Origin of the sequence: Halomonas qinghailakensis (assembly GCF_025820815.1) — a bacterium.
GTDB lineage: Bacteria > Pseudomonadota > Gammaproteobacteria > Pseudomonadales > Halomonadaceae > Vreelandella > Vreelandella qaidamensis.
In genome coordinates this window covers 2818745-2876415 of record NZ_CP096973.1, presented here as the reverse complement: position 1 = coordinate 2876415, position 57671 = coordinate 2818745, and the positions used below count along the sequence as shown (strand labels likewise).

General features: G+C 52.8%; 48 protein-coding genes (2 of these 48 running past the window's edge). 10 read left to right on the top strand and 38 right to left on the bottom strand.

The genetic code is table 11. From position 1 onward, the window contains the following. From M0220_RS13265 to yrfG, 6 genes are all read right to left on the bottom strand, one after another. A protein-coding gene (locus M0220_RS13265) for a Tex family protein (RefSeq protein WP_030071842.1) crosses the window boundary here: on the bottom strand, positions 1 to 1109 show its 5' end (the start). It extends 1279 nt beyond the left edge of the window; the window shows 1109 of its 2388 coding nt (coding positions 1–1109); it begins with the start codon at positions 1107 to 1109; its stop codon lies beyond the left edge, outside the window. A 201-nt stretch (positions 1110 to 1310) separates the two neighbouring features. Then, the gene (gene msrB / locus M0220_RS13260) at positions 1311 to 1808 is read right to left on the bottom strand and encodes a peptide-methionine (R)-S-oxide reductase MsrB (protein WP_030071840.1); all 498 of its coding nucleotides are present in this window, start codon (positions 1806 to 1808) and stop codon (positions 1311 to 1313) included. A 122-nt stretch (positions 1809 to 1930) separates the two neighbouring features. After that, a complete protein-coding gene (locus M0220_RS13255; protein WP_030071838.1) occupies positions 1931 to 3487 on the bottom strand; it encodes a phosphoenolpyruvate carboxykinase in 1557 nt (518 codons plus the stop codon). Between the two features lie 311 nt (positions 3488 to 3798). Beyond that, on the bottom strand, positions 3799 to 4674 hold the full coding sequence (gene hslO / locus M0220_RS13250; RefSeq protein ID WP_264017877.1) for an Hsp33 family molecular chaperone HslO: 876 nt from the start codon (positions 4672 to 4674) through the stop codon (positions 3799 to 3801). Between the two features lie 136 nt (positions 4675 to 4810). Beyond that, the gene (gene hslR / locus M0220_RS13245) at positions 4811 to 5200 is read right to left on the bottom strand and encodes a ribosome-associated heat shock protein Hsp15 (RefSeq protein WP_030071834.1); all 390 of its coding nucleotides are present in this window, start codon (positions 5198 to 5200) and stop codon (positions 4811 to 4813) included. Next, positions 5200 to 5877 carry a GMP/IMP nucleotidase gene (gene yrfG / locus M0220_RS13240; protein WP_264017876.1) on the bottom strand — a complete coding sequence of 226 codons (678 nt, stop codon included), beginning with the start codon at positions 5875 to 5877 and terminating at the stop codon, positions 5200 to 5202. The genes hslR and yrfG overlap by 1 nt, the downstream gene beginning before the upstream one ends. Before the next feature lie 70 nt (positions 5878 to 5947). Between yrfG and nudE the strand changes: the two genes are divergently transcribed. Then, complete coding sequence (gene nudE / locus M0220_RS13235; RefSeq protein WP_030071830.1) at positions 5948 to 6562, top strand: ADP compounds hydrolase NudE; 615 nt, start codon at positions 5948 to 5950, stop codon at positions 6560 to 6562. A gap of 197 nt (positions 6563 to 6759) precedes the next feature. Here nudE and M0220_RS13230 read toward each other — a convergent pair whose 3' ends face one another. The 12 genes from M0220_RS13230 to nrdR all read right to left on the bottom strand — a co-directional run bounded on the left by M0220_RS13230 (position 6760) and on the right by nrdR (position 21664). Beyond that, positions 6760 to 7812, bottom strand: coding sequence for an oxidoreductase (locus M0220_RS13230; RefSeq protein ID WP_264017875.1), 1053 nt, complete (start codon positions 7810 to 7812; stop codon positions 6760 to 6762). A gap of 83 nt (positions 7813 to 7895) precedes the next feature. Next, positions 7896 to 9740 (bottom strand): dihydroxy-acid dehydratase, encoded by a 1845-nt coding sequence (gene ilvD, locus M0220_RS13225; RefSeq protein WP_264019231.1) that lies wholly within the window; start codon positions 9738 to 9740, stop codon positions 7896 to 7898. A gap of 147 nt (positions 9741 to 9887) precedes the next feature. After that, on the bottom strand, positions 9888 to 12053 hold the full coding sequence (locus M0220_RS13220; protein WP_264017874.1) for a methyl-accepting chemotaxis protein: 2166 nt from the start codon (positions 12051 to 12053) through the stop codon (positions 9888 to 9890). 154 nt (positions 12054 to 12207) lie between these two features. Further along, positions 12208 to 14715 (bottom strand): endopeptidase La, encoded by a 2508-nt coding sequence (lon, locus tag M0220_RS13215; protein ID WP_264017873.1) that lies wholly within the window; start codon positions 14713 to 14715, stop codon positions 12208 to 12210. Between the two features lie 151 nt (positions 14716 to 14866). After that, the gene (locus tag M0220_RS13210; protein WP_264017872.1) at positions 14867 to 16123 is read right to left on the bottom strand and encodes a YdgA family protein; all 1257 of its coding nucleotides are present in this window, start codon (positions 16121 to 16123) and stop codon (positions 14867 to 14869) included. Positions 16124 to 16267: 144 nt separating this feature from the next. Further along, the gene (locus M0220_RS13205) at positions 16268 to 16741 is read right to left on the bottom strand and encodes a phosphatidylglycerophosphatase A family protein (RefSeq protein WP_009721756.1); all 474 of its coding nucleotides are present in this window, start codon (positions 16739 to 16741) and stop codon (positions 16268 to 16270) included. Next, positions 16738 to 17715, bottom strand: coding sequence for a thiamine-phosphate kinase (gene thiL / locus M0220_RS13200; RefSeq protein ID WP_264017871.1), 978 nt, complete (start codon positions 17713 to 17715; stop codon positions 16738 to 16740). The genes M0220_RS13205 and thiL overlap by 4 nt, the downstream gene beginning before the upstream one ends. A 35-nt stretch (positions 17716 to 17750) precedes the next feature. Next, positions 17751 to 18254: a transcription antitermination factor NusB gene (gene nusB / locus M0220_RS13195; RefSeq protein WP_009721754.1), complete on the bottom strand. Its 504-nt coding sequence runs from the start codon at positions 18252 to 18254 to the stop codon at positions 17751 to 17753. Further along, a complete protein-coding gene (gene ribH, locus M0220_RS13190; RefSeq protein ID WP_030071810.1) occupies positions 18251 to 18739 on the bottom strand; it encodes a 6,7-dimethyl-8-ribityllumazine synthase in 489 nt (162 codons plus the stop codon). The genes nusB and ribH overlap by 4 nt, the downstream gene beginning before the upstream one ends. Before the next feature lie 4 nt (positions 18740 to 18743). Continuing rightward, entirely contained in the window at positions 18744 to 19910 is a 1167-nt protein-coding gene (ribBA, locus tag M0220_RS13185) for a bifunctional 3,4-dihydroxy-2-butanone-4-phosphate synthase/GTP cyclohydrolase II (protein ID WP_030071808.1), read from the bottom strand. Between the two features lie 72 nt (positions 19911 to 19982). Then, positions 19983 to 21161: a bifunctional diaminohydroxyphosphoribosylaminopyrimidine deaminase/5-amino-6-(5-phosphoribosylamino)uracil reductase RibD gene (gene ribD, locus M0220_RS13180; RefSeq protein ID WP_264017870.1), complete on the bottom strand. Its 1179-nt coding sequence runs from the start codon at positions 21159 to 21161 to the stop codon at positions 19983 to 19985. After that, complete coding sequence (gene nrdR, locus M0220_RS13175) at positions 21161 to 21664, bottom strand: transcriptional regulator NrdR (RefSeq protein WP_264017869.1); 504 nt, start codon at positions 21662 to 21664, stop codon at positions 21161 to 21163. Before nrdR ends, ribD begins: the two co-directional genes overlap by 1 nt. A 236-nt stretch (positions 21665 to 21900) precedes the next feature. Here nrdR and M0220_RS13170 point away from each other — a divergent pair, with 236 nt between their 5' ends. From M0220_RS13170 to dsbG, 3 genes are all read left to right on the top strand, one after another. Continuing rightward, positions 21901 to 23670, top strand: coding sequence for a sugar phosphorylase (locus tag M0220_RS13170; protein ID WP_264017868.1), 1770 nt, complete (start codon positions 21901 to 21903; stop codon positions 23668 to 23670). 102 nt (positions 23671 to 23772) lie between these two features. Further along, entirely contained in the window at positions 23773 to 24588 is an 816-nt protein-coding gene (locus M0220_RS13165) for a TlpA disulfide reductase family protein (RefSeq protein ID WP_264017867.1), read from the top strand. Positions 24589 to 24657: 69 nt separating this feature from the next. Continuing rightward, positions 24658 to 25437, top strand: coding sequence for a thiol:disulfide interchange protein DsbG (dsbG, locus tag M0220_RS13160; RefSeq protein ID WP_264017865.1), 780 nt, complete (start codon positions 24658 to 24660; stop codon positions 25435 to 25437). 157 nt (positions 25438 to 25594) lie between these two features. On the opposite strand, the gene M0220_RS13155 is transcribed toward dsbG, so the two are convergent. From M0220_RS13155 to M0220_RS13100, 12 genes are all read right to left on the bottom strand, one after another. Next, positions 25595 to 26650: a c-type cytochrome gene (locus M0220_RS13155; RefSeq protein ID WP_264017864.1), complete on the bottom strand. Its 1056-nt coding sequence runs from the start codon at positions 26648 to 26650 to the stop codon at positions 25595 to 25597. Beyond that, positions 26647 to 27342: a c-type cytochrome gene (locus M0220_RS13150; protein ID WP_030071798.1), complete on the bottom strand. Its 696-nt coding sequence runs from the start codon at positions 27340 to 27342 to the stop codon at positions 26647 to 26649. The genes M0220_RS13155 and M0220_RS13150 overlap by 4 nt, the downstream gene beginning before the upstream one ends. Before the next feature lie 117 nt (positions 27343 to 27459). Continuing rightward, complete coding sequence (locus M0220_RS13145; protein ID WP_264017863.1) at positions 27460 to 28821, bottom strand: ATP-binding protein; 1362 nt, start codon at positions 28819 to 28821, stop codon at positions 27460 to 27462. After that, positions 28818 to 29519 (bottom strand): response regulator, encoded by a 702-nt coding sequence (locus M0220_RS13140; protein WP_030071794.1) that lies wholly within the window; start codon positions 29517 to 29519, stop codon positions 28818 to 28820. Before M0220_RS13140 ends, M0220_RS13145 begins: the two co-directional genes overlap by 4 nt. 169 nt (positions 29520 to 29688) lie before the next feature. Continuing rightward, the gene (locus tag M0220_RS13135) at positions 29689 to 30141 is read right to left on the bottom strand and encodes a DUF6691 family protein (protein WP_051690147.1); all 453 of its coding nucleotides are present in this window, start codon (positions 30139 to 30141) and stop codon (positions 29689 to 29691) included. Further along, positions 30138 to 30599, bottom strand: a complete 462-nt coding sequence (locus tag M0220_RS13130; RefSeq protein WP_264017861.1) for a YeeE/YedE family protein — start codon at positions 30597 to 30599, stop codon at positions 30138 to 30140. Before M0220_RS13130 ends, M0220_RS13135 begins: the two co-directional genes overlap by 4 nt. A 22-nt stretch (positions 30600 to 30621) precedes the next feature. Then, positions 30622 to 30813, bottom strand: a complete 192-nt coding sequence (locus tag M0220_RS13125; RefSeq protein WP_030071788.1) for a YgaP family membrane protein — start codon at positions 30811 to 30813, stop codon at positions 30622 to 30624. 39 nt (positions 30814 to 30852) lie between these two features. Continuing rightward, positions 30853 to 31719, bottom strand: a complete 867-nt coding sequence (locus M0220_RS13120; RefSeq protein ID WP_030071786.1) for an MBL fold metallo-hydrolase — start codon at positions 31717 to 31719, stop codon at positions 30853 to 30855. A gap of 263 nt (positions 31720 to 31982) precedes the next feature. Next, positions 31983 to 33203 (bottom strand): glycosyltransferase family protein, encoded by a 1221-nt coding sequence (locus M0220_RS13115; protein ID WP_264017860.1) that lies wholly within the window; start codon positions 33201 to 33203, stop codon positions 31983 to 31985. Positions 33204 to 33224: 21 nt separating this feature from the next. Then, a complete protein-coding gene (locus M0220_RS13110) occupies positions 33225 to 34160 on the bottom strand; it encodes an HAD-IIB family hydrolase (protein ID WP_264017859.1) in 936 nt (311 codons plus the stop codon). Positions 34161 to 34585: 425 nt separating this feature from the next. Next, positions 34586 to 35629, bottom strand: coding sequence for an OmpA family protein (locus M0220_RS13105; RefSeq protein WP_264017858.1), 1044 nt, complete (start codon positions 35627 to 35629; stop codon positions 34586 to 34588). Positions 35630 to 35728: 99 nt separating this feature from the next. Then, a complete protein-coding gene (locus M0220_RS13100) occupies positions 35729 to 35866 on the bottom strand; it encodes a hypothetical protein (RefSeq protein ID WP_264017857.1) in 138 nt (45 codons plus the stop codon). Here M0220_RS13100 and M0220_RS13095 point away from each other — a divergent pair. Genes M0220_RS13095 through M0220_RS13085 form a run of 3 tightly spaced genes read left to right on the top strand, consistent with a single transcriptional unit; the run spans position 35865 to position 38012 of the window. Continuing rightward, on the top strand, positions 35865 to 36575 hold the full coding sequence (locus M0220_RS13095; protein ID WP_264017856.1) for a hypothetical protein: 711 nt from the start codon (positions 35865 to 35867) through the stop codon (positions 36573 to 36575). The two genes, M0220_RS13100 and M0220_RS13095, sit on opposite strands and share 2 nt — an antisense overlap. A gap of 4 nt (positions 36576 to 36579) precedes the next feature. After that, positions 36580 to 37170 carry a FlgO family outer membrane protein gene (locus M0220_RS13090; protein ID WP_264017855.1) on the top strand — a complete coding sequence of 197 codons (591 nt, stop codon included), beginning with the start codon at positions 36580 to 36582 and terminating at the stop codon, positions 37168 to 37170. A gap of 41 nt (positions 37171 to 37211) precedes the next feature. Next, complete coding sequence (locus M0220_RS13085; protein ID WP_264017854.1) at positions 37212 to 38012, top strand: glycosyltransferase family 32 protein; 801 nt, start codon at positions 37212 to 37214, stop codon at positions 38010 to 38012. A 135-nt stretch (positions 38013 to 38147) separates the two neighbouring features. Here M0220_RS13085 and glyA read toward each other — a convergent pair whose 3' ends face one another. The 4 genes from glyA to M0220_RS13065 all read right to left on the bottom strand — a co-directional run bounded on the left by glyA (position 38148) and on the right by M0220_RS13065 (position 44402). Beyond that, the gene (gene glyA, locus M0220_RS13080; RefSeq protein ID WP_030071771.1) at positions 38148 to 39413 is read right to left on the bottom strand and encodes a serine hydroxymethyltransferase; all 1266 of its coding nucleotides are present in this window, start codon (positions 39411 to 39413) and stop codon (positions 38148 to 38150) included. A gap of 155 nt (positions 39414 to 39568) precedes the next feature. Then, the gene (locus tag M0220_RS13075) at positions 39569 to 40960 is read right to left on the bottom strand and encodes a hypothetical protein (protein WP_264017853.1); all 1392 of its coding nucleotides are present in this window, start codon (positions 40958 to 40960) and stop codon (positions 39569 to 39571) included. 51 nt (positions 40961 to 41011) lie between these two features. Then, positions 41012 to 43576, bottom strand: coding sequence for an ABC transporter permease (locus M0220_RS13070; protein ID WP_264017852.1), 2565 nt, complete (start codon positions 43574 to 43576; stop codon positions 41012 to 41014). Next, positions 43569 to 44402, bottom strand: coding sequence for an ABC transporter ATP-binding protein (locus M0220_RS13065; RefSeq protein WP_264017851.1), 834 nt, complete (start codon positions 44400 to 44402; stop codon positions 43569 to 43571). Before M0220_RS13065 ends, M0220_RS13070 begins: the two co-directional genes overlap by 8 nt. Between M0220_RS13065 and M0220_RS13060 the strand changes: the two genes are divergently transcribed. The 3 genes from M0220_RS13060 to M0220_RS13050 all read left to right on the top strand — a co-directional run bounded on the left by M0220_RS13060 (position 44401) and on the right by M0220_RS13050 (position 47893). Then, positions 44401 to 45072 (top strand): arylesterase, encoded by a 672-nt coding sequence (locus M0220_RS13060; protein WP_264017850.1) that lies wholly within the window; start codon positions 44401 to 44403, stop codon positions 45070 to 45072. The genes M0220_RS13065 and M0220_RS13060 overlap by 2 nt on opposite strands. A 185-nt stretch (positions 45073 to 45257) precedes the next feature. Then, on the top strand, positions 45258 to 45971 hold the full coding sequence (locus M0220_RS13055; RefSeq protein ID WP_264017848.1) for a transglutaminase-like cysteine peptidase: 714 nt from the start codon (positions 45258 to 45260) through the stop codon (positions 45969 to 45971). 14 nt (positions 45972 to 45985) lie between these two features. Next, positions 45986 to 47893, top strand: a complete 1908-nt coding sequence (locus tag M0220_RS13050; RefSeq protein ID WP_030071759.1) for an EAL domain-containing protein — start codon at positions 45986 to 45988, stop codon at positions 47891 to 47893. Positions 47894 to 47957: 64 nt separating this feature from the next. On the opposite strand, the gene M0220_RS13045 is transcribed toward M0220_RS13050, so the two are convergent. From M0220_RS13045 to M0220_RS13030, 4 genes are all read right to left on the bottom strand, one after another. Further along, positions 47958 to 48281 (bottom strand): hypothetical protein, encoded by a 324-nt coding sequence (locus M0220_RS13045; RefSeq protein WP_030071757.1) that lies wholly within the window; start codon positions 48279 to 48281, stop codon positions 47958 to 47960. A 103-nt stretch (positions 48282 to 48384) separates the two neighbouring features. Beyond that, a complete protein-coding gene (locus tag M0220_RS13040; protein WP_264017847.1) occupies positions 48385 to 56535 on the bottom strand; it encodes an immunoglobulin-like domain-containing protein in 8151 nt (2716 codons plus the stop codon). Between the two features lie 22 nt (positions 56536 to 56557). After that, the gene (locus M0220_RS13035) at positions 56558 to 57106 is read right to left on the bottom strand and encodes an immunoglobulin-like domain-containing protein (protein ID WP_264017846.1); all 549 of its coding nucleotides are present in this window, start codon (positions 57104 to 57106) and stop codon (positions 56558 to 56560) included. After that, a protein-coding gene (locus M0220_RS13030) for a beta strand repeat-containing protein (protein ID WP_264017845.1) crosses the window boundary here: on the bottom strand, positions 57018 to 57671 show its final stretch. The gene runs 954 nt beyond the window's last position; 654 of the gene's 1608 nt are visible here — the last part of the coding sequence; its start codon lies beyond the right edge, outside the window; its stop codon occupies positions 57018 to 57020. The genes M0220_RS13035 and M0220_RS13030 overlap by 89 nt, the downstream gene beginning before the upstream one ends.

Genomic DNA, 57671 nt, shown 5'->3' with positions numbered 1-57671 from the left:
TCCCAGCGATTCTGTGGCGCATGGGGGTAAATCGTCGCTTGGTCGATAAACTGCCCAGTCGCATCCACCACCGCCACTTTGCAGCCGGTTCTTAAGCCTGGGTCAATAGCTAAGGTGACCTTCTGCCCAGCAGGCGCTGCCAACAAAAGATCTTTCAAATTAGCAGCAAATACGTCGATAGCGGTTAGCTCTGCCTGCTCGCGCAGACGTCCCAGCAGCTCGGTTTCAAGCGCAGTGTAGAGTTTTACACGCCACGTCCAGCGCACAACTTCACTCAACCATTTGTCAGCGGGACGTCCTTCATCGCTAATTCCTACTTGTTTGGCAATAGCCACTTGGGCTGGGTGAATCGGCGCGTCCTCTTCACCAGGCAAGCGAATTGACAGGCTTAAAATGCCTTCATTGCGGCCACGGAACATGGCAAGCGCACGGTGTGAAGGTACTTTAGCGAGCTTTTCGTCATGTTCAAAGTAATCAGAAAACTTCGCACCCTCCTGCTGTTTGCCATCAAGCACGCGGGCGCTTAATTCGCCCTCTTGCCATAACCGTTCACGAAGACGACCGATTAGCTCGGGGTCTTCAGCGAAGCGCTCCATGAGAATTTGCTTAGCACCATCCAGGGCAGCTTTGGCATCTTCAATGGCGGGAATATCACCTTCGGCAGGACGCAGGTACTGCGCTGCTTCGCTTTCAGGGTTAAGCGCAGGGTTATCCAGTAGGGCATCAGCCAGTGGCTCTAGCCCTGCTTCACGGGCGATTTGTGCTTTGGTGCGGCGCTTTTTCTTAAATGGCAGGTATAAATCTTCCAGGCGCTGCTTGGTTTCGGCTGCCTGAATGGACGCTTTTAGAGAGGCATCCAGCTTGCCTTGCTCATCAATAGCTGACAGTACAGCGTCACGGCGCTCTTCCAACTCGCGCAAATAGCGCAGACGCTCATCTAACTGACGCAGCTGACTATCATCAAGGGCGCCTGTTACCTCTTTACGGTAACGGGCAATAAATGGCACGGTAGCGCCACCATCCAGAAGCTCTACCGTGGCGGAGACCTGTTCAGGTCGTACGTTTAGCTCAGTGGCTAAGCGTAAAATAATACGTTGTTTGACATCCATAACGTGCAACTAGCTCATGCAGCATTCGAGGTGCCGACAAGGTACCACAATCGCACGTTACTGGCATGAATTGGCCACAGTGGGAAAGGCTGCCCGGAAATACACCCACCACCCTGGCAGCGCTACATGTTGCACCTGCGGCGGCGCTGCCGCCCCGTCGCACGCCAACCCACCTGGCACCGCAGCATTCGTGGGAGAACCTTACGCGGGCACAAACCGTAATGCGTCGCCGTTGTTGCACCAGCGTAAGCCAGTGGGCTCTGGTCCATCACCAAAGACGTGGCCTTGGTGGCCGCCGCAGCGGGCGCAGTGGTATTCAGTGCGGGGCCATATCATTTTGAAATCTAATTTGGTCAGTAGGTGGCCTTCGACATGCTCAAAAAAGCTCGGCCACCCAGTGCGCGAGTCATACTTCATTGCACTAGTGAACAGCAGCAGATCGCACCCTGCACAGCGGTATTCGCCTTCCCTTTCTTCTTCATCAAGAGGGCTGGAAAACGCATACTCGGTCCTTTCTTTACGCAGCACGTTGAACGCTTCATCGGATAAGCGTTCACGCCATTCGTCTTCGCTTAACTCAAGCTTTTCAAGACCTGGAGCTGCCTCAAGATTCAAGCGAGGGAAGCCAAACGATACGCCAGGAATAACACCCACTAGCCCGGTCAAACCAGCAAGACCTAAAAAGTGTCGACGCTTCATCCATAACTCCCATCAAAAAAGTAAGGGGACTAAATAATAAAAATGGGGCAGCGCTTTCGCGCTGCCCCACTCTGACTACTTAGTTGTCCAAACGTTCGACAACTTCCCCTCAGATGTGCAAATTAGGTTAACTGCGGGCCTGCTTTGATAATTGCGTCATTAACACCTTCAAACTTCTTGAAGTTATCAACGAATTTGGTAGCAAGGTCTTGCAGGTGACGATCGTAAGCATCTTTGTCTGCCCACGTTTCGCGAGGATTGAGCAGGCTAGAGTCTACACCTGGCACCGCTACCGGCACTTGCAGGTTTAAACCTTCAACAAGCTTGGTTTCAACATCGCGCAGCATGCCAGACTGAATAGCGCTGATAATAGCGCGCGTCGTCGGGATAGAGAAACGCGAGCCACCTTCGCCGTAGGCACCACCTGTCCAACCGGTGTTGACGAGATAAACCTGAGCATCTTTCTTCTCAACCCGCTTGATAAGCAAGTCAGCGTATTCACGCGCCGGACGCGGGAAGAAGGGTGCACCAAAGCAAGTAGAGAACGTAGCGGCCAAGCCTTCTGAAGAGCCCATTTCAGTCGAGCCCACTTTCGCGGTGTAGCCAGACAAGAAGTGATACGCAGCGGCTTCTTTAGAAAGAACCGACACGGGCGGCAGAACACCGGACATATCGCAGGTCAGGAAAACAATGGCATTCGGCTCGCCGGCCAGATTTTCCGGTACGCGCTTCTCAACGTGCTCTAGTGGGTAAGCAGCACGGGAGTTCTGCGTCAGGCTGTCATCGGCGTAATCAGGCTCACGACGATCATCAAGAACAACGTTTTCCAGCACGGTACCAAACTTAATGGCGTTCCAAATAACCGGCTCGTTCTTCTCAGAAAGGTCGATACACTTGGCGTAGCAGCCGCCTTCCATGTTGAACACAATGCCATCGCCCCAGGCGTGCTCATCATCACCAATCAGGTAACGAGCCTGATCTGCAGACAGTGTGGTTTTACCAGTACCCGAGAGACCGAAGAACAGGCAGGTTTCACCGTCTTCACCCACGTTCGCAGAGCAGTGCATCGGCAATACGTCGGCTTCTGGCAACAGGTAATTCTGCACCGAGAACATGGCTTTCTTCATTTCACCAGCGTAGCGCATACCAGCAATCAGCACTTTGCGCTCGGCAAAGTTGATGATGACACAGCCATCAGAGTTGGTGCCGTCGCGACTTGGGTCACACTCAAAACCCGCTGCGTTCAGAATCGTCCACTCTTCTTTAGCCGCAGTGTTGTAAACCTGCGGACGCACGAACATAGTGCGGCCAAACAGATTTTGCCAAGCGGTTTCAGTGGACACACGGACGGGCAAGTAGTGCGTGTTATCGCTGCCTACATGCAGCTCAGCCACGAAATGCTCACGGCTACCCAGATAATCTTCTACACGAGCCCAAAGCGCTGAGAATTTTTCAGCATCAAACGGGCGATTCACGCTGCCCCAGTCGATGCTATCGCGAGTGGATGGCTCGTCGACGATATAGCGATCTTTAGGTGAACGCCCTGTGCGCAGGCCGGTGTTTACCACCAGCGCACCGTTAGCCGACAGGCGGCCTTCACCACGGGCCACGGCGCGCTCGATAAGTTCGGCGCTGCTAAGATTAACGTGGGCTTGGAGAGCGGCTTGAGTCGTGGTCATGTCGATTCCTGGGTCTCGAATTTACCGGGCGTCGCCGACGCCTTGAGAAATCATCTCAGCCCGGTATTGTTTCCAATAACTACGGGCTGAGTGCGCTGAAGTCCGGCGCATTATGGCAAAAAGAACGCCCACAGGAAACGGGGCTTTGACCAAATATCTTGTAGTTAAACTACTACACTGGCACTACATTTTGTGTTGCAGCGCAGTATTTATTTCAAACATACGTTTAACACGTAACTCATATGCTTTGCTATGACTAGTGCCGCGCGCGACACAGCCCAATTTCTTTGCGAACATCTACGACTACAGAATCAGTGAATCACCGGCGGTGGTGCGTCTGGGTTTTCTAATAAAATTTCAATATCCGCGGCCGTGTAGTGATATTTCGTGTGGCAAAAGTGGCATTGGGTATCGATTGCTCCCTCTTCACGCAAAATATCGCGCAGTTCCTCTTCTCCAAGCGTGTATAACGCATGGCTCATTCGCTCCCGCGAACAGGTGCAGCCAAAGCGCAGCGCCTTCGGCTCAAATACTCTCACTGTTTCTTCGTGATAAAGCCGATACAGCACCTCGCGCTGCTCCAGCCCTAAAAGCTCTTCCGCTTTAATGGTGTCGGCAAGATGCACGCTACGTTCCCAGGCGTCGACATCTTGATTTTGTGACGCATCGGGCAAACGTTGCAGCAGCAACCCACCTGCACGGTCACCATCAGCCGCCAGCCATAGGCGCGTGGGTAGCTGCTCTGACTGGGCGAAGTAGGCTTCCAGGCAGCCGCCTAGCGTATCGTGGTCAAGCGCAACAATACCCTGATAGCGATGCCCTTCCCGTGGGTCGAGAGTAATCATAATTTGGCCTTCGCCCACCAGCTCTTTAAAGTTGGCATGTTCGCTGGGCAATACCGCGTCTTCAGCAATGCGTGCAATGGCACGCAGCTCGCCCCCGGGGTTGGACTCTGCCATTAATAGTGCGAGCGACCCTTGGCCACGCACCTCAATGCTCAGCGTGCCATCTAGTTTTACAGTGTCGGTCAATAAAGCAACCGCAGCCAGTAACTCACCTAGCAGCTCATTAACCGCTGGCGGGTAGGCGTGGCGATCAAGCACTTCATGATAGGCCGTGCTAAGCGTGACGATTTCACCACGCACATTGGTTTGGTCAAACATAAAACGTTGGATTTGATCAGACATAAGGAAACCATCAGAGAAATAGGTCAAAGAAACAGGTCAAAGAAACAGGCCGAAGCAACGGTTCAAAACAATAGTTTAAAGCGACAGGTAGAAAAAGAGAGAGGAGAGCCTACCGGCATAACGCATAAGCGCGTGCTTAATCGCCTTGTTGGCGCTGAAAACGCTGGATATCACGGCGCTGTTTTTTATCAGGACGTTTAAGCGGGTGCTGCATTGCCTCATTGGTAAGGCGGCGCGCTTCGGTCTCTTTAGCACGACGCTGTACACTGTCTTCAGTTTCAGCGTAAAGCTTACGCGCTTCTGGTGCACCGCGACGCTGGTCAGAAAGCGAGACTACTTCCACCTCAAAAATGTCCCACCCCTGAGGAACACGAATGATCGCCCCTAGCTCAACATTTTTGCTAGTTTTTGCGCGGCCACCATCATAGTGAACTTTGCCACCTTCTATGGCTTTTTTAGCCAGGGCACGGGTTTTAAAAAACCGCGCGGCCCATAGCCACTTATCTAAGCGAACGCTCTCGCTCATTAACGCTCTCCTCGCTGCCCTGGCAGGTTGCTTGGCAGCAGTTGGGCAAATCGGTCTAGGGCGATAAACGCTTGCAGCTCTTTCTCAGGCCGCTGGCTATCGGGCTGCTTGATGCCTAGCAAGTGTTTGATACCAAATTCACGGGCACTTTCGAGCACGTTGGCGTTGTCATCGATGAATAGCGTACGCGCCGGGTCAAATGGCTCACGTTCTTGAAGCGCAAACCAGAAGGCTTGCTCTTCTTTGGCGGCCCCGACGTCTTCTGATGAGATGATGGCATCGAGATAGTTTTCCAACCCTGTCAGCGGCAATTTAAGCGCAAGGCTGGCACGGTCAGCGTTGGTGGCCAATACCACGCGGGGGTGGGCTTGCTTCAGCCAGGTTAAAAAGTCGAGTGCATCACTGCGCAGGCCAATAAGATGCTGCACTTCACGCTTCAGTGCCACAATATCGACGCCAAGCTCACGGCTCCAGTAGGCGAGGCTGTACCAGTTCAACGTCCCCTGCTCACCAATAATACGGGCACGCAGTGTTTCTTGGCTCGCGATATCCAGTTGATGAAGTTCAACATAGCGTTTTGGCAAGTGCTCTAGCCAGAAATGGCTATCGAAATGCAGATCCAGCAGCGTGCCGTCCATATCAAGTAGGACAGTATCGATCTCGCGCCAATCAATCATTGCCGCTCCAGTCTGAAAGAATAAGCATGCTATTGTAGCGTAACCCGTTTTTTGCAGCCACGGAGGCATGATGTCTAACTACGAATCATCACCTGACGACACCCATACCGGCTACCCACGAAAGCCACAGATTTTAGCGCGGGAGAGCGTCGCCAAGAGTCGTTTATTCCATATTGAATCGCTTGATTTACGCTTTTCTAATGGCGAAGAGCGCCAGTTTGAACGCTTAACTGGCGCTGATCGTGGTGCGGTTATGATCATTGCCATGCCCGATCCAGAACACGTGCTGCTTATTCGCGAATATGCCGCTGGCTTTGAAGATTATGTGCTGACGCTGCCGAAGGGTCTGGTTGATCCTGGTGAGGATGTTGTCACCGCTGCCAACCGTGAGCTGATGGAAGAGTGTGGCTTTGGCGCGCGCCGGATTGAACCACTGGTGGAGCTTTCGTTAGCGCCCAACTACATGCGCCACCGTATGCAGGTGCTGATGGCTACCGATCTTTACCCCAAGCGCCTGCCAGGCGACGAGCCAGAGCCATTAATAGTTGAAACCCACGCCATTGAAGAACTACCGGCACTGTTATTACGCGACGACTTCCACGAAGCCCGCGCCATCGCCGCACTCTATATCGCAAGAGATAAGCTACGCGAAGAGAAACGCGATAACGCAATGGATTTGTTGTAAAACCGCGCTGCCTTTGCGGGTACGCTGACGCTCACACCGCACTAAAATACCTATAAATTCAGTGGGTTATGTAGCGCGTGGTAACGAAGATCGCGAGGAACGAGCGCAGGCGGCACCCGCAGAAGGCGGCGGAACGACGCCCAGTGGCAGAGAATTTCTCCCAACACTGGGCCGCCGCCGGTGCTTACAAATGGTGTTTACAAATGGTGCTTAAGCGGTATCCAACGCCGTTGGCGGTGGCTGTCTAGGCCAGCTTCTAACAGCACCATGCTGCGCAGCGCGTCTTCAATATCCACGGGCAACGGTGTTTTATCGCGTATCGCCGCGGCCACGCCGTGATAATAAGCGAGATAGTCACCCGCCTGTGTGACGTGCTCGTGGCTTGCCAGCGGCGCATCTTCACCGTCGCCTTCGCGTAGGGTCAGCGTACCTGGCGAGTCCTCACCCCACTTAGACGTTGGTGTTTCTCCGGCTTTTAAGCGGTCCTCTTGAGGATCTAAGCCGTATTTAAGATAGCTGCCCTTTGTTCCATGAATACGAAAACGGGGTGTTGATTCAGCCATCAGGGTGCCAGCACTGAGGCTGACGCGGCAACCGTCGTACTCCAACAGTGCCAGAAAATCATCATCAGCTTTAGCGCCGTCTCTGCGCACACCTAGGTCTAGTAGAATAGCGTTCGGCATTCCGAACAGCTCGCAGACTTGGTCAAGCAAATGCGGGCCTAGGTCATACCAAATGCCACCACCGGGCATGGCTTTTTCGCGCCAGCGATCGCGCACCTCTGGCCGAAAACGATCAAAACGCGACTCAAAGCCGGTAATGCGCCCTAACGTACCGCCTTCTAACAACGCTTTAACGGTGAGAAAGTCGCTATCCCAGCGGCGGTTATGAAATACAGATACCAAACGCTCTTTATCAATCGCTAGCGCTTTTAGCTGTTTGGCTTCTGAGAGCGTCACGGTAAAAGGCTTATCCACCACCACGTGTTTGCCCGCCATCAACGCGGTCTTAGCTAACGAAAAGTGGGTGTCGTTAGGCGTTGGAATAACGATAAGGTCAATATCGCTACGCTGACACAGCGCCAGCGCTTGGCGTTCAACCTCAACATCTAAATCAGCCTGCACTTTGGCGGCATTACTGGAGGATACTGCCACTAAATCAAGGCCTTCCGTTGCCTGAATAAGCGGCGCATGAAACGTTTTACTTGCAAATCCATAGCCAACGAGGCCAACGTTAATAATTGCCTTCATGGCATTCCTTAGTCGTGTTGACGGTTTGCATTTGGGTATGGCTCAGCCTGTGTAAGCGGTCACAGGCTGAGCCAGCATAGCGACTAGTCGAGTTTGGAAAGATCGCGAACCGCACCTTTGTCCGCAGACGTTGCCAGTAGCGCATACGCTTTTAGAGCGGGTGTGACCTTACGCGGGCGCTGTTCAACGGGCTTCCAGGCGTCTTTGCCTTTGGCTTCCATGGCTTCACGGCGTTTTGCCAGCACGGAATCAGGTAGCTGCACATTAATCGTGCGATTCGGAATATCGATCAAAATGGTATCACCCTGCTCTACTAGACCAATCGCGCCACCCGCCGCAGCTTCAGGAGAGACATGGCCAATAGAAAGACCAGAAGTGCCGCCCGAAAAGCGGCCATCGGTCAGCAGTGCGCAGGCTTTTCCCAGCCCTTTGGATTTTAAATAAGAGGTCGGATAGAGCATTTCCTGCATGCCAGGGCCGCCTTTAGGACCTTCGTAGCGAATCACCACGACATCGCCCTCTTTGACCTTACCATCCAATACGTTGGCTACGGCCTGGTCTTGGGACTCCACGACGTGGGCTTTGCCTTCAAACACGAGGATCGAGTCATCAACGCCTGCGGTTTTAACCACACAGCCATCGAGAGCGATATTGCCATACAGTACCGCTAAGCCGCCTTCTGTTGAAAATGCATGGGCTAGGTCGCGAATACAGCCAGTAGCGCGATCACCATCGAGGCTTGGCCAGCGGGTGCTTTGCGAGAAAGCGGTTTGGGTCGGCACACCACCAGGGCCTGCTTTGAAGAACTCAACTACTTCAGCGCTTGGCGAGCGCATAATATCCCACTCTTCCAACGCTGCTTTTAAGCTATCGCCATAAACCGTTGGTACCGAGGTATCCAGTACACCAGCACGATCTAACTCACCCAAAATCGCCATAATGCCACCGGCACGATGAACATCTTCGATATGGTATTTCTGGGTATTGGGGGCCACTTTACATAGCTGTGGCACTTCCCGGGAAAGGCGGTCGATATCCGACATAGTGAAGTCGACTTCCGCTTCCTGGGCTGCTGCCAGCAGGTGCAATATCGTATTCGTAGACCCCCCCATGGCGATATCTAACGTCATGGCATTTTTGAACGCAGCCTTATTGCCAATCGCACGTGGCAGTAGGTGGGTTTCCTCACATTCGTAGTAGCGCTTGGCCAGTTCCACAATGCGGTGGCCAGCGTTTTCAAATAACCGCCGACGATCAGAATGGGTCGCCAGCACGGTACCGTTCCCCGGCAGCGCCAGCCCCAGCGCCTCCATCAAACAGTTCATCGAGTTGGCGGTAAACATACCCGAGCAGCTTCCACAGGTGGGGCACGCACTACGCTCAACTTCGGCAAGGGTTTCATCGTCAACGCTGTCGTCAGCCGCCATCACCATGGCGTCAACCAAGTCGAGACCGTGATCTAATAACTTGGTTTTACCCGCTTCCATGGGTCCACCTGACACGAAAATCACCGGAATATTGAGACGCATAGCCGCCATCAACATTCCTGGGGTGATTTTGTCGCAGTTGGAAATACACACCAGCGCATCGGCACAGTGGGCATTACACATGTACTCAACGCTATCGGCGATGATGTCGCGGCTGGGCAATGAGTAGAGCATGCCATCGTGGCCCATCGCGATACCGTCATCTACCGCGATAGTATTGAACTCTTTCGCTACCCCACCTGCTTTTTCAATTTCACGCGCAACCAGCTGGCCCATATCTTTTAAGTGGACATGACCCGGCACAAACTGGGTAAACGAGTTCGCCACCGCAATAATGGGTTTGTGAAAATCGTCGTCTTTCATACCAGTGGCGCGCCACAAGGCGCGGGCACCGGCCATATTGCGGCCAGCGGTGGTCGTACGGGAGCGATACTCGGGCATGGTGTCCTCTACATCTTTATCATGGCCTACCGCATTCTTGGCGGCAGGCAAGTGAATCCAGCGGCCTTAGATTGTGGCATGAGCGCAACGCGTAGACTAGATGGTGAGGGCAACCGCCGTGCCCTGCTCAGCGGTTATCCACCAAAATCAAAACGTTTCCCATTGCTGTGAGTCATCTTGATTAGCCAGGCCTCGCGCTGCGGAGCTATTGCGTGAAGGCAAGCGTAGCGATGCTTTACGCTGCGCTTGATTAACCTGCTGTAGCTTTTCCCGAGCAACCTGAATATTTTCTTCCTGCGCGCCTTCCAAACGGAAAGCGTCAACCACATTCGCTAGCTCAAACGTTTCTAGGGCTAAATTATCAGCAGACGCTGCAATCGTTTGTACCTTGGTGGCATTTTGCTGAGTAACGCTGTCCATCTCCGCAATCGCTGAATTGATTTGTCCGATACCGCTGCTTTGCTCGCTAGACGCGGTGCTAATCGACTCCATGAGCTCGCTAACACGACTAACCTGCTGCATGACATCGTCGATAGCACGTTCAGCCTGCTCGACAGCACCGCGACCACTACTAACTTCTTGGGTTGTGCTATCAATCATCTTACGAATTTCTTGGGCTGCTGTAGCACTACGGCTAGCCAAGTTGCGAACCTCGCTAGCTACAACGGCAAAACCACGACCATGCTCGCCAGCACGAGCGGCTTCAACAGAAGCGTTCAGCGCTAGAATATTGGTTTGGAAAGCAATTCCATCAATGACGCTGATCATTTCGGTCATTTTTTCAGCGCTTTGAGCAATACGCTGCATTCTTGCCACCAACTGCTGCATTTGTTCACGGGTGTCGCGAGTGCTCGATGTATTCTGCATCGCTAACTCAGTTGCTTGACGGGCACTCTCGGTATTTTGTTGTACCGTCGAGGTCATCTCTTCCATGCTAGACGCCGTTTGCTGCAACGAGGAGGCTTGCTGTTCGGTGCGTGATGCCAGCTCCTCATTTTCTGCAGCAATTTGCTGAACTGCGGGAGTGACGACGGACACGCGATGCTCAACTTCCCCTACAATGCTGGCAAGACTAAAACGCATGGTATCCAGCGAGTAAAGCAATGCGCCTAATTCATCTTTGCCTTCTCGACGTTCACGAGCAGCTAGATTACCTGCCGCAATTTGGAACGTAATATGACGTGCACCTTCCACACTGCGCAGCACCGACCGTAAAATGATGCTGCTAAGCCCCACCATCAGTAATAAACCAATAGCCACCAGCACCACTTGGGCAATCAACATTTTCTGGCGGCCCTGCTGCGCCAATTCAACCAGCGCCTGAGCATTGGCCCGTTCGTTACTGACTAACTCGCTACTGCCTTCTCGCAGCTGCTCAGTGGTGGGCTGTACGCCATCATTAAAGGCTTCGAAAGCCGCAAAACCATTGGCATCACGGATTGCGTTAAGCGTGGTGATCACGCTGGCACTCCAGGCAGAAAGCGTGGACGCAAACGCTTGCTGACGCTCGGTGCTAGCGTTGCTGTCGGTGCGGTAGCCATCCCAAAGCGTTTGGATTGACAGGGAGTACTCGTCAACAGACCCAGCAACCGCGTCTATGTCAACACGGCGAGGGTTGCGAACGGCGGGTTCTAACAGGGCCACCACCTGCCCTACTTGACGTTCAAGACGTTGAAGATTAGCAACCGCCTCAAGCCCCGTCCGATTTAGCGACTCCAAGCGCTCGCCAGAGACCATTAAACCGTACATGCCTAAGCCTCCGGCTAGCCCTAACAAAACCAGCGACGTGACCACCATACCGGTTAGCTTGGCTCTTAAACTGGTAAACTGAAAGCTTTTAAGAATGCCCCCTAATCCGCGACGTTTAAGTACGCCTTGCGCCAATACATAGTGGCGAGACTTACCCTTCTCTCGCATTTCTTTATAAACCGTTTCAGCTAGCGCAATACTGCTGGCCGTTGTCTTACGACGTACCGAGGTGTACCCCACAATGCGATCACCATCTCGGAGCGGAGCGACGGTAGCATTCACCCAATAGTAGTCACCGTTTTTACGGCGGTTTTTAACCGTTCCTTGCCACGTCGCCCCTGACTGAATCGTTTTCCAGAAATCAGCGTAGGCTGCTTCAGGCATATCAGGGTGGCGAATTAAACTATGGGGCGCTCCCATTAACTCATCACGGGTGTAGCCGCTTATCTCTACAAACGCCGCGTTCGCGTACGTTACATTGCCTTTTAAATCAGACCGTGAGATCAGTACAGCTTCGTCATCAAGCGTGTACTCACGCTGAGTGACGGGTTGGTTATTGCGCATTCAGAAACTCCCAGGGGCTTTTTTAATTTTGATTTGCTCCTATTATCCCGTGTTGCAAGGGAATTTAACCACTAAATAACTATGCAAAAGCGCCGCACTCTTCGGTGCGGCGCCTTAACTAAACGGTTGTTTTTTTTACGTTCGATTGAAGAGCCTACGTAAAAACCACATTGGCAACATCACGATAGCGGTTCGCAAAATGCACCGTCATTCCCTCTTTCAAATAATCGGGAAGCTCTTCGTAATCGCGTTTATTGGCTTCTGGAAGTATCACTTCAAAAATATCGCTGCGGCGTGCGGCGATAATTTTCTCCCGAATTCCCCCCACCGGTAAGACTTGACCGGTTAAGGTCAATTCACCCGTCATTGCCAAGGGGCGATTAATCGCCTGATGCTTAGCCAGCGAAAGCAATGCCGTGGTCATCGTGACCCCAGCCGACGGGCCGTCTTTGGGCGTTGCCCCTTCGGGCACGTGAAGATGCACAAACGCTGAGTCAAAGAAGTCGGCATCGGCACCATACTCTTGCAGGTGGCCCAGCGTGTAGCTGTAAGCAATATTGGCGGACTCTTTCATCACATCGCCAAGCTTGCCGGTAAGTTTAAAGCCACGATCCAGCGCATGGACTTTGCCCGCTTCAATAGGCAGTGTTGCGCCTCCCATGGAAGTCCAAGCAAGACCGGTAACAACGCCTTCGCCTTTCAGCACTTTCTCTTTGCGGAAAAGCGGTGCTCCCAGGAATTCTTCCAGGTTTTTAACCGAAATTTTTACCGTTTCTACCTGCTCTTCGAGAAGCTTCACTGCTGCCTTACGAACAATACGATGCAGCTGCTTTTCAAGCTGGCGAACACCCGCCTCACGGGCATAGCCATCAATCACCTGCTTGAGCGCGGCATCCGTTAAGTTAATACGTTTTTTCGGCAAATTGTCGCGTTTCAGAAGCTTTGGCCATAGATGATGCTTAGCGATCTGTAGCTTTTCTTCTGCGATATAACCTGACAGACGGATCTGCTCCATACGATCAAGCAGCGGCCCTGGGATCGAGTCCAGCGTATTGGCGGTGCACAAGAACAGTACTTTGGAAAGATCCATGCGCACATCGAGATAGTGATCCAGAAAGTCGACGTTTTGCTCGGGATCTAGCACCTCAAGCAGTGCTGATGCAGGATCACCCTGAAACGATTGGCCTAACTTATCAATCTCATCGAGCATGATCACTGGGTTTTCGACTTCAACTTCTTTAAACGCCTGCACTAGCTTGCCGGGCATTGCGCCCACGTAAGTACGGCGATGCCCTTTAATTTCAGCCTCATCGCGCATGCCACCTACCGAAAACCGATAGAACTCACGGCCTAAAGCTTCAGCAATAGAGCGTCCAATCGAGGTTTTACCGACCCCAGGCGGGCCAACCAGCAATACAATCGAGCCACCCACGTCGCCTTTAAAAGTTCCTTCGGCCAGAAACTCAATAATCCGCTCTTTCACGTCTTGTAAGCCATCGTGATCGCGGTTGAGGACTTCCCTGGCATGGGCCAAATCGAGCTTATCCTGACTGGTAACGCCCCAAGGTAACGAGGTGAGCCAGTCAAGATAGTTACGAGTAGTGCCGTACTCTGGCGAGCCGGTTTCTAGCACGCTGAGTTTATTAAGCTCATCATCGATACGCGCTTGAACGCGCTCCGGTACCACCAGCGACTCTAGGCGGTTCCTAAACGTATCTACATCGTTTTCGCGGTCGTCTTTTGAAATCCCCAGCTCTCGCTGAATAACTTTAAGCTGCTCACGCAAGAAGAATTCGCGCTGCCGTTCCTGCATTTGAGCATTAACTTGCTCGCTGATTTCACTTTGCAACTGGGCAACATCGATTTCTTTGCGTAGCAGGGGGAGTACTTTATGCATTCGCTCAGCCACTGACAGCGTGGCCAATACATCCTGCAACTCAGGGCCTTTGGCAGACGTTATAGCAGCTGCGAAGTCTGTCAGAGGGCCAGGTTCATGTGGACTGAAGCGGTTCAAGTAATGCTTTAGCTCTTCGCCATAAAGCGGATTAATCGGCAACAGCTCTTTGATGCCATTAATGATCGCCATTGCATAGGCACGGGTTTCTTCATTTTCAGCATCTACTGGCTCTTTAGGATAGCTGACTTCCACCAGATACGGCGGCTCTTTAGACAGCCAACGCTGAATTTTAAAACGCTTAACCCCTTGCGCGATAAACTGGATTTGTTGATCTTCGCTTTGGAGTTTATGCACTTTAACTGCTGTGCCAATCTCGGGAAAATCATCATGATTTAGAGAATCAACGCCCTGCTCGCCAACAAAGGCAACACCAATGGTGTGATGAGGTGTGTTACCCACGCGGCGCATGGTTTCTTCCCAGCGCTCGCGGTTGATAACCAGCGGCTGTACCTGAGCAGGGAAAAATGGTCGATTATGAATCGGCAACAGATAGATACGCTCTGGAAGCATATCGCTGGCGGGCACTAGCGAATTAACTTTCTCACCGTCTGAACGATGATCTTCACTACCATCATTAGTACGCGGATCATCAGTACGTGGATCGTCAGTACGTGGTTCTTCACCGTGCTCTTGATGCGCGTCGGACTCTTCATCCGTCAGCCAATCTAAGTGCTCGTGATCGCGGTCGTAATCCTGGTCGCTCATGCGCCTCTCCCATAACAATAGCTAGCGGATCAGTCCGCTTAATAATGTTTAAGGGATGTGGGCACACAGTAGAAACTTCAACCCTTAACACCATTAGAGAGGGCTGATAGAGAGGGCTGATACAAAGCTATAAAGCAAAGAGACTAGAGACTTATTGAGGCCAAAGTTGAGGCATAGGACGCCCATTAACACGCCATTCACCACGAATCACGTCAAACTCCAATTCTCGCGTACCAAGGGGAAGCCCTAGCCAAAGAGCTGCCACGGTAGGTGCATCGTACCAGGTAAAATCACCATCAACACGATCTAGCCAGCGGGCGCGCTCTTCTGGTGTAGTCAACTCTGTTATAGTCAGCTCATCAAGCCGACGCGCATCAAAAAAGAGTGCGCCATCCGCATTAACAGTGATGCCTAGGAGTGGGCTCTCGATCGCCACTGTTGTAATGTCTAAGCGAGGTGAGTCATGTAACACCCCCATCAAATTGGGGGCCAAACGAACCAATAACCCTTCCGCCATGGGAAGACTGGCATCACCCCACGCGGCTTCCTGGCGCAGTTGTAAGAACGTTTCGCGCACGGCATCTGCATTTAAACGTGAAAGTTCCGCGTGTATTCGGCCACTTAATAGCGGCGTATCAGGAGCCTCACTAGGAACGCTAACTTCGCCAATGATTAGCTCGCCATTGAGACGAAGCTCTTGTTCATCGAGCACCATGTGGCTGTGAACATCGAGTGGCGAAAGGTGAATATCATAAGCAGGATAGTGAAGCGATAACGACTCAACATGCAGGTGGTCGCGTTGAGCAAAATGATAGGCATCGTCAATATAGGTATAACGGCTTTCAAGGGAGGAAGGCCCCATCGTCAGCTGAGCGGGGCCATCGGTTAACGTGAGCTGATCAAGCAGCGCGCGCAACCGCCAATCACCAAATACGCCCTCCAGACGCATTCTGGCTCCACGGACCGATAATTCACGGCCGTTTTGTTGAATCACAAAGGGAGCCAGCGCTAAACGCAGTTCGCTATGGCCGCTTACCGTGTGGTAGCGCCCTTGCCAACGTGGAATGGACGGTGCAGAGACTTCGCCCACGGCTTTTTGCAAAACGCTGTCTAAACGGGGCAGAAGCGTTCCTTCAACATCAGTACTTAATGCGCCATGACGCGCACGGTAAGTGAGTTCTAGTCGCCATGGCCGCCCTAACAAGGGCGATAAAAGCAGCTTTCCCTGAGACGTTAGCCACCCTTGGCGGCTCTCCGTCCGACTAACTCGCCACTCGCCTCGTGCTTCTAAATCTTCTAATGCTTGGCGAAGGCTGCGTTCAAACAAAATACTCGATAGCAGTTGCGCCACCATCCACGCCACCGCCAGGGCCGCGAGAATAGGGACGATCAGTCGTTCCTTGCGCATGCGATCTCCTTGAACACCCCCTCGATTGGAGACGTTCGCCACCGACGTTGCGTAATCAGTTTTTAGTAATTATCCGAATCCATTCATTATTATATAAGTAATTCATCTGCTTTCTTGTACTGCCTGCTTATACTGATAGATTTTTTAATGCAGCCAAAACCATAAATGCATCGTACTCCACGCATAGATACCGGCCATGACATCATCAATCATAATGCCAAATCCACCGGCAACACGCCTATCAGCCCAGCGGATAGGCCATGGCTTGAACACGTCGAAGATACGAAAAACAATGAACCCCCAGAGCGCCGCTTCCCATGAAAAGGGTACGGCCGCCATGGTGATCCAGTAGCCAACAAATTCATCCCAAACAATACCAGAGTGATCGTGCACACCTAAGTCATGGGAGGTTTTATCGCATAACCAAACCCCAACGACAAAGGCGGCAAATACAATGCCGAGATACCAGCTCAAGGGCAGGTCGGCCATCATCCAGTAGAAAGGAATAGCCGCTAGCGTCCCGAAGGTGCCTGGTGCCCAGGGCACTGCACCACTGCCCAGGCCAAAGGCAAAAAAATGGGTTGGCCGACGCCAAACGCTCGCTGGTGCTCGGTTCATGGCGCTTCCCCGCTAAAATGCTGCCATCCTTCGTAGTCACTGGCATCAACACCAGTCACGCCTAGCGTTTCTGTACAGCGGCCTATTACAGTTAGTGACAAGCCAAGGTCAGCGAGTCGCTGCTGAGCAATAGCGATATTGCGTGGTGAAAGTGTCACCAGTAGCTCGTAGTCGTCCCCCCCCGTTAGCGCGGCTTTTATCGCACCATCGTGGCCTAACGTCTCATGTAACCCATTCGCTAACGGCAGTGCATCTAGCGCTAGTGCACAGCCCACTTCAGACGCGTTGCGTAAGTGCGACAAATCTGCCAGCAAGCCATCCGAAACATCTAATGCTGCGGTTGCAAGACCGCGTAATGCCACACCTGCTGCTAAACGAGGTTGTGGCAACAAGTAGCGGCTTAGCAGCGGGTGCGAAAGATCGCGTTCACCCTGGCGCCAAAGGGCTAGGCCACCGGCTCCCCCGCCAAGCGCACCCGTCACCGCAATGACATCTCCCACGCTTGCGCCTGAACGGGTCAACGCATCACCTATTGGCACTTCGCCCATCACCGTGACACCAATGGTCAATGCCCCAGAGGTGACATCCCCTCCGACCAGAGCGGTGGAATGTTGCTGGCAAAGCGCATGAAATCCTTTCGCGTACCCTGCTAACCACTGCTCAGCAGCATCGCGATCAACAAAGGCACTCTTATCCAGCGTTAGCGCCATCAGACACCACCGGGACGTTGCTCCCATCGCGGCTAAATCGCTGAGTGCCACTGCCAAAGCACGGTGCCCTATCGCATGTGCTGGGGCATCGTGGGGGAAATGGACATTACTCACCGATGTATCAACGCTAACCACAAGCTGCTGACCTGCTTGGGGCACTAAAAGCGCTGCATCGTCGCCATTTTCAAGCGCTATACCGGCTGTCGCGTGCGCCTCCTGCGGCGACATGAAGTAGCGCTGAATCAGTTCAAATTCGCCAAGCACAAAGGCCCCTTAAACGTATTATCAGAAGGCTTGCCTTACAGACGGCGAGCACTGACCTCGGCACTTCGTAAGCGATTTGCCAGCTTATCGAGAATACCGTTTACGTATTTATGGCCGTCGGTGGCACCAAAAGATTTGGCCAGCTCAACGCCTTCGTTAATCACTACGCGATAGGGCACTTCCATCCGCCGAGACAGCTCGTAGGCGCCCAAACGAAGGATAGCTAACTCAACGGCGTCAAGATCTTCTAGGCGACGGTCGAGCAATGGGGCAATTTCACGGTCTAACTCTGCTTTGAATCTGACCGTGTTATGCAATAATTCATGGAAAAGCGCTTTGTCGGCGATTTCCATTACTTTTACCCAGTTTTCGTAATCTTCTAGGTCATCATCCGCTACTTGGCTGCGAAACTCAGCTTCGATAGTGGTGATTGATTTACCCGTCATTTGCCACTGGTAAATTCCTTGAACCGCCAGCTCACGTGCGGCGTGGCGCCCTAGCTGTGCAGCAGAAGGCTTACGCTCACGACGTTCACTCATTGGTTATCTCCTAACGGCAATGCGCGCAGCAACGATACCATTTCCATCGCTGCCATTGCCGCTTCCGTACCTTTATTACCTGCTTTGGTGCCCGCTCGCTCGATTGCTTGTTCGATTGACTCAACGGTCAACACCCCGTTTGCCACCGGTGTATCAAACTCAAGCTGGAGGTGGTTAATGGCGGTATTACAGCCACCAGCCACATATTCAAAATGCGGCGTGCCTCCACGAATAACCGCGCCCAGCGCGATAACAGCATCGGGCTTCATGACTTTAAGCACGCGCTTTACTGCCAGCGGTAGCTCCCAAGCACCGGGGACGTGGACAAGGTGAATATTGTCCGCATCAACGCCATGGCGCGTCAGGCTATCGATAGCGCCTTCCACCAGGCTATCCACCACATGGTGATTGAAACGACCTACAACGATGACATAACGGCCATCGACATCTACAAAAGTACCTTCAACTTGCGAAAGGGATTGCATCAATTTATTCCTGCTGAGAAGTTGGCTCATACGCCGTGTCATTAGGTCCCAAGCGCTCAACCACTTCGAGATCAAAACCAGAGAGCGCCGAGAATTTCCACGGTGAGCTGAGTAGCCGCATTTTACCTACCCCTAGGTAGCGTAGGATTTGCGAGCCAGTACCAATCGTTAAATAATTACCTGAACCGTCTGAATCGCTGGTGCGCGGCTGACGCACGCGGTCCAGAAAAATATCCAGTTGATCTTTTAAATCCTGATGGGGACGACCATCATCAATCAGCACAAAGACACCCGAAGGTGCATCCGCGATCTCTTTCAGGGCACGATGAGCATCCCAACGGCACTGCTCACCTTTCATTAACCCCACAATATCACGTAGCGTATCCGCTAAGTGAACACGCACAGTAGTGGGCTGTTCTGGGGTCGGTTGCCCCTTAACCAAGGCTAAATGATGAGCGCCCTGTATGCGGTCACGGAACACATGCAGCGCCAGCTCTCCATGGGCCGTCATCACGCTGGTGGTTTCGACCGGGTCAACGGTTTGCTCATTGACGATACGATAGTGGATTAAATCGGCAATTGTGCCAATTTTAATACCATGCTTTTTGGCGAACACTTCAAGCTCAGGACGACGCGCCATACTGCCATCGTCATTCATGATTTCACAAATGACGCCGCTGGGGTCACATCCGGCTAGCGATGCCAAATCACAGGCGGCTTCGGTATGCCCTGCCCGGCGCAAAACACCACCCGGCTCGGCCATCAGCGGAAAAATATGGCCGGGCTGTACAATATCTGTCGGCTTGGCATTTGCTGCCACTGCGGCTTGTACCGTGCGGGCACGATCGGCTGCGGAGATGCCGGTGGTCACCCCTTCGGTCGCTTCAATGGAGAGCGTAAACTTAGTGCCAAACCCAGAGCCATTGTCACGCACCATCAGCGGAAGGTTAAGCTGTTCGCAGCGCTCACGCGTCATGGGCATGCAGATAAGTCCGCAGGCATAGCGTGCCATAAAGTTGATATGCTCGGCCTGCACTTTTTCGGCCGCCATGATGATATCACCTTCGTTTTCGCGATCCTCATCATCCATGAGAATCACCATTTTGCCCTGGCGGATATCTTCCACCAGCTCAGCGATAGGGGACAAACCCTCTGAAGAGGAATGCGCCATGGAATCTCCAAAATAAGTGGTCGCAATACATGCGATTTCGCGCGTCAGGGTACCTTGCTCTGGCCCTGTGCGCTAGTCAGTGCGAGGTTCAGCGATTATTCGCCAATCACTCCCAACGGCGCGAATTTCTTTAATAGTCAAACGTTTTTGGTCAGCCATACGGGTCATACCGGGCAACGCAAATAGTGGTCGAGCTTCACCCCCCAACAGCGTTGGCGCGACAAACAACTGCAGCTCATCCACCGCGTTCGCCTCTAACAGCGCGCCTGCTAAAGTAGCACCGGTTTCAACGAGCAGTTCGTTTATCTGCTCATGCTCAGCTAGCCAGCTCAGCATGTTCGCGAGGTCGATTCGACCTTCTTGATCCGCAGGCATTACCTTAATAAGCGCACCCGCAGCTTCCAGCTTTTGACGTTTTTCGTCACTGTGATGTTCGGTGGTAATAATCAACGTGCGCCCTGGTTCACGAAGACAGGCTGCCGCTAGCGGTAGACGCAGGCGTGAATCTAAGATGACACGCAGCGGCTGGCGCTGACTGACCGCCTCTGCATTATCAAGCGCCAGCTGTTCCGCGCGCACTGTCAGCCGTGAATCATCCATAATAACGGACTCAACGCCACTTAAAATAGCGCTTGATCGAGCGCGCAAACGCTGCACTTGGCTACGCGCCTCTGGCCCAGTAATCCACTGCGACTCTCCTGACCCCATGGCAGTACGACCATCAAGACTCATGGCCATTTTTAAGCGTACAAAAGGACGTTTGCGCTGCATACGCGAAATAAAACCAGGGTTTAATCCACGTGCATCCTGCTCTAACAGGCCAACCTCCACCTGGATACCCTCATCCCTTAGCCGCTGGATACCGCTACCGCTAACGCGGGGGTTAGGATCAACCATGGCCACGACCACTCGTGCAACGCGAGCATCCGCTAACGCAACAGCACAAGGGCCTGTGCGTCCCGTATGGGAGCAAGGCTCCAACGTGACGTAGGCAGTGGCACCTTCCGCTTTTATACCCGCTGCGTTAAGCGCATGAATTTCTGCATGAGGCTCTCCAGTACGCAGATGGAACCCCTCACCCACCACTTGCCCTTCAGTGTGTTGATCGTAACGGACAATAACGCAGCCCACTCGAGGGTTAGGGTCGGTTGTATAAAGCCCCTTAGCCGCTAGTTGCAAGGCACGCGCCATAAAGTGATAGTCAGCGCTAGTGAACCCTTCTTCCATCGGCTCTTTTATCGACTCTTTCATCAACCCTCTCCGCGATGTGGGTCGCTGGGGGCGGGTGCAAGATGATCACCAGGATCTTGAGAAAGACGGTCTATCTCAGCGCGAAATTCGTCTAAATCTTGAAATTTACGGTATACCGATGCAAAGCGGATATAGGCGACCTGGTCGAGCTTGCTTAACGCTTTCATGACGGCTTCACCGATATCCCGCGCGTTGACTTCGCGATCTCCACGGGCACGAAGCGATTGGCGAATACGCTCAACGGCAGCTTCTATTGCCTCGGCACTGACTGGGCGCTTTTCAAGCGCACGCAACATGCCTGCCCGCAGCTTACTCTCGTTAAACGTTTCCCGTGAGCCATCGGATTTCACAACTCTCGGCATGATGAGTTCTGCGGTTTCATAGGTAGTAAAGCGTTCTTGACAGCTAGCGCATTGGCGACGACGGCGCACCTGGTCACCGTCGGCTACCAGCCGCGAGTCGGTCACTCGAGTATCATTAGCACCACAAAAAGGGCAATGCATGGCAGTCAACCTGTTGTCAGTACGTGCAGCGTGTCAGCCTGTGCAGAGAACGGCACTTATCGGCATATTATGAACTATTGTTAGCAGTAAAGTCGCCACGCGCTACAACGATATGCAGTAAAGAGGCACTTGCAAGCAAAAATAGTCGCTTTATTAAACGCGGCGTTAACCTAGCATTGTAACGATTTGGCACACAAGCTGCAGCGTTTGTCGTAGGTTGTTTAAGAGGACACTCCATGACCCCATTTGAGCAGACGGTCTACCACTTCCTTTCGCACCTCTACGGCCCCCGCGCCAGCGAGGTACAGCGCCGCCTTGGACAGCACATTGAGCACTTTCGTCACGTATCAACGGCTCCACGCGTAACAGAAATTACCGCGGGAGAAGAGGGTCATGCACCAACGTGGAGCGAAAAAGATCAGTGGATCATTAGTTACGGTGATTCCATTGTGGCAGATGACGCTCCCCCTCTTGCGGTACTGAATGAATTTCTTCAACGCTATCTGGGTGAGCGCATTAGCGGCGTGCATGTGCTGCCCTTCTTTCCATGGAGCAGCGACGACGGCTTCTCAGTTATTCATTACCGAGAGGTTAATCCAGAGCTGGGTAACTGGGAGCACATACGCGAACTGGCCAGCCACTACGACGTGATGGCAGATTTAGTGCTTAACCACGTGTCTCGCGAATCGCTCTGGTTTGTTGATTATTTAACCGGCAGCCTGCCAGGCCGCGATTACTTTATTGAGGTTGAACCGGAAACTGATGTTTCCCAGGTAATTAGACCACGCAGCAGCCCCTTGCTCGTGCCTATTTCTACGCGTCGGGGAACCCGCCATGTATGGGCAACCTTCTCGGAAGATCAGATCGACTTAAATTTTGAAAATCCTGACGTATTGCTAGAATTTGTTGGCATTTTGCTGTTTTACCTCCAACAGGGCGTGCGTATCATTCGCCTGGATGCTGTGGCATTTTTATGGAAACGTTTGGGAACATCGTGCATTCATCTTCCAGAGACACACACCGTCGTGCGTTTACTGCGCGCCATTGTCGATGAAATATCACCGGGCACGCTGCTAATTACCGAGACCAATGTTCCTCACGCAGAAAACATCAGTTACTTTGGCCTAGAGCGACTTGCCAATGGCGCACCCGACGAAGCCCATATGGTTTATCAGTTCGCATTGCCACCGCTGCTGCTACATACACTCACCCGCGGTGAAGCGACCACTCTGCAGTCCTGGCTTGCTAGCCTGCCGGTACTGCCTAAGCAGTGTACTTATTTAAATTTCACTGCCAGTCATGATGGTATTGGCGTGCGTCCTTTAGAAGGCTTGCTTCCTGACCATGAGCGAGATGCGCTGCTAGAACTGATGCATCGCTTTGGTGGCTTTGTCAGTATGCGTAGCAATCCTGATGGCAGCGATACGCCTTACGAAATCAATATCACCTGGTTTGAAGCCATGCGCGGCACACGTAGAGGGCCAGACCCTTGGCAAATTGCCCGCTTCCTTTGCAGCCAAGCCATCATGCTTACGCTTCAGGGCATTCCCGCCCTTTATATCCATACCTTGACAGGCACCCTTAACGATGTCGAAGGGGTAGAGCGCAGCGGCCGCTTACGTTCAATTAATCGCCGCCGCTGGCAGCGTGATGAGCTAGCGCTATTACTCGAAAGCCCCTCAACACCGACCCACGATGTGTTTCATGCGCTTAGTCGTCTGCTCGAACAACGCCGATCAGAACCCTGCTTCCATCCCCATGCTGCGCAGCGCGTACTGCCCACGCCCCCAGAGTTACTTGCTATTGAGCGAGGCCCCCTCAGTGACGGCCGCCGTTTATTAGCCCTATTTAACGTAACCGATACACTGCTGCCATTAAATAAGGTGGGAGAGGCGCTTGAACGAGCGCTTAGCCATCATGCGTGGCGTGCTTTAGACCAACAAAACGCTGGTGAAGAGACTGCGTTACCCCCTTACGCCATACGATGGATGGTAACGGATGCTTGAAACATGCGTTGCGGCATAACGTCTCAGCAGTGGGCAATATAATCGTCAAATAATCTACGGCTGAGATACTGCAGCATTGATCATTAACTAAAACGGTTAACTATGCTGCAGCAGAGTATCGCCATTGGCCCCCTGGGGTTCAGTCTTCATCAGCTTGTGTTGGTCATGGCTTTTTTGATGGCACTTTTAGTGGGGGCGCTACTAGGGCGGCGGCACAATGTCGCGGTGAGCGACACACTCATAACGGTGTTTTTTATCGCCTTCATTGCCGCGCGAGTAGTATTTGTTGTGCGGTACTGGGGCGCATATGATGGCATTATTGCTCGGCTTGACATTCGAGACGGTGGCTTTGATTTAACAGGCGGTATAATTGCCGGTCTTGGCTATGCCAGCTGGGTGCTGTGGCGCTCTTCTCGTCAGCGCAGGCCTTTAAGTGGCGCTTTGCTGGCGGGCGGCCTAACCTGGGGTCTTATCGTTGGTAGCACCGCCTTAATTGAGCAACAGTCGCGCCCTCTCCCAAACACGCCGCTAGTCGACCTAAGTGGCCAATCTACCAATCTACCTCAACTTTCCCACCAGACGCAGCAGCCTATCGTGGTTAATCTTTGGGCAAGCTGGTGCCCCCCTTGTATTCGTGAAATGCCTGTTTTTGAAGAAGCGCAGAACGCCGAACAAGGTATTACCTTTGTATTCGTAAACCAAGGGGAAGATGCCCAACACATCGAAGCGTTTATGCACCAGCATGATCTTTCACTGGATAATGTGTGGCTTGACCAACGCAATGCACTGGGAGAAGCGACGGGGGCTCATGCCATGCCGACCACCCTTTTTTACAGCGCGGAAGGAAAGTTGCTTAACACCCATTTTGGTGAACTCTCCCGAGCCACCCTTCATCAAGGTTTGGAACGTTTACGTTGAGACACCCTCTTACATGGGCCCATTTCATCAGCGGTTTACCTTGCTTAATTTTTATATAAGGACCTCCCCATGAACTACTTTTCCCTGACACGTTTAAGCAGCTTGTTACTATTAACAAGTATTGGCGCCACATCGGTTGGCCATGCCGAAGAACTACCTGCACCAGTGCAAGCGTTAGCCAACCAAGGTTTAACAATTCACGGTCAGTTTGAGGCACCAGGGGGCATGCGTGGTTACGGTGCTAGCGTCCAGGGTCAGGATATGGCGATTTATTTAACCCCTGATGGCGAACATGCCGTTGTCGGTACGCTGATGGACAGTCAAGGCAACGACCTTACCGAAGCACAGTTAGACGAACACGTTCGAGTTCCCTTGGAAGCGCAAACCTGGGAACTGCTAGAAGAGAGTCACTGGATCCAAGATGGTGATAAGGACGCTCCGCGGGTGATCTACACGTTTACTGATGCCAACTGCCCCTACTGCCGCCAACTTTGGGAACAAAGCCGCCCCTGGGTAGAAGCAGGTGACGTGCAACTGCGTCATATTATGGTCGGTATTTTAGCGCCAAATAGCCCTGCCCTAGCAGCCACACTGCTAGGCGCAGACGACCCTTCAACCGCGCTACATAACCATAGCAAAGGCGATTCGCTTTCAGCGAGCGCACAGCCAAGAGATATTGAAGAGCAGGTATATGCCAATAACCAGCTGTTTGAGGAGTTAGGCCTTTACGCTACGCCTACCAGCGCATTCCTACGCGAAACAGACAACGGTGATGTACGTATTGATAGGATTCAAGGCCTGCCAAGCGAAGAGCGCATGATTGAAATGATGGGTAGTGAAGCGCCTTAGTACCGTCCATGACACCGTCTTAGGGCTGCGGCTAGGTACGGCTGCTTCCACTCAACGTTCTCTTCGTAACCAGTAGCCCGTGGTGTGATAACACCACGGGCTACTGGTTTCCCTGATACGCGTATTGCGATGCTTAGAGCGCAGCCCGTCAGGCAGATTATTCGTCAGCTAAGCTTTCGAAACGGGGCATGCCTACGTTCCAAGGCTCGATGTCGCCTTTCTCGCCGAAATTGTCATGGTCACCAAGTACATGACCATCATGTTCACGGGTTTGCCCGTAGAGCGAGCGTTTGTGGAAAGTAGGCCCGAAGCGCTCAGCGGTTTCGACAATATCTCCCGTATAGCGAGGGTCTTGCGGGCGCTCTTGGCTGCTCATGTAATAGGCAATATCCCAAGCATCTTGATCGCTTAGCGAGCGCGGTTGACCGAGCGGCATATTGTTGTAAATGAACCCTGCGGCAGTATCTACCCTAACAATGCCTGCGCCCCAGTTATTAGAGCCATCCCCCCAAGGCGCTGGAAAAACGTACTCGCCGTTTTCATAGTGCCCAGAGCCGTCTTCTTGGTGGCAAATGGCACAGTTTTCCTGATATGCGACTTCGCCACGGGCGTAATCAGGGGCTTCAGCTGGCTCATCTGGCGCAGGAAAGCCACGGCCATAAATTGGCTGACTGGGGTACATAGGCGCTCCCGTAGCCAGCCATTGATGATAAGCACTCAGCGCAAGCATTTCGTCACTGCCGTACTCAGGCGGCGTACCATTCATCGAGTAAGCAAAGCAGCCAGCAATGCGCTCTTCAAGGTTGTTAACGTGTTGGTTTTTACCCCTGAAGTCAGGAAGCGTGACCGCTGCTGCCCACACCGGTGCACTAAACGGTTGACGCCCTTCACCTAAGTGACAGCTAGAGCAGTTCATATCGTTATAAACATTTTCACCACGCAGTTGCTGGGTATTGGTGAATAAGTCGTAGCCATAACGAATGACTTTTTTCAGCTCTGGGTGAATATCAGCCTCTTCCAGGTCTGCCATGGTCGGCGGAACGTGAACTAGCTCGCCTTCTTGCGGGGCAGGAAAGCCAAGCTCCACTAACCCTTGGTAAGGCATTTCATCCGTTGTGGCTGCCTCATTGGCAGCGAAGGCACTGACCACGATACCTGTGGCTAATGAACAGCCTGTTAGCGCTAACACGAGACGCTTTTTATGCAAATTCATTGTGCTGTCTCCCCTTCTTCACTGTCGGTTTGAGCGCTAACATCCTGGGTGGCATACCATGCAGACACCGCTTGGATATCCTCATCACTCATACGCTTAGCAATAGCCCCCATCAGATTCTGAGGATCATTACTGCGCTCATCATTTTGCCAAGCATGCAGCTGGTTGCTTATATAGCCTGCATGCTGGCTTGCAATGCCGGGGAACTCTTCACCAACGCCCGTGCCACCCGGTCCGTGACAGCTTTTACATGACACAATATAGGCATCCCAATCTCCACGCTCAGCCAGTTGTTCGCCACGAGCTAATAAAGCCTCATCAGCATCATCCCCCCCTTGGCCTGGCGTTATGGGCATTTGGCTATAGTAAGCGGCAACATCCGCTATTTGCTGATCATTGAGCATGTTAGCAAAGGGCATCATGGTAGCGTTTTGGCGCCGCCCCTCTTTAAAATCATGTAGCTGCTTAGCGATGTAATCAGCATTAAGCCCTGCCAAACGCGGCCATGACTCACCACCAGGTATATTCATTCCGCTGCCGTTAGCTTGGTGGCAGGCAATACACGTCGCCGCGGCAGCTTGGCCGCGTTCTGCATCACCCGTTTCGGCAAAAACGCTGCCAGCAACGGTGCTGGCACCGACAAAGCTGGCCCCTATCAGCAAGCTAAACTTGCCCCACTGTTTTTTATTCATATTTCCCCCTAACTGCCGGTCGTTATTTGTTTATCTCGTGGTTATTTCCATGCTCACTTACTACGTTCTGGCTGTTATGGCTAAGCGAACGCTATCCAATCGCCTCTTCCTGTCCCCTCAGTCACCGCCAGTAGGGGTAGGCAACGAAGAGGTGAATAAAATAGGGTCAGGCAAAATAGGGATAGATAGGTGAGCGCTAAAACCGCCGCTCTCAACATTTTCAAAGCTCACCCAGCCACCAAAACGCTCAACAATTGCCGCCACAATCGCCAAACCCAAACCACTCCCTTGCTGCTTGCTGACACGCCAGAAGCGTTGGGTTAATTGTTTCAGTGTAGCGTCATCTACACCGCTTCCCTGATCATGCACGGTGAACGTTACGTGACGCTGATCAGGGGAAGGCTGCACGGTGAGCACCACAGGCAAATCATCTGCGCCATGGTGCAGCGCGTTATCCAGTAGGTTACGCAGGGCGGTTATTGCTAATTCTCTCGGCATGGCTAGGCACACATGGGGAACGTGAGCGGGAGGCTGGCACTGTCCTGCGGTTGCTACACTGTCGGCGATCGCGAACTCTACAATCTCTGCCACCTGGCTTGGTTCGCCGTCGTCAAAGCGCATACGCCCCTCAACTCTTGCCAATGTCAGCAGCTGATCCAGCGTATGCGCTAGACGAACAACCCCCGCCTCGGCACAACGGAGCGCTTCTTTGGCGACGTCACCTTCTGCACGCTGCGCGACCTGGAGATGGGTTTTAATCGCGGTCAAAGGAGTACGCAGCTCATGTGCGGCATCATTGGTAAAACGCTGCTCGCGAACGATGGTTTGCTGGATTCTCACCAGCAGGCCATTGAGCGTATCGATCAGCGGTTTGATCTCTTTCGGTACGCCATAGGTAGACACTGGTGCCAATGCTTCCGGATGACGACTGGCAAGCGATTCACGCAGCCTTGATAGCGGGGCCAATCCACGCCAGACCACTACCCACAGCGCAATCAAACTGCCTGTCAACGCCACGACAAACGGCACAACAGCGACGCGAAACACATCGCTAAGCAGCATGTCCCGCTCATCCATTCGATCGGCGGTAGTAATGACGAGATCGCCTCGCTCATAAGTAAAGACACGCCATGTCGTATCGCCTTCTTGACGATATGCATGACCACGCTCACCCGGTGCCAGTATGGTGTCCATATTGGCATGGGTGCGGGCGATAATATCGCCACGCGGTGAGTGAACCTGGCAGGCTAACCCCTCAATAGGGGGAATAGACAGTGAGCGCGTCTGACTCTGTTCCCAAACATCTTCAGGCAGTTGAAGCACCAAGCCCGCTACCATTCGAGCGGATTGGGCAAGGCGCTGGTCTAGTGTTTCCACAAACTTTTTTTCTAAATCACTGAGCAACCAAGCGGCGGCAACGCCCCACAGCAACGCTAGCGACACCCCCAGGGTGAGTAATAGGCGAGCACGCAAACTCATTGCTGCCCCTTATGGGGTGAGCCTGGAAGATGAACCGCCTCAGGTTTGCCTAACCGATAGCCCAACCCTCGCACCGTTTCAATAACTCCACTGCCGAGTTTTTTACGCAGATGGTGGATATGCACGTTTAGCGCATTGCTCTCTACATCATCACTCAGCCCATAAAGACTATCTTTAAGCTGATCGGCAGAGAGCACGCTACGCGGCGAATGCAAAAAGGCCTCCAAAAGCACCAGCTCTCGCCGCGATAGCGTTACTAGATGACCAGAAACTTTTACTTCACGCGCATTAGGATCTAGCGTTAACGCGCCATGGACCGTTAGGCCCTGGCTACGACCAGATACTCGCCTAAGCAACGCATGGAGGCGTGCCACTAACTCATCAAGATCAAAGGGCTTTACCAAGTAGTCGTCGGCCCCGCACTGCAATCCATCGACGCGGTCTCGTATCGCATCGCGCGCTGTCAACATTAATACCGGAGTGGCAATACCCTGCTCGCGCCACGATTGCAGTAACTGAAGACCATCACCATCGGGAAGGCCACGATCAAGAATGACTAGATCGCTGGTAACTGACTGCATGGTTTGTCGCGCGGCTTGAATCGTGGAAACATGATCGACGACAAAGTCGTACATCATCAAACCGGAACGTATTCCTGATGCGACAAGCGGGTCATCTTCAATGAGCAAGACGTGCATAAGCGGTTTTCCTTTTATTGCAGCTAGCATGGCAAATACACATTAACCCAGCATTAAGCTAGCGGGCTGTGTCATCAATCTGTTCATAAAAACCAGCTATAAAAACCAGCTATAAAAACGCCCTTGTCTGGGCAGACAAGGGCGATAGTAACGGACGATATGTGATGCTTTAGCTGATACGTTTTGCGATAAACCAGCCTGCTACCATCGCAATCAATAACGCCAGTAGAGGTATAGACAACCCACCTACAGACGCAATAGCAGGGCCAGGACAATAGCCAGAAAGGCCCCAGCCGATGCCAAACAGCGCTGCGCCGCCCAACAATTTACCATCGAGTGTTTGCTTCGTAGGCAATTGAAAACTGCCGCTAAATAATGGCTCACCACGAGCAAAGACAACCCGGTAACCCACGAATGCGGTAACGACCGCCCCCCCTAACACAAACATCAGTGTGGGGTCCCAAGCGCCAGCCACATCTAAAAAGCCAATCACTCGCGCTGGGTCCGTCATGCCAGAGATTGCAAGCCCAAGTCCAAAAAGCAACCCCGCGAGGTAGCCAGCCGCAATTTTCACGACCCCCCTGTTTTTCACGGCATGAGTACGCTTACTTATCTCGCTCATGCGCCACCTCCGATCACATGGTGCGTTACATAAACGGTCGCTATCGCGACAAGTAGGAATACGCCGGTGGCGGCCATGGAACGGGTTGATAGACGTGCCAAGCCACAAACGCCATGCCCACTGGTGCAGCCGCTACCAAGCCCAGTACCGAGGCCTACTAGCAGCCCTGCCACCAGCATCAGCGGTACACCCCCTGCTGGTGCACCAATCACTGAACCGGGGGCATCGGCTACATTACCTAACCCACCACCTAGTGCCATGACTAGCAACGGACCACTGATCAGTCCAACCAAAAAGGCCAGCCGCCAAGCGCTGTCGCCCTGAGGGCGCTGGGTTATTAAGTTTCCGATGATGCCGCTAATGCCAGCGATGCGCCCTAAGGCTCCCATCAGCCATACCGCTGATAGCCCTATCAACACACCACCAACGAGCCCTTGCAGGCTTGCCATCCAGTCCACGGCTTACACTCCTTGCCTGTAATTAATGCTTGTTTTTGCAGGTTGAGATACCCAGCAAAGGATACAGCGGGCAAAAATTAAATAGCCCTGTGGCAAGCGGCACAATGCCAACCCATCCCCACACGCCAATAGTGCCGGTGATTGCCAGCACAATTAGCACTAGACCGACAACGATTCGCGCCACTTTATCGATACCGCCAACATTTGCTTTCATCTTTAGCTCCTTAATAATAAAAATTAGTTTATAAATCAGTTAAAAACGGTTGATGGGTACTTTCAGGTAGACCTCGCCGTTATCCTCGGCAGGCGGCATTTCGCCTGCGCGCATATTGACCTGTACTGACGGGATAATGAGCCTAGGCATACCCAACGTGGCATCCCGTTCTGTGCGCATTTTTACGAATTCGTCTTCGCTGATGCCTTCGTGCACATGAACATTCGCCTCACGCTGCTCTTCAACACTGGTTTCGTGTTGGTAAACGTCTCGACCTGGTGCTTTATAGTCATGGCATAAAAACAGCCGTGTTTGCGCCGGTAGCGCCAGCACTTTTTGGATAGAGCGGTATAGCGTGCGTGCATCACCGCCGGGAAAGTCACAGCGGGCGGTACCATAATCTGGCATAAACAGTGTGTCGCCAACGAAAGCCGCATCGCCTATTACATAGGTTAGGCAGGCAGGCGTATGGCCCGGAGTATGCAGAACGTAGCCCTGAAGATTGCCAATAGTGAAGGTGTCACCTTCATTGAATAGGGCATCAAACTGGCTGCCGTCTCGAGCAAACTCGGTGCCCGCATTAAACGCTTTACCAAAAATTTCCTGCACATCGACAATACGTGCGCCAATCCCCGTTTTTCCACCCAGCGTTTGGTGCAAATAGGGCGCTGCTGAGAGGTGATCAGCATGCACATGGGTTTCTAAAATCCATGCCACTTCAAGACGGTTATCGCGAATAAATTCAATAATGTCATCTGCAGAACGTACATCTGTACGCCCTGCGGCGTAGTCGAAATCCAGCACCGAATCTAGGATAGCGCAGGCATGACTATCAGGATCCTGCACCACATAACTAAAGGTGTTGGTGGGTTCATCAAAAAAATGGGTAACGATCGGGCGTTGCATGCTATGCCTCCAACTAATGGCAAGTAGTGATGCTGCTGTGCACTCATCATAGACCATAAATGGTTATATGTTTATACTTCTTTGGAATTTAAAACCGTTTCTTGAGTGTGGTCAAGGTTGCGCATCGCTAAGTTGCATAGTGAGATATAAAAGCACTATTGAAAGAATCGATTTTGCAAAAAAAAACAGCACCCCGCTGCCTGCGAGGTGCTGTTACTCTCTAATGCTAATCTATGGAATGACGAACTAGGCGATTTAAGACGTTACACTTTACCTTGGTTATCAAGCTCAACTGCTTCATGCATGCGAGCTAGTACGTCAGGCATAGCCGCCTGCACACGGTTCCAGCTGGGAATAAAAGGACGCTCGCGGGGGTTGTCTAAAAACAGGTTGCCTGCTTCCAGCAAATTACTGGCAAATAACTCTACCGCCTGTTCTTCACAATGGCGGTCCAAACTTAGCCCATTCATCGTCGCGTCGTGATCGTAGGCTTCAATGAGGTCTAATGCTAACCGGTAGTAAGTCGCTTTAAGGGTTCTAAAATCTTCACTGCTAAAGCTAATCCCTTGGGTAGCCAACTTCCGGTACAGCGCTTTAGCGATATCCAGACTCATTCGGTTCAAACCGCCCGTTGCATCCTCTTCGCTAATGGGCTGATGCTTGTGATCATAGGCGTCAGCAATATCAACCTGGCACAGCTGACGATGCGAGTAGTTGCGCTGCAGCTCAGACAAAACGCCGATTTCTAATCCCCAATCAGCGGGAATGCGTATACCTTCAAGTACGTCACTGCGCATAGCAAACTCGCCGGACAAGGGGTAACGGAAACTGTCTAGATAATCCAAATAAGGCAGCGGTCCACAGACGGTTTTCAAAGCCCGTAACAGCGGCGTCACCATTAACCTAGAAACGCGCCCATTGAGCTTTCCTTCAGCGATACGCGGGTAGTAGCCTTTACAAAAACTGTAATTGAACCGGGGGTTCGCGACGGGATACATAAGCCTTGCCAGAAGGCCTCGGTCGTAGGTAAGAATATCGCAATCGTGAAGACCAACAGCGCTGGAACGGCCTGAACTCAGCACATAACCAGCGCAATACCATACGTTCCTTCCTTTCCCTGGCTCTAAAGCCCCTAAGCCGTGGCTCTCTAATTCTTGGTCGATGGCGCGTAAACGCGGGCCGTCATTCCATAAAATGCGAGTGTGCTGGGGTAAGCGTGAAAAGAACTCGCGCGCATATAAAAACTGGTCACGATCTGCCCTGTCTAAACCAATGACAATTTCATTGAGATAAGGCACTTTCACCAGCTCATCCACAATGGCCGACAGTGCTGGTCCTTCCAGTTCAGAAAAAAGCGAGGGTAATATCAGCCCCATTGGGCGGCGCTTGGCAAACTGGCAAAGCTCCTGTTCAAGCGCTTCAACCGGCCGACGGGTTAAGTTGTGAAAATCGGTAATCACACCATTTTGATGAAAATCACTCATACGTTAGCCTCCCGTGGCTTGTTAAACTGATGCAGCGGCTTCATTGGTGGGTGCTATTTTTAGCCCACCCTCATCTTGCCCCCACCAGTGGTCTATTCCCTCAGCCCAACCAGTTGGCCCGGTTGCATGTGTCCGATATAGCACGCTATTTTGCGGCTCGACGTTGAGCGCGTGACAGCCTCGAATGACTACGGCTTGATCAACAGTTTCCAGCATCGTGATGTCGTTTGGGCCATCGCCCAGACCTAATGTAAGCGGCTGACTGCCTCGTAAAGCAGTAAATCGTTTGATGAGCCACTCTACTGCACCGCCTTTATCAGACAGCCGCCCCATCACATGCCAAAAGCGCCCGCCCTGGGTGAGTTCAAGGCCATCGCCTTGCAGCGCAATGCGGAACGTTTCAAGTGCAGCCTCACTGTCCTCCCAAATAAACGGTTCACTCCCCTCTCGCTGCCGCGCAGCTTTCGCGCGGGTTTTATCAAGCCCGGTCAATTCCATCACTTGCTGCAGGCTTAAGTCCCCCATGCGAGTAAAACGAATGTTTAAGCGCTTACGCCAAACGTTCAAGCGCGCTCTAATGAAGCCGCTATCGACACCCGTTTGTTTAACAACCACCCCGTCTAGGCCATTACCAGGCCGGTCTAGTCGTGCATGACACCAGCCGGGCGGTAAACCAATGACGGCACCATTCTCAGCAATAAAGGGAGTCGCTGTTAGCCCAAGGGCTTCACGCAGGGGTATAAGTTCGGCGCGGGTTTTGCTAGTGACCGGTATGACCGGTACACCTAGCTGTTTAAGACGGGCAAGCCAAGGTTTAGCAGGTGAAAAGTCATAGCTGTGGTGATCTAACAGTGAACCGTCTAAATCAGTGACTACCAAACGCGGCTGAAGCGCGGGGTCCATGTCACTGGGTGACTGAGCATTACTGGGTAACGCAGTACGCGTGTGTTCGGTCATAGCACCACCTTTTGCAAATCTTAAATGTCGTTACGCACGCTCACTTGTAGACAAGCAACTAAGCAGTTTATATGCCAATACCATTTTAATTCTAAAAATCATTAAGTTAAGCCATCAAGAACAGCCATCTTTTTGCAAGCACCAAAACAACGCAATCTAAGCGCACTAAAACAGTGCATATAAAAAAACAAAAAAATGCGACAAACCCTTGGCAAAAGCTCACAAATAGCTATACTCGAATTGTACCCACTGACAACCTTGTACACCCCTCACCTGATGTCAGTGGGCTGCAGTGAGCCAAGCCCTTTCATGCCCGCCTCCCCCGGCGGGCTTTTTTTGCTAAATACTTACGTAAATGTTTACCCCAAAGCATATTCGACTATAGAGAACATTAGACTATGGAGAACATTCATCTATAAAGAACATTAGTCCACGTGGATAACAACCTCAACGCGCCGGTTTCGCGCTCGCCCTTCAACCGTAGCGTTATCTTCCAATGGTTGGGTTGCGGCTAACCCTACCGCTCGTAAACGCTCTGGGGCGACGCCTGCGGCTTCTAGTGCTTCAACAATCGCAATCGCCCGCGCACTCGAAAGCGCCCAGTTGGATGAAAATTCAGGCGTATTAATAGACTGACTATCGGAGTGCCCTTCCACCCAGACTTCGCCCTCAAAGCGCTGAATGGTTTCCATCAGCGACCCTACTAGCGAGGTGCCACCCTCTGTTAACTGAGCATCGGCAGAGGGGAATAGCAGCCGATCTTGCACTCGCAAGCTGATACCCTCAGCAACCCTGGAAACTTCCACGCCTTCTAAGTTAGGTAGATACGTCGATGCTTCCACACGCTCCTTCAATCGCTCATCAAGCGCTAATGCACTACTGATCGCGTTATCTGATACTGCTTGTACATTGACAGGGGGACGGTCAGTGAGCACGACCATGTAATCCGCGAACGGCGAAGCTGACTGACGCTCATCAGAACGCAGCAACAACTGCGGAAGCCCACTAGCAACCATCGATGGCGCTAAGTCTGATGGCGCTGTCTCTATTGATGCTTCTTCAATTGCCGACACTTCTTTAGCTCGCGCTAATAGGGGCGGCACGCCCTCAACAACAGCGCGCGCCTTAGGTAAGCCTGCTACGCCTAACGCAGCACTGATCGCAAGCGGACTGAGCGCATCGCTAGGCAGCACGCCCATTATCGCGCGCTGCTCACGACGCTCAGCAAGTGCGGCAGGCAATGGCACTTCTATGGCTGGCGCTGCCTCGTAGCTGTACTCATCAGAAGCTTCCTGTTGAAACCATGATGGGTTAGTAACATCAGCCGCCGCAATAATGATGACAAACAGCGCTACCAGTAGCGTCATGATGTCGATATAGCTAATCATCCAACCGCTATTACTTTCATCTTCTGGATAGGCGGTTAGCAATGAATCATGACGCGGACCAGCGCGGTGGTCTTCAAGCATGGGTGTTTTCACTCATTCAAGTTTTTAACCTCGTGGCCGATCTAGGGTAAGCATGGCAAACTAGTCTATCAAAAGCCGTTTCGTAGCGAGAAGGAACTATCAGGTGCGCATCCGACCTATCCCATCAATAACCGTGGCATCGAGGGCCAGGCCTTCAAAAACGGTATCTTCAATAACGATGTCTTTAAAAACGATGCCCTCTAAAACGCTGTCATTACCAACAAGGTCATCATCCATGGTTCAACTATTGCGCCCTGCCTTTATCGGACTGGCGAGCCTAATGTTAAGTGGCTGCTTCTATGCCAACACATCACAAGCTCCCATTGCGACCACCTATCCTTATAGTGAGCAGCAGCGTATGCAGGCAGCTCAACACTGGGAAGTACTCGCTCAGCACGAAGCAGCAGGCATTCTACGCAGTGAGCACGTTCGCTTTAGGGATCTGCATATCCCGGCGCAAGAGCACGCGTCAATGAATGCTTACTACGGTGGCGAGTTTGAGCGCGGTTTTCGTACGCTATTAACAAGCGAACTGGTATCGCGAGGCGGTAGCGTAATGACCCAGCCCAACGCTGGCGGAGCTACTGTGCAAGTAGATGTAGAAGTCGTTGAACATCGTGATCGCGGTTATGTACGCCCGCCTTTTGGTGCTTACACCGCTTTGGCGGGTGGTGTTACCGTGGCTAGCATGGCACTTGGAAACTGGAGCGAACCTGCACTGGCATTAATCCCCGCGGCGATGGTGGCGGATACAACCAGCGGCAGTTGGACATATGAGGGCAAAGAAGAGGTTATCATCACTACCCAGATTGTTGATAATGACCGTATTCTCTACTCCTCATCTAATATTTATTACATTAATGCGGGTGACCGACGCCACTATGCCCCACATCGCGTCCCTCAAGCGCCTGCAACCCCAACTGTTTCTATCACCGATACTTGGTAATTACATGCTTTCACTTTTTGCCCCACTTAAACTGCGCGGGTTAACCGCAAGTTTTCGCCTGTTTATTGCTGCGCTGCTTACGCTGTTCTTGGCAGGCTGTGCTGCGCTTGGCAATAACAATAGCGTGAGAAATGCCGAGCCCCAGCCAGACCTTTCCGAGCTAGCCCATGAAGCCGCCGCTCAAATGGTCGCCAGCAATCCAGACCTTACACGCCATAGTCCCATGATTGCAGCTACCTTCGTGAGTATTGATAACTTAAGCCAGTCGTCTACGTTTGGCCGTATTAGCTCAGAAATTATGGCGTCTGCCCTCGCAAGGCAAGGTATGCAGGTACGCGAAGTCAAAATGCGTGACAGCATGTTTATCGAAGAGACTGTTGGCGAATTAATTTTATCCCGCCAAGTCCAACGTCTTAGCGCCCAGCACAATGCACGCTCCATACTGATGGGTACTTACGCACAAGGCCAGGACTATCTCTATGTGAGCGCACGAGTAGTCCGCGCTGGTGATGCAATGGTGCTTGGCAGCGCTGACTTTAAACTGCCGCTGGATAATAACACCCGAAGCCTATTGGAAGGCCAAGGCGGCTGGTAGTCGACTCACCTCTTGCCGCGACACGAATGAAAAGGATGAACATGCCCACCCGCACAAGCAAACCACTTATTGTGGCCACTAGTCGCTTGATAAAGCTATGCGCAAACATTACTAAGCTGCTTAGCTATATTTTTCATGCCGTGCTGCCGAACAAACGCTTCACCCTGCCAGCCCATGCCGCGCCTTGGCTAGCACCTAAAGACCATTCGTCTATCCCACGTATTATTTGGCAGACTAACTTTACTAATAAGGTGACGCTGCCGGTTTATCTGAACTACTTGTTTAACCGGCTCATGGCGCCCCGTTTCGAATATCGCTTCATGATTACCGAGGCGCGGAGTGACTTCATTAAAGAGAATTTCGACGACGCCCTATTCACCAGCTATTCAAAGTTGCAAATTGGCGCAGCACAGGCGGATTTTTGGCGCCTCATGGTGCTCTACAAGTACGGTGGCGTTTACCTAGATATTGACGCACATGCCATTTGGCCACTTGCCCGCGTTGTTCCTGCCGATATTGACGAACTCTATGTCACGACCCGTAAGGGTGAGCTGAGCAACTACTTCATCGCCAGCAAACCAGGCAACCCCAACCTACGCAGGCTGATTGATCGAGTGCAACAAAACATTGAAGAGAACACGCTCACCAACGTGTTTGAACTCACTGGTCCTGGCGTATTTATTCAGTTGCTCGATCAAAACGCGGTACCCACGGTGTCATATCGCCATGCCTGCAACCAGGGCAATTTCACTAACGAGTACTTTCAGTACGTTGATAAAAAAGCAGGCAAATGGACGAAGGAGCAGAAAAAAGTCAGCATTATTCGCCAAAAAGAGCCTTGATCTTAAGATCGTCTTTCATACCAACAAAAAAGCGCTAACCGTGAAGGTTAGCGCTTTTTTTATCGCTTTCTGCGTTGCCATACCGCGACTAGACGATCTAGAAAGGTTTATACGGCATGGCAAAACGCATTTCGATTACTTGTAAACCGGGAAGCGACCACACACCTGTGCCACTTTATCAAGCACTTGGGCTTCGATAGCGCTGGTGTCATCGCCCTTAGCCAGCACATCTAGGATATCGCAAATCCAGCCAGCCAGTTGGGTGCACTCCTCTTCACCAAAGCCACGAGTGGTCACCGCCGGCGTACCAATGCGCAAGCCAGAGGTTACGAACGGGCTTTGCGGATCGTTAGGCACTGCGTTTTTGTTCACGGTGATGTGCGCACGGCCAAGAGCGGCGTCAGCATCTTTACCGGTCACGCCTTGCTTGATCAGAGACAATAGGAACAAGTGGTCTTCAGTGCCGCCAGACACGATATCGTAGCCACGATCGATAAACACCTTGGCCATCGCCTGGGCGTTTTTCACCACCTGCTGCTGGTAGGTTTTGAACTCAGGTGCCATAGCTTCTTTGAAGCAAATCGCTTTAGCAGCGATAACATGCATCAACGGGCCACCTTGGCCACCCGGGAAGACCGCTGACTGCAGCTTCTTCTCGATATCTGCATCGTTTTCCGCAGAAAGAATGACGCCGCTGCGTGGACCACGCAGGGTTTTATGGGTAGTAGAGGTCACCACATGGGCATGGGGCAGCGGGCTGGGGTAAACGCCTGCAGCGACCAAACCAGAGACGTGTGCCATATCCACCAGCAGGTAGGCACCTACTTCGTCAGCGATCTCACGGAACTTAGCCCAATCAACAATTTGTGAATAGGCCGAGAAACCAGCAATGATCATTTTGGGCTTGTGCTCGCGAGCAAGCTCGGCCACCTGTTCATAATCAATGAAGCCCTGCTCGTTCAGCCCATACTGGATAGCATTGTAGTGCTTGCCAGAGAAGTTAGGCTTGGCACCATGGGTTAAGTGACCGCCCGCATCCAGGCTCATACCCAAGATAGTGTCACCCGGTTTTACCAGCGCTTGGAAAACCGCGCTATTGGCCTGAGAACCAGAGTGAGGCTGAACATTCACGTAGGTCGCGCCGAACAGCTGCTTGGCGTAGTCGATCGCAAGATTTTCAGCGATATCGACAAATTCACAGCCGCCATAGTAGCGCTTACCTGGATAGCCTTCGGCGTATTTATTGGTCAGCTGGCTGCCTTGCGCTTCCAATACGCGGGGGCTGGCGTAGTTTTCAGAAGCAATCAATTCAATGTGAGCTTCCTGGCGTGCAACTTCTTTTTGCATCGCGTCAAAAAGCACATCATCGAATCCGGCAATTGTCATATCGCGGCTGAACATCGGCGGGAACCTCGTTACGAAAGGATCATCATGGAGAATCTAGGGCGCTATCATAACGCAGCCTGACGCGACTTTCATCGCATCCGCGTCAGGTCGTGCATGAGCGTATTTCATGTTGAAGCAATCAGTAAAAACTGACTAACTGGTCAACCACGCTACTTCAGCTCAAAGGTGAACGTAAACTGTTCGGCATTCCCCATAGGATTCATTATGAATTGGTTAATAATAAACGGGTTGGGCAAGGCCACATTAACCGTTAAGGCTTGGGAATGACCCGCCATAATATCGACTAACCCTGTCATTAATTTAGTTATTTGGGGGCCTAATAATGGCTCAAGCTGACGAGCTTGGCCCAACGCCTGAGAAACGGCTTGTGCTTCGGTAATGTTCTCGTTTGCCGCAATTTCAGTGGTTAATCGTGGTAATAACCCTTCATCGGTATAAGCCACGTTCACCTCACCACCCTGCAACGTTGCTGATTCAAACAGTGAGGGAGTTTGCATTGCCTGCTCAATGGAAACATTTTTTGGCAACATGATCGGCAAATCAAGGCTGTATTCAACGCTTGCAGCACCACTCAAGCGCAAATAGCCATCAGCAATCAGCCGATCACTCTCCCCCTCTTCTTCCCAACGGGAATGGCTGCGCCCTTCAGCTCCGAACTGACCACTACCACCGGTAAGTACCTTGTTGAAAGTTTCGAACTCTTGTCGTTGCTCAGGTGGCAGTAGAGGCAGCAGCCCCCCAATGTCAAAAAATGCACCTTCGAAGCCTGCATCGCCCACATAGGCATTGCCTTCTACCCAGGCACTATCCAACACTATGCTCCAATCATCTCCGGACAGGTTCACGCCATTTAATACGGCGTGCTCGACACTCTCTTCCCCAGGCGTATCGATCCCGGTTAGCTGCTCAATTCGCAAATTAGCGAGCGAAAAAACCGAATTAACCCCGCTTTCCAAGTCGTTAAAATCAGCATTAACTCCCTGCAAATCAAACAAGCCAATGGCGCTACTGCTGACTTCTTCAAGCGTGAGCGTTTCAATATGCAACTGTCCCTCGAAGGGAGGTGAATCTAGCTCACTAAAAAACTCATCTGCTGCCTCACCTTGTAAATTTAGCGTGATGTCACGCGCATTCAGCGCCTTCCATACCACGTCAGACGCACTCATTTCATCAAACGAGGGCACTGCTTGCGAAGCGTCTGGCAATTCAATGAAAGCAACACTGAAAAAAGGCTGAGAGTTGCCTGCCTCGCTAACGGCCATACCATCAATGACTACGTTATCGGGACGATGGTAGTCCCCTTCAACGCGGTAACGTTTGATGGTAAACACGTCACCATTGGCATAAGTAATCGCTATGTCTTCCGCGATCGTAGCCTCAGACTGCTCATAGACCTCGGCAACCTCGAAGGCGCTCGCTTCACCACCCAGCCGCTCGCGAAGATCTGCTTCAAACTGCTGGGGTGAAGCGCCCACCCCACCGGAAAGAAGCAGTAATGAAAAACCAGCCGTAAACTGGCGATAACCTAGAGACACAGGCATCTCATGACCTCCTTGTGAGAAGCGCTAAGCATAGCATTTGGAAACGTGCTGTTAAGCTTCACCAAGCAACCCTAAGCTAGCCGCAGGCGCTTGACGCCGCAGGCTATAAGAGAGGGCATGTCCGATAATGCCAATTAGCAACGCACCTCCAAAAGGTAGAACAAGCCATAGGCCCATATGCAGGCGCGGTGTTAAATCAAGCCAATAAAGATAAAGTGCGGCAGTGGCAAATTCTGCAAGGAAGGCCCCCATTAAACCACTGGCAAAACCAAGCAGCGCATATTCAGCACCTTGTACCCGTGAAATCATTCGGTTACCTGCACCAAATACACGCAGCAAGCCACTCTCATGGGCGCGTACGGGGCGGCTAGCCGTCAGTGCAGCATAAAGCACGCTAACCCCTGCCATCAGCACTAGGATAAGCACCAGCTCTACTGCCCGAGTAACCTGGGTAAGCACCTCACGCACTTGGCCTAAAATGGCATCCACATTAAGCAATGATACACCTGGGAAATCACTGACCAACTGCCGGATTAAGCCCTGCTCTTGTTCTGGCAAATGAAACGCCGTGATAAAGCTATGACCGAACGCTTCGAGCACGCCAGGGGGGAAAATGACGAAGAAGTTCGGGTTGAAGCTATCCCAGTTAAGGCTACGCAGGCTCTCAATGCGGGTAGTAATGGTATCACCGCCTACAGAGAACGTTAGCTCGTCGCCCAACCCAAGGCCAAGGCGCTCTGCTAATCCATCTTCCACTGAGATGGGCACAACGTTAGAGGTTTCCTGAGGCGTGGCGTCCACCTCGCTCATCCATCCCTGTGGCTCACTCGGTTGTGAAAACCACTCTCCGGCGACGACCTGATTACCTTCGGGCAACGCTGATTGCCAGGTAAGGTTCAGTTCACGACGCAGCGAGTTATCGCCTCTGGCATCGGGTGGAACGGCTTCTATCGGTGGTTGACCGTTGATCGCGCTGATGCGACCTCGCACCATCGGATATAGCGTACTTTGGGTTTCCACCCGTGGAGCAACCGCATCTTCGAAGGCATCTCGCTCACTGGGCTGAATATTGATAGCAAAGTAATTAGGGGTATTTTCCGGCAACTGATCTTGCCACGTGGTCAGTAAATCACCCCGAACCAGCACGATCATCGCCATGGCAAAGAAGGTGACCGAAAACGCCAACAGCTGCCCAAGCCCTGCCTGCTTTCGGCGAGCCAGTTGCCTGCCGCCCAAGCGAAACGCTTGACCCCACTCGCTCCCACCGGAAAGCCGCTGAACAGCTTTCAACAGGCCGTTTAGCAACAGCGTGCTAGCCATCCACAATAGTCCTAATAGGGCTGCACCACCGATGAGTAGCGCCAGAGCAAGCGAAAAGCTACCCGAGTAAAGCCATAACAGACCACCAAATACTACGCTCGCCACACCCACCACTAACCAAGCAGACGGCGGTAGGGGATCAAGCTCACGGCGTAACACTTTTAACGCACTAACACGCTTAATGCGTAACAGGGTGGGCCCAGCAAAACCAACCAGTACCGCAAGTGCAGTAAAAATGCCCAGCCACAGCGGCATAATGCCAGGGGGCGGCAGTGTCATCGGCAGAAAACTTGTTAACAGCCAAAGCAGCACAGCCTGACCAATAAGCCCCAACAGCGCGCCAATAATCGCAGCCATTAGTGCGAGACCCATTAATTGCAGGGTAAAAATAGTCACTAATTGATATTGGCTAGCGCCAAAGCAACGCAGCAATGCAGCGGTGTCTAGATGGCGCTCAACGTAACGGCGGGTCGACATTGCCACCGCCACGCCCGCTAACAAGACGGCTGCCAAGCCGGCAAGCCCCAGATAACTCTCAGCGCGTTGAAGCGCGTTGCCTAACTGAGGACGGTCAACACGCACATCACGTACGTCCACCCCATCACGCCTTAGTTCGGCCAGCAAACCCTGCACTTGCTCCAATGCCGCAGGCGGCCCCGCAGCAAGCAGCTCAAACTCAAGGCGTGAACCCAACTGCACCAACCCTGTTGCTTCCAGGTCAGCAGTATTGAGCATTAAGCGTGGGTTGAAATTACCAAAACCGGCAGACTGATCGGCCTCACGCTCGATAATCCCACTAATCAGCAGTTCCGTTTGACCTACTTGAACACGGTCGCCTATCGCAATATCAATCAGTTCTGCTAACCGCGGGTCTGCCCAGGCTTCCCCTGGTGGAGGGCCTGATGCAACCTGCTCAACCCCGTCCCCGCGATCCACATGGGAAACGCCATAATGAGGATAGACATCATCCACCGCTTTCAAACTAGCTGGCTGGAAACGCTCGCCACGACTAATCATCGACACCAGATCCACCTGGTCACTCAGCGTAAAACCCGCCTGCTCTAGCGTCGTGCGTAGTTCTTCCGAGAACGGTTCGCGCTGCTCTAAAACTAAATCCCCCCCCAGCATTTGACCGGCTTGGCGCTCTAATCCACGCTCTAAGCGATCTAGAAAAAAGGCGATCATGGTAGAAGCAGCTACCGCCAATACCAGCGCGACAAACAGCGCGCGAACATCGGCGGCACGTAGATCACGCTTCAAACTACGCGCCGCAAGCCGCCAGTTTAGTTCACTCATCGCCACCCCCGCTGGCAACAGCCGTTGGCTCAAACGCCATTAACTGCCCGTTCGCCAGGCGCAAACATCGGTCGCAACGGCGCGCAAGTGCGTGGTCATGAGTTACTAAAATAAGGGTGGTGCCCGCTTCACGGTTCAGTGTGAAAAGCAGGTCAATAATTTGTGCCCCTGTTTCGGGGTCAAGGTTACCGGTTGGCTCGTCGGCAAAGACTAGTTCAGGGTCGGTAACAAACGCCCGTGCAATGGCAACGCGCTGCTGCTCACCCCCTGAAAGCTGCTTAGGCAGATGCCCTACGCGCTCGCCAAGCCCAACTCGCTCAAGCCACTGCGCCGCTGCCTGAGTCTCTCCTGCTCGGGGAGACAACTCTAATGGCAATAGCACATTTTCCAGTGCGCTTAACGTCGGTAACAGCTGAAAGTTTTGAAATACAAAACCGACTCTTCCGGCACGCAACGCCGCCCGCCCATCTTCATCCATTTGGCTTAGCGGCTGGCCAAACAGTGTCAGTTCCCCATCACTGGGCGTGTCTAACCCCGCCAACAACCCTAGCAAGGTCGACTTACCAGCACCGCTTTTACCAAGAATGGCAACACTTTCTCCCGCTGCCACGCTCAACGAAAGGTCGTGTAAGATAGTTAACGAACGCTCCCCGCTTCTCACCCGTTTAGACAGTTTTTCAGCATGCAGGACTGGCTGGTGAGCTTGCTTGTGAGGAACATTGCTGGCGATGATGGTGTCGGTGGTGGGCTGATGCGAAGTGGCATCATCGGTTGGCAAATTGGTTTGTGGATCCAAATTGGCTTGTGGATTAGAGGAGTAAGACATGAAGCATGGCATCCCTGTAGCGTGGCAAAGACTGAACCGCATGGTAACCGGAGGGTTGCTGGCACTGATAGTCATCTTTAACGCGTCTGCACTCAACGCTGACCAACGCCCAACACTTTTAGTCATGGGCGATAGTCTTAGTGCCGCCTATGGTATAGAGCAAGAGCTGGGTTGGGTCACGTTATTGGCCGAGAGGCTAGATGGTGAAGCCCAAGTCATCAATGCCAGTATCAGCGGTGAAACGACGTCCGGCGGTGCACAACGATTGGCTAATATTATCGGACAACGACAGCCTGATATCGTTCTGCTTGAACTAGGCGGCAACGATGGCTTACGTGGCCTCCCACCGACTCAAATGCGCTCCAACCTAGCCAGCATGATTGAGCAAAGCCAACAGGCAGGAGCCGATGTATTATTGCTCGGCATTGATATTCCGCCTAACTACGGCCAAGCCTACCGCGATGCCTTTACGAGTGTTTTTCATTCGTTAGCTGATGAGTATGACGTACCGCTCGTACCTTTCTTGTTGGAAGATATCGCACTTAATGAACAACTGATGCAAGACGACGGCATACACCCCACCGCCGAGGCCCAGCCAATTATTTTAGACAACGTCTGGCCAGCCCTGGAACCACTGCTCGACAGCGTGTTTCAAGCATCCGCTGAATGACACAACGATAGCCCTTTATCCCCACTCCATACCCACCCAATCTAATGAGGCGCTGCTAAGCAGATAGCACTAAGGAAATAGATAGAATTTAGGCAGTAGCTAGCACTTAGGATATAGATAGCACTAAGGAAATAGTGCACTTCAACGCCGTAGCTTGTAGGCTTAATGCTTATTAACTATTACTCATGGCGTTTATGCCTGCATCCACTCGCCCTCCGCTTAAACCGCTTTCGCGCCGACAGTTTTTAGCCACTGTCGGCGCAGTTGTGCTGGGCGCAGGGTTAGGTTTTCATGCCTCGCCTGCCACTGCTTTCAACCCCCAACGCTTACGGCAGAGCATGCAACAGCAGTACGGCCAAAGCGGGCTTGCTGTTTTAGAAGAGTGGTTTGCCCTGTTGGAACGTTTGCGTGGTCAAGAGGTGCAAACGCAACTTCGCGAGGTCAACGACTTTTTTAACCGCCGAATACGCTGGGTGGATGATATTCACGTATGGGGGCAAGAAGACTTCTGGGCAACGCCATTAGAGGCCATGGGTAAAGCACAGGGCGATTGTGAAGATTACTCTATTGCTAAGTACATCACCCTGAAGCAGCTCAGCGTTCCCGGTGAACGCCTGCGTATGATTTATGTACGAGCGCGCATTGGCCGCAGCCAGATCACCCAGGCACACATGGTACTTGGTTACTACTCAACGCCCAGCGGCGAGCCCTTGGTACTTGATAATATCTCTCCGTCTATTTCCCCTGCTTCTCAACGCACCGATCTAGACCCCGTGTTCAGTTTTAATAGTGAAGGGCTGTGGGCCGGTGGCACAACGCAATCACGTGCGGACCCGTTAGCGCGGCTATCGCGCTGGCGTAATGTCGTTGAACGGATGCAATCACAAGGTTTTATTTAAGAGGATTAAGCACTATGTCGCTGATTAAACAGCTTTGGCTGGCCATTATTGCGCTACTGTTGCTTTCATTTGTCGGCAGCCTTGCGATCAGCATTACCTCGGGCCGCGACTATATTGAGCAGGAAGTGCGCATTAAAAATGAGGACAATGCAACGGCATTAGCACTTTCCATGAGCCAGCTCGAAAAGGACATAGTGACGCTCGAACTGTTAATTTCCGCACAGTTCGATACCGGCTATTACCGCCGTATTACCCTACGTGACACCGAAGGTCAGGTGCTTATTGAGCGCTCCGCCAGCGAATACCGCGGCGATGTACCCGCATGGTTCCGCAACGTTATTCACTTCGATGTACCCATTGGCACCGCAACGATACAAGACGGCTGGCGGCAATTCGGTACGCTTGAACTCGAAAGTCAGCACAGTTTCGCCTATGCCTCTTTGTGGCGCATTATGCTTGAGCTCGCTGGCTGGTTCTTGCTGGCTGGAGCGATCAGCCTCGCCATCGCCACAGTGGTGGTACGCGGTATCAAGCACCCTCTTGTGCGGGTGGTCGCCCAAGCAAAAGATATCAGCGCCCGGCGCTTTACCACCATTAAAGAACCCCGCACATTAGAGCTACGTGAAGTGGCCCAAGCAATGAACGTTTTATCTGCCAATGTGCGCCAAATGCTCAGCCAGGAAAGCCAAAAACTGGATGAACTGCGTCGCCATCTGCAGCATGACCGTGTCACAGGGGCGCTCAATCGCGACGTGTTTATGGGCCGTTTATCATCATTACTAGGGAGTGAAGACGCCCGTGCCACGGGGCTAATGATAATGACCCGAGTGGAGTCACTTGAAACGCTTAATGAGCAGCTAGGCCACCAAGCCACTGACCAGTTACTCAGTGAGTTAGTGACACAACTCTCCCAGCTGGCCCCCACGCCAGAAGAAGCACTGGTTGGGCGCTTAAACGGCAGCGATTTTATCCTGATGCTACCGCTAGAAGCTGACACTGGCGCACTCATACCGCGCCTACGCCAAGCGCTAGATACCATCGCGCTCAAGGCACCCAATATCGGCATGCGTTTACCGACCGCCGTGGTTGCCTACACGCCCCATGATGACCGAGGTGGTTTACTGGCTACCTTAGACGATGCCCTTGCTGAAGCCGAAAGTGCAAGCGCCCACACCACCGTAGCTGTACGAGAGCACCAACATAACTCGCTCTTTGGTAACCACGCTGAATGGCGTTCAGCGCTAAATGCTGCCATTACGTTAGGGCCGCAGCTCGCTTATTTCCCCGTTATTGATGCCCACCATAACGTACTGCATTATGAATGCCCTGCTCGCCTAGAGCTTGCCAATAACTGGCAAACCGCTGGCATGTTTATTCCCTGGATTTCGCGCTTTCACTTAGAACCTGCACTCGATATTGCCGTGGTTAAAAAAGCCCTGGAGCAACTGACTAGCAACCCCGCACAAACCCTTGGTATTAATCTTTCAATTGCCTCCATCACCAATGCTGAATTTGTGATTGAGTTAAGACGACTGCTCGAAAAACAACCACAACTTGCCAAACAGCTGTGCTTCGAAGTACCCGCTATTTTGAATACCCATGCTATTGGTAGCCTTCGCGGCTTATGTACCGCGCTCAGACCGTTAGGCTGTCAGTTTGGGATTGAACATGTCGGGGCAGAATTCACCAAACTTGCCGATTTACACGACATCGGGCTTGCCTACCTAAAAATAGACAGCAGCTTGATTGGAGGGATTCATACCTCTCATGAACAGCAAACCATCGTGCGAGGAATGGCCACGCTATGCCACTCCCTTGGCATTCAGGTGATCGCAGAAGGAGTGACTGAACAAGCCGAATTGGAAAGTCTCTTCAAAGTAGGCGTTGACGGAGCCACCGGACCAGGCGTGCGCCTGAATTAAAGAGTAGTCGTTTTTCGAAGGTCAGGTAACTGCCAGCAAACAGCGCGTCTAACGACGCGCCGTATTAAATCAATTCGTCTTCATCGCCTAGCAAATTAATATCATTCTTCGACCGCAACGACTTACGCTCCATCACCTTTTTTTGTGCCGCCGCAGGCAAGTCCGTGAAACTCAGCAAGCCTTTCTCTAGCAGCACTTCCAGCATATCTTCCACCACTCGTACAAAGGCCAAGTCAGAGGCAATAAACTGCGCCGACTGCCCCGTTTGCTCAGCTAAAAAAGCGAACACCTCCGGCGAATCTTCATTAATAGTGTCATTACACTCCGGCGATGGCTCTTTACTGAGCATCACGATCTCCCCTTCGGCATTGCGTTTGATGTAAAGCATAGCGGCTTCCTCTATAAGTAAAAGCGCCTAAGTATAGCGAAATGACATTCGAGAGTGGATATAACAAGGCCGCCCGTAGGCGGCCTGTTTGGGTGAGTGAAGGTTACTCGATATCTAGCTTTCCGTTTTGGATCATATGGAGGATTACATCCTGTGATCCGCCACCACCAAAGTCAGAGAAGCTCTTACCCTCTAAACGAATAACTTGATCAGCATTCTCTTTATCGCCTGCCAAGCCCCCTTCAGAGTTGACATACAGCACTGTATCACCGCTGTCTTCTTCCGCGACAATATAGGCATCTAGCGAGTCACCGTTTTCATAATCCAATAACTCACCAATATCCAGTTTATCGCCTTCACCTGAGTTGAAGTCCATCACTGTATCAATCGCAGGACTATCCGAAGTACCTTGGTCATTCAATTCCCACTTGAAGGTGTCAGCGCCAAGGCCACCGAAGAGCAGATCGTTACCTTCGCCACCAACCAGCAGATCATCACCGCCTTGGCCGTAGACAATATCGTTTCCTTTACCACCATACAGCTCATCACTTCCGCCGCGCGTATCGCTCTCGACATTGAACTCAGCGTGACTGGCCTTGATATAGTCATACAACTGCTGTTCGGTGGGCGCCTCCCCACCATTAGTGACTTTTAAATATTCTCTTAATGCAGCTATGCCTGAGCCAGCAGGTAACTCTCGACCCTCCCAGTCCAAGGCATCGGTGTTAATCGCGTCGCCAAAGATGATGTCGTTGCCATCGCCACCATTCACAACGTCATCGCCCAACTCGGCCAGTTCTGTGTTGGTCGAGCCACTTACTAGAGCAGCATTTAGCTCGTCGGCACTATTGACGATATTTACTTCGCCTTGTGGCACATAAGGCGTGAGTTTTATGTCGTCAATATAAAGCGTGGCATCACCATATGTAGTCGCGTTATTGACACTATACACAATACGGTATTCGCCTTGCTCTAGCGCGCTGCTCGCAGCTGATCTCCAATTATATGAGAAACCTAACTCTCCCCCCTGGCCTTCAACATCAGTCCAGCTGTTACCATCCAGCTTTTGCAGTTTCCACGCTGCACTATCGAAATAGTCACGCATAATGTAGGAGAAAGAAATACCTGCATACTCCCCTGTACCAACATCAAACTGGGGGGTAGCAACTGTATAAGCAACATTGTTCACCGACGTATCACTAATTTCCATATAGCGATTCGAGCTTCCTTCTCGGCTCAACGTGCCGCCTGATGAAGGCGTGCTCCAGCTGTTGGCGTTATTCCAACCACCGTTATTACTAAAATCGGCTAATACCTCTTCTGGAATCCCGTAAGGTGCCTTAACTAAGCTCACCTTGTCCGTGTTATCGAAGTACTTAAGATTATTAACGGTAACGCCATCGCCAATACCAATGGCATGTACCGAGCTTACCCCACTCAAAGGAACGAAGGCTTCAATAGCATCCCGCATATCCTTCTCGTCCGTGACATTTCCAGCGCCGTTATTACCACTATTACTAAATGTTGGATCGCCATCCGTCAGGAAGTAGGTTAAGTTTTTATAACCATCACTCTCGCCCGGTTGCAGCGCAAACCAATTAGAAGCCTCAATAAATGCTCCCTCGTAATTAGTGCCACCAAGACCTTGTAAACCCTCGGTTTTGGTACGGCCAATTGCAGCCAACAGCTCGTCAATGTTTTGCTCTGTCAGATTCTGAATGTTCGCTTTCAGCTCGATATTTGACTCAAAAGCAATCAGCGAAACATTAATGTCTCCATCATGATTTTTAAGCTGTTCAGCAAGCTGCAACAGCGAGTCCTTAACCAATTTCATTCTGGAAGCAGAGTAAACACTGTCATTAATCCCATCAGGATTATTGTTAACACTGCCCTGTCCATTCAAGTCATACTGCATAGAACCTGACGTATCGACAATAAGCGCGACATTGTAGTTTTTTCCAGGCTGAACATTAACGTCCGCCCCGCCTTCGTCAGCTACAATTATGTCGTCGCCTTGACCACCTTCAACGGTGTTATCTCCGTTATTGCCGGTCTCAAGCCCACCTTCATACAGAGTGAGGCTAGTGGGAACGTCTACGTTCTCGAAGTTACCATTAACCTCGATAACTTCAGCAGTAAGATCAGTGTCACCATCAGTTGTAATGCTAACCGACCCCTTACCGTTCACATCCAATTTGACTACGTGTTCCTGACCATCAATTAATACTATTGCTGTCGGGAAGTCATCGCCAGTGAAGGTATATTGACTTGGATCTGGGCGATTAGATGTCTCGATATCAAAGGTAACATCCGACGGACCATTGATACTGGTCGCCTCACCATTCATTACTTCTTTGTAGGCAATCGAGTGAACCAAATAGTCATCATCAAAACCAACTGCAGTGAACTCGGCTCTGCTAAACGTTTCTTCACTTCCAGGCTTGAAGGTATATGAGTTATCAACCCGATCAGACCCACCTGGTGCACGCTCACTTTTCGTGAAGTTGCCAGCTGCATCGTAGTAAGTCACTAACGCATCCGTTGACGTGCCACCACCCGATACAACTGCCGAGCCAACAGAGTTTCCATCCTCATCAAAGAATTCAACCTTGGCTTTTTCGTTGTTGTTTCTCCAAGCGAACTGAACATCAAAGCTTTTCACTTCGTTGTTAAAGTCAACGACGATAGCTTCACTTCCAACACCAGTAACATAGCCAAGCTCGGTTTCAGCGGCACCACCAGAAGTCCTGCCAGCCACGCCAAACCCGTCATGGTTTGTATTGATAACTTTTGTCAGCGTTCCTAATTCACCATCCGCTTTATAAGCAGTCACGGTGAAGCTATCAGTGTTATCAACATTACCAACATTGATCACAGAGGTTTTAGTCACAGTGGCATTAATACTGACGGTGGTGGTGTCAATGGTATCTGTGATTTTAACCGTGGCAGTGCTGCTTGCATCAAGATCTTCGAAGTTATTATCACCTATATCGGTGATACTAACTTCGTAGCTTTCCGGATCAATGTAGACATCGTCACCCTGGATATCGAACGGTGTCGAGGTTCCTTCGGTGTCGCCTTCAGCAAACGTGATGGTGGCACCATTGCTCAGCGTAACAGTGAACTCTTGGCCTGAAGGGTTGCTGAGCGTACCGTTAATAGTGGCGGTGCCCGCTCCTTCTTTTACTGTGACATCGTTCAATGTGAGCGTTGTAGTGTCGATTGTGTCATCGACTTCGTGGGACGTGGCGTTGTTGACCAGCACCAGGTCTTCGTAGCCGCTGTTGTCGCTGCCGCTGAAGTTGGTCGGGGCACTAATGACGTTGTCGTCGAGGAACACGTCCGGGTCATTGAACGTGAAGTTCGTGCTGCCGGTCAGTTCGTTGGCGGCCACCGTAATGGTCTGCTGCTCGCCGTTAACATCGAAGGTGAAGGTTTCTTCGGTGGTCGGGGCGTTGTCCAGCGTGACGGTGTAGGTCACCGTGGCACCGTCTTCGTTACCACCCGCCGCCAGACTGGACGTCAGCGTGGCGTTCACGGTGTCAATTGTGTCATCGACTTCGTGGGACGTGGCGTTGTTGACCAGTACCAGGTCTTCGTAGCCGCTGTTGTCGCTGCCGCTGAAGTTGGTCGGGGCACTAATGACGTTGTCGTCGAGGAACACGTCCGGGTCATTGAACGTGAAGTTCGTGCTGCCGGTCAGTTCGTTGGCGGCCACCGTAATGGTCTGCTGCTCGCCGTTAACATCGAAGGTGAAGGTTTCTTCGGTGGTCGGGGCGTTGTCCAGCGTGACGGTGTAGGTCACCGTGGCACCGTCTTCGTTACCACCCGCCACCAGACTGGACGTCAGCGTGGCGTTCACGGTGTCAATTGTGTCATCGACTTCGTGGGACGTGGCGTTGTTGACCAGTACCAGGTCTTCGTAGCCGCTGTTGTCGCTGCCGCTGAAGTTGGTCGGGGCACTAATGACGTTGTCGTCGAGGAACACGTCCGGGTCATTGAACGTGAAGTTCGTGCTGCCGGTCAGTTCGTTGGCGGCCACCGTAATGGTCTGCTGCTCGCCGTTAACATCGAAGGTGAAGGTTTCTTCGGTGGTCGGGGCGTTGTCCAGCGTGACGGTGTAGGTCACCGTGGCACCGTCTTCGTTACCACCCGCCGCCAGACTGGACGTCAGCGTGGCGTTCACGGTGTCAATTGTGTCATCGACTTCGTGGGACGTGGCGTTGTTGACCAGTACCAGGTCTTCGTAGCCGCTGTTGTCGCTGCCGCTGAAGTTGGTCGGGGCACTAATGACGTTGTCGTCGAGGAACACGTCCGGGTCATTGAACGTGAAGTTCGTGCTGCCGGTCAGTTCGTTGGCGGCCACCGTAATGGTCTGCTGCTCGCCGTTAACATCGAAGGTGAAGGTTTCTTCGGTGGTCGGGGCGTTGTCCAGCGTGACGGTGTAGGTCACCGTGGCACCGTCTTCGTTACCACCCGCCGCCAGACTGGACGTCAGCGTGGCGTTCACGGTGTCAATTGTGTCATCGACTTCGTGGGACGTGGCGTTGTTGACCAGTACCAGGTCTTCGTAGCCGCTGTTGTCGCTGCCGCTGAAGTTGGTCGGGGCACTAATGACGTTGTCGTCGAGGAACACGTCCGGGTCATTGAACGTGAAGTTCGTGCTGCCGGTCAGTTCGTTGGCGGCCACCGTAATGGTCTGCTGCTCGCCGTTAACATCGAAGGTGAAGGTTTCTTCGGTGGTCGGGGCGTTGTCCAGCGTGACGGTGTAGGTCACCGTGGCACCGTCTTCGTTACCACCCGCCGCCAGACTGGACGTCAGCGTGGCGTTCACGGTGTCAATTGTGTCATCGACTTCGTGGGACGTGGCGTTGTTGACCAGTACCAGGTCTTCGTAGCCGCTGTTGTCGCTGCCGCTGAAGTTGGTCGGGGCACTAATGACGTTGTCGTCGAGGAACACGTCCGGGTCATTGAACGTGAAGTTCGTGCTGCCGGTCAGTTCGTTGGCGGCCACCGTAATGGTCTGCTGCTCGCCGTTAACATCGAAGGTGAAGGTTTCTTCGGTGGTCGGGGCGTTGTCCAGCGTGACGGTGTAGGTCACCGTGGCACCGTCTTCGTTACCACCCGCCGCCAGACTGGACGTCAGCGTGGCGTTCACGGTGTCAATTGTGTCATCGACTTCGTGGGACGTGGCGTTGTTGACCAGTACCAGGTCTTCGTAGCCGCTGTTGTCGCTGCCGCTGAAGTTGGTCGGGGCACTAATGACGTTGTCGTCGAGGAACACGTCCGGGTCATTGAACGTGAAGTTCGTGCTGCCGGTCAGTTCGTTGGCGGCCACCGTAATGGTCTGCTGCTCGCCGTTAACATCGAAGGTGAAGGTTTCTTCGGTGGTCGGGGCGTTGTCCAGCGTGACGGTGTAGGTCACCGTGGCACCGTCTTCGTTACCACCCGCCGCCAGACTGGACGTCAGCGTGGCGTTCACGGTGTCAATTGTGTCATCGACTTCGTGGGACGTGGCGTTGTTGACCAGTACCAGGTCTTCGTAGCCGCTGTTGTCGCTGCCGCTGAAGTTGGTCGGGGCACTAATGACGTTGTCGTCGAGGAACACGTCCGGGTCATTGAACGTGAAGTTCGTGCTGCCGGTCAGTTCGTTGGCGGCCACCGTAATGGTCTGCTGCTCGCCGTTAACATCGAAGGTGAAGGTTTCTTCGGTGGTCGGGGCGTTGTCCAGCGTGACGGTGTAGGTCACCGTGGCACCGTCTTCGTTACCACCCGCCGCCAGACTGGACGTCAGCGTGGCGTTCACGGTGTCAATTGTGTCATCGACTTCGTGGGACGTGGCGTTGTTGACCAGTACCAGGTCTTCGTAGCCGCTGTTGTCGCTGCCGCTGAAGTTGGTCGGGGCACTAATGACGTTGTCGTCGAGGAACACGTCCGGGTCATTGAACGTGAAGTTCGTGCTGCCGGTCAGTTCGTTGGCGGCCACCGTAATGGTCTGCTGCTCGCCGTTAACATCGAAGGTGAAGGTTTCTTCGGTGGTCGGGGCGTTGTCCAGCGTGACGGTGTAGGTCACCGTGGCACCGTCTTCGTTACCACCCGCCACCAGACTGGACGTCAGCGTGGCGTTCACGGTGTCAATTGTGTCATCGACTTCGTGGGACGTGGCGTTGTTGACCAGTACCAGGTCTTCGTAGCCGCTGTTGTCGCTGCCGCTGAAGTTGGTCGGGGCACTAATGACGTTGTCGTCGAGGAACACGTCCGGGTCATTGAACGTGAAGTTCGTGCTGCCGGTCAGTTCGTTGGCGGCCACCGTAATGGTCTGCTGCTCGCCGTTAACATCGAAGGTGAAGGTTTCTTCGGTGGTCGGGGCGTTGTCCAGCGTGACGGTGTAGGTCACCGTGGCACCGTCTTCGTTACCACCCGCCGCCAGACTGGACGTCAGCGTGGCGTTCACGGTGTCAATTGTGTCATCGACTTCGTGGGACGTGGCGTTGTTGACCAGTACCAGGTCTTCGTAGCCGCTGTTGTCGCTGCCGCTGAAGTTGGTCGGGGCACTAATGACGTTGTCGTCGAGGAACACGTCCGGGTCATTGAACGTGAAGTTCGTGCTGCCGGTCAGTTCGTTGGCGGCCACCGTAATGGTCTGCTGCTCGCCGTTAACATCGAAGGTGAAGGTTTCTTCGGTGGTCGGGGCGTTGTCCAGCGTGACGGTGTAGGTCACCGTGGCACCGTCTTCGTTACCACCCGCCGCCAGACTGGACGTCAGCGTGGCGTTCACGGTGTCAATTGTGTCATCGACTTCGTGGGACGTGGCGTTGTTGACCAGTACCAGGTCTTCGTAGCCGCTGTTGTCGCTGCCGCTGAAGTTGGTCGGGGCACTAATGACGTTGTCGTCGAGGAACACGTCCGGGTCATTGAACGTGAAGTTCGTGCTGCCGGTCAGTTCGTTGGCGGCCACCGTAATGGTCTGCTGCTCGCCGTTAACATCGAAGGTGAAGGTTTCTTCGGTGGTCGGGGCGTTGTCCAGCGTGACGGTGTAGGTCACCGTGGCACCGTCTTCGTTACCACCCGCCGCCAGACTGGACGTCAGCGTGGCGTTCACGGTGTCAATTGTGTCATCGACTTCGTGGGACGTGGCGTTGTTGACCAGTACCAGGTCTTCGTAGCCGCTGTTGTCGCTGCCGCTGAAGTTGGTCGGGGCACTAATGACGTTGTCGTCGAGGAACACGTCCGGGTCATTGAACGTGAAGTTCGTGCTGCCGGTCAGTTCGTTGGCGGCCACCGTAATGGTCTGCTGCTCGCCGTTAACATCGAAGGTGAAGGTTTCTTCGGTGGTCGGGGCGTTGTCCAGCGTGACGGTGTAGGTCACCGTGGCACCGTCTTCGTTACCACCCGCCGCCAGACTGGACGTCAGCGTGGCGTTCACGGTGTCAATTGTGTCATCGACTTCGTGGGACGTGGCGTTGTTGACCAGTACCAGGTCTTCGTAGCCGCTGTTGTCGCTGCCGCTGAAGTTGGTCGGGGCACTAATGACGTTGTCGTCGAGGAACACGTCCGGGTCATTGAACGTGAAGTTCGTGCTGCCGGTCAGTTCGTTGGCGGCCACCGTAATGGTCTGCTGCTCGCCGTTAACATCGAAGGTGAAGGTTTCTTCGGTGGTCGGGGCGTTGTCCAGCGTGACGGTGTAGGTCACCGTGGCACCGTCTTCGTTACCACCCGCCGCCAGACTGGACGTCAGCGTGGCGTTCACGGTGTCAATTGTGTCATCGACTTCGTGGGACGTGGCGTTGTTGACCAGTACCAGGTCTTCGTAGCCGCTGTTGTCGCTGCCGCTGAAGTTGGTCGGGGCACTAATGACGTTGTCGTCGAGGAACACGTCCGGGTCATTGAACGTGAAGTTCGTGCTGCCGGTCAGTTCGTTGGCGGCCACCGTAATGGTCTGCTGCTCGCCGTTAACATCGAAGGTGAAGGTTTCTTCGGTGGTCGGGGCGTTGTCCAGCGTGACGGTGTAGGTCACCGTGGCACCGTCTTCGTTACCACCCGCCGCCAGACTGGACGTCAGCGTGGCGTTCACGGTGTCAATTGTGTCATCGACTTCGTGGGACGTGGCGTTGTTGACCAGTACCAGGTCTTCGTAGCCGCTGTTGTCGCTGCCGCTGAAGTTGGTCGGGGCACTAATGACGTTGTCGTCGAGGAACACGTCCGGGTCATTGAACGTGAAGTTCGTGCTGCCGGTCAGTTCGTTGGCGGCCACCGTAATGGTCTGCTGCTCGCCGTTAACATCGAAGGTGAGGTGTTTCTTCGGTGGTCGGGGCGTTGTCCAGCGTGACGGTGTAGGTCACCGTGGCACCGTCTTCGTTACCACCCGCCGCCAGACTGGACGTCAGCGTGGCGTTCACGGTGTCAATTGTGTCATCGACTTCGTGGGACGTGGCGTTGTTGACCAGTACCAGGTCTTCGTAGCCGCTGTTGTCGCTGCCGCTGAAGTTGGTCGGGGCACTAATGACGTTGTCGTCGAGGAACACGTCCGGGTCATTGAACGTGAAGTTCGTGCTGCCGGTCAGTTCGTTGGCGGCCACCGTAATGGTCTGCTGCTCGCCGTTAACATCGAAGGTGAAGGTTTCTTCGGTGGTCGGGGCGTTGTCCAGCGTGACGGTGTAGGTCACCGTGGCACCGTCTTCGTTACCACCCGCCGCCAGACTGGACGTCAGCGTGGCGTTCACGGTGTCAATTGTGTCATCGACTTCGTGGGGACGTGGCGTTGTTGACCAGTACCAGGTCTTCGTAGCCGCTGTTGTCGCTGCCGCTGAAGTTGGTCGGGGCACTAATGACGTTGTCGTCGAGGAACACGTCCGGGTCATTGAACGTGAAGTTCGTGCTGCCGGTCAGTTCGTTGGCGGCCACCGTAATGGTCTGCTGCTCGCCGTTAACATCGAAGGTGAAGGTTTCTTCGGTGGTCGGGGCGTTGTCCAGCGTGACGGTGTAGGTCACCGTGGCACCGTCTTCGTTACCACCCGCCGCCAGACTGGACGTCAGCGTGGCGTTCACGGTGTCAATTGTGTCATCGACTTCGTGGGACGTGGCGTTGTTGACCAGTACCAGGTCTTCGTAGCCGCTGTTGTCGCTGCCGCTGAAGTTGGTCGGGGCACTAATGACGTTGTCGTCGAGGAACACGTCCGGGTCATTGAACGTGAAGTTCGTGCTGCCGGTCAGTTCGTTGGCGGCCACCGTAATGGTCTGCTGCTCGCCGTTAACATCGAAGGTGAAGGTTTCTTCGGTGGTCGGGGCGTTGTCCAGCGTGACGGTGTAGGTCACCGTGGCACCGTCTTCGTTACCACCCGCCGCCAGACTGGACGTCAGCGTGGCGTTCACGGTGTCAATTGTGTCATC

Excerpts from the sequence above, each read along its gene's own strand:
- msrB (WP_030071840.1), bottom strand. The coding sequence starts at position 1,808 with ATGAAGCGTCGACACTTTTTAGGTCTTGCTGGTTTGACCGGGCTAGTG.
- M0220_RS13255 (WP_030071838.1), bottom strand. The coding sequence starts at position 3,487 with ATGACCACGACTCAAGCCGCTCTCCAAGCCCACGTTAATCTTAGCAGC.
- hslO (WP_264017877.1), bottom strand. The coding sequence starts at position 4,674 with ATGTCTGATCAAATCCAACGTTTTATGTTTGACCAAACCAATGTGCGT.
- hslR (WP_030071834.1), bottom strand. The coding sequence starts at position 5,200 with ATGAGCGAGAGCGTTCGCTTAGATAAGTGGCTATGGGCCGCGCGGTTT.
- yrfG (WP_264017876.1), bottom strand. The coding sequence starts at position 5,877 with ATGATTGATTGGCGCGAGATCGATACTGTCCTACTTGATATGGACGGC.
- nudE (WP_030071830.1), top strand. The coding sequence starts at position 5,948 with ATGTCTAACTACGAATCATCACCTGACGACACCCATACCGGCTACCCA.
- M0220_RS13230 (WP_264017875.1), bottom strand. The coding sequence starts at position 7,812 with ATGAAGGCAATTATTAACGTTGGCCTCGTTGGCTATGGATTTGCAAGT.
- ilvD (WP_264019231.1), bottom strand. The coding sequence starts at position 9,740 with ATGCCCGAGTATCGCTCCCGTACGACCACCGCTGGCCGCAATATGGCC.
- M0220_RS13220 (WP_264017874.1), bottom strand. The coding sequence starts at position 12,053 with ATGCGCAATAACCAACCCGTCACTCAGCGTGAGTACACGCTTGATGAC.
- lon (WP_264017873.1), bottom strand. The coding sequence starts at position 14,715 with ATGAGCGACCAGGATTACGACCGCGATCACGAGCACTTAGATTGGCTG.
- M0220_RS13210 (WP_264017872.1), bottom strand. The coding sequence starts at position 16,123 with ATGCGCAAGGAACGACTGATCGTCCCTATTCTCGCGGCCCTGGCGGTG.
- M0220_RS13205 (WP_009721756.1), bottom strand. The coding sequence starts at position 16,741 with ATGAACCGAGCACCAGCGAGCGTTTGGCGTCGGCCAACCCATTTTTTT.
- nusB (WP_009721754.1), bottom strand. The coding sequence starts at position 18,254 with ATGAGTGAACGTCGTGAGCGTAAGCCTTCTGCTGCACAGCTAGGGCGC.
- ribH (WP_030071810.1), bottom strand. The coding sequence starts at position 18,739 with ATGCAATCCCTTTCGCAAGTTGAAGGTACTTTTGTAGATGTCGATGGC.
- ribBA (WP_030071808.1), bottom strand. The coding sequence starts at position 19,910 with ATGGCGCATTCCTCTTCAGAGGGTTTGTCCCCTATCGCTGAGCTGGTG.
- ribD (WP_264017870.1), bottom strand. The coding sequence starts at position 21,161 with ATGAAAGAGTCGATAAAAGAGCCGATGGAAGAAGGGTTCACTAGCGCT.
- nrdR (WP_264017869.1), bottom strand. The coding sequence starts at position 21,664 with ATGCATTGCCCTTTTTGTGGTGCTAATGATACTCGAGTGACCGACTCG.
- M0220_RS13170 (WP_264017868.1), top strand. The coding sequence starts at position 21,901 with ATGACCCCATTTGAGCAGACGGTCTACCACTTCCTTTCGCACCTCTAC.
- M0220_RS13165 (WP_264017867.1), top strand. The coding sequence starts at position 23,773 with ATGCTGCAGCAGAGTATCGCCATTGGCCCCCTGGGGTTCAGTCTTCAT.
- dsbG (WP_264017865.1), top strand. The coding sequence starts at position 24,658 with ATGAACTACTTTTCCCTGACACGTTTAAGCAGCTTGTTACTATTAACA.
- M0220_RS13155 (WP_264017864.1), bottom strand. The coding sequence starts at position 26,650 with ATGAATTTGCATAAAAAGCGTCTCGTGTTAGCGCTAACAGGCTGTTCA.
- M0220_RS13150 (WP_030071798.1), bottom strand. The coding sequence starts at position 27,342 with ATGAATAAAAAACAGTGGGGCAAGTTTAGCTTGCTGATAGGGGCCAGC.
- M0220_RS13145 (WP_264017863.1), bottom strand. The coding sequence starts at position 28,821 with ATGAGTTTGCGTGCTCGCCTATTACTCACCCTGGGGGTGTCGCTAGCG.
- M0220_RS13140 (WP_030071794.1), bottom strand. The coding sequence starts at position 29,519 with ATGCACGTCTTGCTCATTGAAGATGACCCGCTTGTCGCATCAGGAATA.
- M0220_RS13135 (WP_051690147.1), bottom strand. The coding sequence starts at position 30,141 with ATGAGCGAGATAAGTAAGCGTACTCATGCCGTGAAAAACAGGGGGGTC.
- M0220_RS13125 (WP_030071788.1), bottom strand. The coding sequence starts at position 30,813 with ATGAAAGCAAATGTTGGCGGTATCGATAAAGTGGCGCGAATCGTTGTC.
- M0220_RS13120 (WP_030071786.1), bottom strand. The coding sequence starts at position 31,719 with ATGCAACGCCCGATCGTTACCCATTTTTTTGATGAACCCACCAACACC.
- M0220_RS13115 (WP_264017860.1), bottom strand. The coding sequence starts at position 33,203 with ATGAGTGATTTTCATCAAAATGGTGTGATTACCGATTTTCACAACTTA.
- M0220_RS13110 (WP_264017859.1), bottom strand. The coding sequence starts at position 34,160 with ATGACCGAACACACGCGTACTGCGTTACCCAGTAATGCTCAGTCACCC.
- M0220_RS13105 (WP_264017858.1), bottom strand. The coding sequence starts at position 35,629 with ATGCTTGAAGACCACCGCGCTGGTCCGCGTCATGATTCATTGCTAACC.
- M0220_RS13095 (WP_264017856.1), top strand. The coding sequence starts at position 35,865 with ATGGTTCAACTATTGCGCCCTGCCTTTATCGGACTGGCGAGCCTAATG.
- M0220_RS13100 (WP_264017857.1), bottom strand. The coding sequence starts at position 35,866 with ATGGATGATGACCTTGTTGGTAATGACAGCGTTTTAGAGGGCATCGTT.
- M0220_RS13090 (WP_264017855.1), top strand. The coding sequence starts at position 36,580 with ATGCTTTCACTTTTTGCCCCACTTAAACTGCGCGGGTTAACCGCAAGT.
- M0220_RS13085 (WP_264017854.1), top strand. The coding sequence starts at position 37,212 with ATGCCCACCCGCACAAGCAAACCACTTATTGTGGCCACTAGTCGCTTG.
- glyA (WP_030071771.1), bottom strand. The coding sequence starts at position 39,413 with ATGTTCAGCCGCGATATGACAATTGCCGGATTCGATGATGTGCTTTTT.
- M0220_RS13075 (WP_264017853.1), bottom strand. The coding sequence starts at position 40,960 with ATGCCTGTGTCTCTAGGTTATCGCCAGTTTACGGCTGGTTTTTCATTA.
- M0220_RS13070 (WP_264017852.1), bottom strand. The coding sequence starts at position 43,576 with ATGAGTGAACTAAACTGGCGGCTTGCGGCGCGTAGTTTGAAGCGTGAT.
- M0220_RS13060 (WP_264017850.1), top strand. The coding sequence starts at position 44,401 with ATGAAGCATGGCATCCCTGTAGCGTGGCAAAGACTGAACCGCATGGTA.
- M0220_RS13065 (WP_264017851.1), bottom strand. The coding sequence starts at position 44,402 with ATGTCTTACTCCTCTAATCCACAAGCCAATTTGGATCCACAAACCAAT.
- M0220_RS13055 (WP_264017848.1), top strand. The coding sequence starts at position 45,258 with ATGGCGTTTATGCCTGCATCCACTCGCCCTCCGCTTAAACCGCTTTCG.
- M0220_RS13050 (WP_030071759.1), top strand. The coding sequence starts at position 45,986 with ATGTCGCTGATTAAACAGCTTTGGCTGGCCATTATTGCGCTACTGTTG.
- M0220_RS13045 (WP_030071757.1), bottom strand. The coding sequence starts at position 48,281 with ATGCTTTACATCAAACGCAATGCCGAAGGGGAGATCGTGATGCTCAGT.